Raw genomic sequence first — 57,318 nt, 5'->3', positions numbered from 1 at the left:
GATCACCATCGAGGACGCCTCCACGGCGGACTACTCCGGCCTGGACATCGTGCTCTTCTCCGCGGGCGGCGCCACCTCCAGGGCCCTCGCCGAGAAGGTCGCCTCGCAGGGCGCCGTCGTGATCGACAACTCCTCCGCCTGGCGCGGCGACCCCGAAGTCCCCCTCGTCGTCTCCGAGGTCAACCCGCACGCGATCAAGAACCGCCCCAAGGGCATCATCGCGAACCCGAACTGCACCACGATGGCCGCGATGCCGGTGCTGCGCCCGCTGCACGACGAGGCCGGTCTGACCGCGCTGATCGCCACCACCTACCAGGCCGTGTCCGGCTCGGGCCTGGCGGGCGTCGCCGAGCTCAAGGGCCAGGCCTGCGCGGTCTCCGAGGCGGCCGACCAGCTGACCTTCGACGGCGACGCGGTGGAGTTCCCCGAGCCCGCCGTCTACAAGCGGCCGATCGCCTACAACGTGATCCCGCTCGCCGGCTCGATCGTCGACGACGGATCCTTCGAGACCGACGAGGAGCAGAAGCTCCGCAACGAGTCCCGCAAGATCCTGGAGATCCCGGAGCTCAAGGTCTCGGGCACCTGCGTGCGCGTGCCGGTCTTCGCCGGCCACTCCCTCCAGGTCAACGTCCGCTTCGACCGCCCGCTGAGCGTCGAGCGCGCCTACGAGCTGCTGAAGGACGCCCCGGGCGTCGTGCTCTCGGAGATCCCGACCCCGCTGCAGGCCGCCGGCAAGGACGCCTCGTACGTGGGCCGCATCCGCGTCGACGAGACCACCGAGAACGGCATCGCGCTGTTCCTCTCCAACGACAACCTCCGCAAGGGCGCCGCACTGAACGCGGTCCAGATCGCGGAGCTGGTCGCGGAGGAGCTGCGCCAGGGCTGACGCCGGTCACGCACGTGGGGAGGGCGGCACTGTGACAGTGCCGCCCTTCGGCGTGTCTAGAGCCCCAGCTGCTGCCGGAGCGCCCGGTCGATCTCCTTCAGCGCCTGCGCGGGCACCGTGCCGATCCGACGCCCGAACCGCGAGAGGTCGAGTGCTCGGATCTGCTCGCACTGCGCCTTTGAGTCAAGGTTCAGACCGCAATCAGCCGCGGCCAAGAGGACCTGGAACGTACGGACATGCGTGACGTTCGAGGTCACTGGCACCACGGCCAGAACGCCCCGCCCGGCACGATCCGCCATCCGGTTCGCAGCGTCGTTCGTCACGAGGACGGCTGGCCGCGTCTTGTTCGCCTCACTGCCGACTGCCGGCTCAAGATCGACCAGATAGATATCACCGCGCCTCATCAACAATCCCGTCCCCCGCCGTGCGGTCCCACAGTTCCGCGTCCTCGCTCTCGTACCACTCGTCCCAGGCCGCGAGGTACTCCTTCTCAAGGGCGGACTCACGCAGTAGCTGGATCGCGGCCTGTATGACGGCCGATCTGGACTCGGTTTCCATCTCTGCCGCGTACTGATCGACGAAGGCAACGTCCTCCTGCGGAAGACTCACACTAATCTTCATACTCCCAATACTACCCACAGTAGGACCCTGAGCGCTACCGCATCGGGACCCCGGGTTGCGTTCGCCCGTGGATTACTCCGGCGCGGTGGCCCGGCCCGCGTGGAAGGATGGGCCGGAACGTCACCATCGAAGGAGATGACCGCGTGCCAGGCACGAATCTGACCCGTGAAGAGGCTCAGCAGCGAGCAAAGCTGCTCACCGTCGACTCGTACGAGATCGAGCTCGATCTCAGCGGTGCGCAGGAAGGCGGCACGTATCCCTCCGTGACCACCGTGCGCTTCCAGTCCGCCGAGGCCGGCGCCGAGACCTTCATCGACCTGGTCGCCCCGGCCGTGCACGAGGTCGTCCTCAACGGCAAGTCGCTCGACGTGGCCGCCGTCTTCCGGGATTCCCGGATCGCGCTCGCCCACCTCGCCGCCGGGGCCAACGAGCTCCGCGTCGTCGCCGACTGCGCGTACACCAACACCGGTGAGGGTCTGCACCGCTTCGTCGACCCGGTCGACGAGCAGGCGTACCTGTACACCCAGTTCGAGGTTCCGGACGCGCGCCGCGTGTTCGCGAGCTTCGAGCAGCCCGACCTGAAGGCGACGTTCCGGTTCACCGTCACGGCCCCGGCGGGCTGGACGGTCATCTCGAACTCCCCGACGCCCGACGTACCCGCCGACAACGTCTGGCGCTTCGAGCCGACCCCGCGCATCTCCACGTACATCACGGCCCTGATCGTCGGCCCGTACCACGCGGTGCACAGCTCCTACGAGGGCGCGGACGGGCAGTCCGTGCCGCTCGGCATCTACTGCCGTCCCTCGCTCGCCGAGTTCCTCGACGCCGACGCGATCTTCGACGTGACCCGGCAGGGCTTCACCTGGTTCCAGGAGAAGTTCGCGTACGACTACCCCTTCGCGAAGTACGACCAGCTCTTCGTGCCGGAGTTCAACGCGGGCGCGATGGAGAACGCGGGCGCGGTGACCTTCCGGGACCAGTACGTCTTCCGCTCGAAGGTGACGGACGCGGCGTACGAGACGCGCGCCGAGACGATCCTGCACGAGCTCGCGCACATGTGGTTCGGCAACCTCGTCACTATGGAGTGGTGGAACGACCTGTGGCTGAACGAGTCGTTCGCCACCTACACCTCCATCGCCTGCCAGGCGTACGCGGAGGACTCGAAGTGGCCGCACGCCTGGACCACCTTCGCCAACTCCATGAAGACCTGGGCGTACCGGCAGGACCAGCTGCCCTCCACGCACCCGATCATGGCCGACATCCGTGACCTGGACGACGTCCTGGTCAACTTCGACGGCATCACGTACGCCAAGGGCGCCTCCGTCCTCAAGCAGCTCGTGGCCTACGTCGGCCAGGACGCCTTCTTCAAGGGCGTGCAGGCCTATTTCAAGGCGCACGCCTTCGGGAACACCCGCCTGTCGGACCTGCTGGGCGCCCTGGAGGAGACCTCCGGCCGCGATCTGACCGCCTGGTCGAAGGCATGGCTGGAGACGGCTGGCATCAACATCCTGCGCCCCGAGATCGAGACGGACGAGAACGGCGCCATCACCGCCTTCGCCGTCCGCCAGGAGGCCCCGGTGCTGCCCGCCGGCGCCAAGGGCGAGGCCGTCCTGCGCCCGCACCGCATCGCGGTCGGCCTGTACGACCTGACCGACGGCAAGCTGGTGCGCGGCGAGCGCATCGAGCTGGACATCGACGGCGACCTGACGGCCGTGCCGGAGCTGATCGGCCGGACCCGTCCGGCGGTGGTCCTGCTGAACGACGACGACCTGTCCTACGCCAAGGTCCGCCTCGACGAGGTGTCCCTCGCCAACGTCACCGCGCACCTGGGCGACTTCACCGAGTCGCTGCCGCGCGCGCTGTGCTGGGCCTCGGCCTGGGACATGACCCGCGACGGCGAACTGGCCACCCGCGACTACCTCGCGCTCGTCCTGTCGGGCATCGGCAAGGAGTCGGACATCGGCGTCGTCCAGTCGCTGCACCGCCAGGTCAAGCTGGCCGTGGAGCTGTACGCCGACCCGGCCTGGCGCGACCAGGGCCTGGCCGTCTGGACGGAGGCCACGCTGGAGCACCTGCGCGCGGCCGAGCCCGGCAGCGACCACCAGCTGGCGTGGGCCCGCGCCTTCGCGGCGACGGCCCGTACCGAGGAGCAGCTGACCTACCTGGCGGCGCTGCTGGACGGCTCGGCCGAGGTCAAGGGCCTGGCCGTGGACACCGAGCTGCGCTGGGCGTTCCTGGAGCGCCTGGCCGCCACGGGCATCGCCGACGAGCCGGCCATCGCGGCCGAGCTGGAGCGGGACAGGACCGCGGCGGGCGAGCGGCACGCGGCGACCGCCCGGGCGGCGCGTCCGACGGCGGAGGCCAAGGCCGAGGCCTGGGCCTCGGTCGTCGAGGGCGACTCGCTCCCGAACGCGGTGCAGGAGGCGGTGATCGGGGGCTTCGTCCAGACCGACCAGCGCGAGCTGCTCGCCCCCTACGCGCAGAAGTACTTCGCGGCGGTCAAGGAGGTCTGGGCGACCCGCAGCCACGAGATCGCCCAGCAGATCGCGGTGGGGCTCTACCCGTCTCTCCAGGTCTCCCGGGAGACCCTCGCGGCCACGGACGCCTGGCTGGCCTCGGCCGAGCCGAACGCGTCCCTGCGCCGCCTGGTCTCGGAGTCCCGCGCGGGCGTCGAGCGAGCGCTGACGGCCCAGGCGGCCGACGCCCGGGCCTGAGCGGCTCGAACGCCGGCGGGGATGGTTTTTCCAGCCCCGCCGGCGTTCATGCGCGGGCTGACGCCGGTCAGATCCAGCCCGTCCGGCGTGTGAGGACCGGGTCCGGGCGGAGCCCGGGGAACGGTGGAAGGGCGGGTAGGGGACCTCGCCCCGCAGGGCCGCCCACCCGCTGCGGCGGCTACGGCCGCGCAGCGGCGACGGCTCGCAGGGCCGCCAGGACGTGGGCCACGGCCGGGGCCGACTCCGAGCCCCGCCGCAGGGCGGCGATGACGTGCCGGGTGGGCCGGTCGTGGGGCAGGTCCCGTACGGCGACGCCGGAGGCGCGGCTCGCCACCATCCGGGGCACCAGCGCCACCCCCATCCCCGCCTCGACCATGGCGAGGATCGCCGTCCAGCCGGACGCCGAGTGCGCCTGCTCGGGCACGAACCCCGCCGCCTCGCACGCGGTGCGGGTGATCTCCGACCAGGGCCCGGAGCCGCCGTAGATCCACGGGTCCCCGGACAGGTCCGCGAGCCTCAGCTCCCCGGCTCCGGCCAGCGGGTGGTCCGGGGGCAGGGCCACGTCGAGGGGGTCCTCCAGCAGGGTCCTGCGGGTGAAGCGGGGATCGCGGGCGGTCGGGGCGTGCGCCGCCAGCGAGAGCGCGAGGTCGACGACCCCGGCGGACAGCAGCTCGTAGGACTCGGCCGCCTCGGTCTCCCGTACGCGGACCTCCACGCCGGGGTGCGAGCGCCTCAGGGCGGCGACCGCCGGGACCACGAGGACCGGTACGGCGGTGGAGAACGCCCCGATCCGCACCTCGCCCGCCTCCCCCGCGAGGTAGCCGGTGAGTTCCGCGTCGGCCCGCTCCAGCTGCGCGAACACGGCCTCCGCGTGCCGCAGTACGAGGTGTGCGGCGTCGGTGAGCCGCACCCGGCGGCCCTGGGCCTCCAGCAGCGGGACCCCCAGCATCCTGGCCAGGTTGGTCAGCTGCTGCGAAACGGCCGAGGGCGTCATGTGCAGCGCCTCGGCCGTCGCGGTCACGGTCCCCTGTTCCGCGAGGGTCCGCAGGATCCGCAGCTTCTTGATGTCCCACTCGATCATGGGACCGAACCTACCGCCGGGCACCCAGACCCACGCCGCCCAGGATCAGCGCCATGCAGAGGAGCTGCGTCGGGCCGGTCGTCTCGCCGAGCAGCAGCAGGCCGAGGCCCGCGACGCAGACCGGCTGGAGGTAGTAGACGACTCCGGCGCGGGCGGCGCCGATCATCGAGACGGCCTTGTTCCAGGCGAAGAAGGCGACGGCGGAGGAGAAGACGCCGACGTACAGGAGCATTCCGGCGGTGGACGGGGTGACCTGGAAGCCGCCCTGGACCCGGACGGACACGGCGTAGGCCGGGGCGAGCATCAGTGCGCCGAGGACGAAGGTGGTGAGCAGGAAGGCGAGGCCGCCCAGTTCGGCGGGCTTGCGCTTGAGGAGCGCGCTGTACGTGGCGAAGGACAGGGCGGCGCCGAACATCCACAGGTCGCCGGCGGCGAAGTCGAAGCGGATCGATCCCTTGCCGACCAGCAGGAGCACGCCGAGGGCCGCGAGGGCCAGTCCGAAGGTGCGGCGGGCTCCGAGCTTCTCGCCGCCGAGGCGGGCGTAGAGGGCCATGATGACCGGCGAGGCGGCCATGATCATGCCCATGTTGGAGGCGGAGGTGGTCAGGCCGGCCTGGTGGACGAGCGTGTTGTAGAGGGTGACGCCGAAGAGGGTGGCCAGGGCGATGAAGCCGAAGTGCTTGCGGATCAGGGCCCGCTGCTGCCAGGCCTGCCGGGCGGCGAAGGGGGCGACGGCCGCGGTGGCGATCACCCAGCGCCAGAAGACGGCCTGGACGGGCGGGATGCTGTCGGCCATGCCGCGGGTGGCGACGAAGCTGCCGGACCAGACGACCGTCGCGAGCAGGGCCAGGAGGACGCCGAGACCGGTGGCCCCCTTCGCCTTGCCGGGCAGTGCTTCCTGCGGGACGGTGCGGACTCGGTCCATGACGGCCACGGTGTGTCTCCCCCTCGGGGTGCGGAGTGTCGGTTCGTTGGTCTACCGTCGCACCGGGGCACCCGTCAGGTCCATCGAAACATTTCGATGAGTTTCTTCAGCAGAACTGAACGGTACGGCCTTGGCTCGCGGCGCGCCCGCCGCGAGCTGCCCCGCCACGGTGGCGCCGAAGGCGATCACCATGCCCAGCACCTGCACCGGCGACAGCGCCTGCCCCAGGGCGGCCCAGCCGATGACGGCGGCGGTGAGCGGCGAGAGCGGGCCGAGGAGGGTGACCGACGTGGCGCTGAGCTGCCCGATGCCGCGGAACCAGAGCCAGTACGCGATGCCGGTATTGATCAGCATCATGTAGCCGTAGCCGAGGAAGGCACTGCCGTCGAGCGCCGGCGGCGCCCCTTCCATCAGGACGGCGACCGGGATGATCATCAGCCCGCCCGCGGTGAGCTGCCAGCCGGTCATGGCCAGCGGACCGACGCCCTCGGGGCGCCCCCACCGCTTGGTCATGACGATGCCCGCGCCCATCGAAGCGGAGGAAACGACGCCGGCCACCAGCCCGACCGGGTCGAGCTGCGCCTGCGCGGTCAGCACCACCATGCCGACGCCGAAGGCCGCCACGACGGCGGCGAGCACGGTCCGCAGCCTGGCCCGCTCGCCCAGCAGGAGGGCGGCGAGCCCCACGACGAACAGCGGCCCCGCGGAGCCCAGTACGGCCGCGACCCCGCCGGGCAGGCGGTAGGCGGAGAGGAACAGGAGCGGGAAGAAGGCGCCGATGTTGAGCCCGCCGAGGACGGCCGCCTTCCACCACCACTGCCCCGTGGGCAGCTTCCGCGCGAGGGCGGTGAGCAGCAGCCCGGCGGGCAGGGCCCGCATCACGCCGGTGAACAGCGGCCGGTCGGGCGGCAGCAGCTCTGAGGCCACGAAGTAGGTGGAGCCCCAGGAGATGGGGGCCAGGGCTGTCAGGGCGATGGTGGTGACGCGCTTCACGGCGGTGCTCCTCCGACAGGGACGAGTAGCTCGAGTGAGTAGCTCACTTGAAAGTAGCTTAGCACTAAGCCACTTTCCTGCAAGCAACTTTCTTGCCAACGAATCAGCGGAAGCCGGATACTGCGCCCATGACCGACAAGGACCCCGTCGACGCGATCGCGGACCAGTGGTTCGCGGTGCGACCCGATCTGGACACCGCGCCCATGGCCGTCTTCGGCCGGATCTACCGGATCTCCAAAGCCATGGGCGACGCGATGGAAAAGGCCTACGGGCGCTACGGAATCTCGCGCGGGGAGTTCGACGTCGTGGCCACGCTGCGCCGGAGCGGAACCCCTTACACCCTCTCGCCCCGCCAGCTCTCGGCCACGCTCATGCTCACCACGGGCGGGATGACGGGACGGCTGGACAAGCTGGAGAAGGCCGGGCTGCTGCGCCGGAGCCCCGATCCGGACGACCGGCGCGGGCTCCGGGTGACCATCACCGACCGGGGCCTCGCGCTCGTGGACGAGGCGGTCGAGGCGGGCCTGGAGGTGCAGCGCGAGGCGCTCACCGGGCTGGACGCGGCGGAGACCGCGGCGCTCACCGGCCTGCTGCGCAAGGTGATGGCGGGGGTCCCTTAGGAGGGGGTCCCGTCGGCAGGGATCCCGTGGGCGGGCTCCGGCAGACAGGTGGGCCGGGCCGCTGTCCGGGCCGCCGATCCGGGCCCGGGTACGACGAGGCGCCGGGTGTCCTCACGGACCCCCGGCGCCTTCGTTCGGTCTTCGGTCAGCTCTCGTTCTGCGGCTTGCGCGACTTGTCGCCGACCATCACCAGACCGGCGATGACCAGGAACAGCACGATCGGCGCGGCCACGTAGAGGCCGAGCGTCTCGGCGACGCTCAGGCCCGGACCCGGGTCGTCGCCGTCGTCACGGGTGAGCGCGAGGGCGGGAGACGTCATCAGCAGCATCATCAGCGTCGTTCCGGCCGTGACGGCGCCGGCGCGCAGAGCGTTCTTCTTGTCCACGGTGCAAACGTAGCGAACACCTAAACGCCGCGCGCGCCCGGGGGTGCCGTACGGGTTCCCGCCGCCCCCCGCACCGCCCCCAGCAGGGCGTTCGCCCGCGGCGAGGCGGCCAGTGCCTCCAGGCTCAGCGGCCGGCCCTCCGCGTCGGCCACCGGGAGCCGCCAGTTGGGGTACTGGTCCCAGGTGCCGGGCAGGTTCTGCGGCCGCCGGTCGCCCACGGCGTCGGGCAGCCACACCCCGACCAGCCGGGCCGGGGTGCGCAGCAGGAACGCGTACAGGGCCCGTACGGCGGCCTCCTCGCCCTTGGTGTCGAGCCCGAGGTCCTCCAGCACGTCCAGCCAGCGCGCGGTGTCGGCCGCGTCCTCGGCCCGCTCCCGCTCCGCCGGGCGGGTCAGCAGGCCGAGCCGGTCGCGCAGTTCCACGTGGGAGCCGGCCAGTTTGGCGGCCGTGGGCGGCAGGTCGTGGGTGGTCACGGTGGCCAGGCAGTCGGCCCGCCAGCGCTCCGGCTCCAGCGGCTCCCCGTCGCCGCCCCAGTCCCGCTCGAACCACAGCACCGAGGTGCCCAGCACCCCGCGCCGGGCCAGCGCCTGACGGACTCCCGGCTGCACGGTGCCCAGGTCCTCGCCGATGACCAGGGCTCCGGCCCGGTGCGCCTCCAGGACCAGCAGGGCGAGCATCGCCTCCCCGTCGTACGCGACGTACGCGCCTTCGGCGGGCGGGGCCCCTTCCGGGATCCACCAGAGCCGGAACAGTCCCATGACGTGGTCGATCCGCAGGGCGCCCGCGTACCGGAACACCCCGCGCAGCAGGGACCGCAGCGGCGCGTACCCGGTGGCGGCCAGTCGGTCGGGCCGCCACGGGGGCAGCCCCCAGTCCTGGCCGCGGGCGTTGAAGGCGTCCGGCGGGGCGCCGACGGAGACGGCCCGGGCGTAGTGGGGGGCTCCGAAGGGGGCGCCGGTGGCGTCCGAGCCCTCCGGGTGCACGCCGACGGCCAGGTCGTGCACGATGCCGACCGCCATCCCGGCCTCCTTGGCGGCGCGCTGGGCGGCGGCGAGCTGGGCGTCGGTGAGCCAGACCAGCCACCGGTGGAAGTCGGCCCGGACCTGCGGGTCCTCCCCGGCGTGCCCGGCGCACCAGGCGGCGTGCCGGTCCAGCTCCGCACCCTGCGCGGCACGGAACCCGCCGTAATCCGCGTCCCGTTCGGGGGTCCGCGGGACGGCGTACAGCAGCTCCAGGGCGGCCCGCTTGAGGGCCCACACGGCGTCCCGGTCGATCAGCGCCCCCTTCTCCAGCACCTCGCGCCGCAACTGGGCTCCCCGGTCTGCCAGTTCCGCGAGGGCGGCCCGGTCCGGGCAGTCGGCGTACTCGGGGACGTCCTCGATCCGCAGGTGCACCGGGTCGGGGAAGCGGCGCGAGGACGGCCGGTACGGGGAGGGATCGGTCGGGGTCCCGGGCACGGCCGCGTGCAGCGGGTTGACCTGGACGAAGCCGGCCCCGTGGACGCGGCCCGCCCAGCGCGCCAGCTCCGCGAGGTCACCCAGGTCGCCCATGCCCCAGGAGCGTTCGGAGAGCACCGAGTACAGCTGGACGAGCAGCCCGTGGGTGCGTTCGGGCGCCGCCGGGGCCCGGTCGGGGGCCACGATCAGGGTGGCCGTCGCGCTGCGGCCGTCGGGGGCCTCGGCGTGGATCAGGTGCACCCCGAGCGGCGGCTCCCCCGCGTCGGCGGCGCTCCAGGGCACCGCACGGCCGGCCTCCGCCGACGCCTCCCGCGCCCCGGCCGCCTCCGCGTCCGCGGTGGTCGCGTCCGCGGTGGTCGCGTCCGCCGTGGTCGCGTCCTCCGCGTCCGCGTCCGCCGTGGTCGCCTCCGCCGTGGTCGTGTCCTCCGCCTCCAGCAGGGTCCGGGTCCCCGGGGGCAGCGCGGCCAGCTCCACGGGAGGCCGGGAGCCGGCCCACCACACCAGCACGCGCGGCAGCAGCCGGTGCGCCGCGTCGTGCTCGGCCGCGGCCAGGTCCGCGCGTACGGACTCGGGGGTGTCCGTGTTCACCCCCAACTGCCGCAGCACGGCGGCGACGGTGGCCTCCGGGACCCGGAGGGTGACGTCCTCGGCGGGCTGGTAGGTGGTGGCGACTCCGTACAGGGCCGCGAGCCGGGCGAGGTCGTCCATCAGGTTCCTTGTCGTCTAGTCACCCGCGGCGGCCGCCGCGGCATGGGTGGTCGGCTCGCTGGTCAGCGGGGCCTCGCAGACGAGCGGGGGCTCACTGGTCAGCGGCGCGTGCGCGGCGTCGGCGAGCGACGGCTCGCTGGTCAGGGTCCGCTCGTCGGGTCCGGCCTGCGCCGGCAAGTGGGCGAGCGGCGGACGCCGTTTCGGGGTGGATATGGCGGTGGTGGCGTTCGTGGACTTCGCGGCCTCGGTGTTCACCGGCAGGCACTCCTTCGTGCGTGAGGATCGGTCAGGACCCGTGGGTGGCTCCCACTGTGTCGGTCCGTGCGCCGTCCGCGCACCACCGACAGCGGAAATTCTCCGGTGCGGGCCGTGAATTCGCACAGACGTGCCTGCGTTCGCGCCGCGCACGGGAGGTGTTGCGGAGCTCCGCGCCGGTCACCGCACGTCCGGAGCCACCGGCCCTGGCGTGCGGGAACGTCGGGAACGCCCTCCGGCGCGCGGCCCGGAGGACATCCCAGCCCTACCCAGTCGGCGGCATCGCATTCCTGGCGGATCCAGGTCAGATCACCCGCGGGCGTTGACACCCCGGCCGTACGGATGGTGTGGTCTGGCTCATTCGTACGAGCGGGGGACGACTCGGGACGGGGTGGCTCCGTGCAGACCAGGGGCAGCAAACGGGCCACGGCCACGGCCGCGGCGGTCGCCGTCATCGGCGCCCTGCTGAGCGGCTCGGCGGTGGTGGGTCCCCCCGCCGCCTTCGCCGCGCCGACCGCACCGGACTCACCCACCGCTCCGGACCTCGGGGCGGCGCCCGCGGCTCCCGCGGCTCTGCGCGACCCGGCGCCCGTGACCGCCCCCGCCCCCGTGCCCGACCCCGGCTCCGGTCCGGCGCGCGCCGCCGCCGAAGGGCCCGCGGTGCATCCCCGGCCGCAGTCGACGGCCGCCGACCCGGCGCGCGCGGTGCCGCTGGGCGCCGAGGCCGTACTGGTGCTGCCCGCGGGCGTGGACCCGTACGCCGCCCAGGTGGTGCGCGACGCCCTGCGCGGGGCGGGCGTACGGACCCTGCACGAGCGGGCCGAGGGGCAGCCGCTGCCCGCCGCCGGCCCCGTCGTACGGCTCCAGGGGCTGGAGGCGGAACGGGCCCTGCGGGCCCTGGGCGCGGAGGCGGCCGGCGACCTCCCGGCGGGCGGCTACCGGCTGGCGGTGGGCCGCGTCGAGGGGCGGGACACGGTCGCGCTGGCCGGCGCCGGCGAGGACGGGTTGTTCCACGCGGCTCAGACGCTGCGCCAACTGCTCGCCCAGGGCGGCGGGAAGGTGCCCGGGGTCCTCGTACGGGACTGGCCGTCCGCACCGGTGCGCGGGATCACGGAGGGGTTCTACGGGACTCCGTGGACGGCCGCCCAGCGGCTCGCGCAGGTGGAGTTCATGGGCCGCGCCAAGCTGAACCGGCTGCTGCTGGCGCCCGGTGACGACCCGTACCGGACCACAGAGTGGCGCCGCGACTACCCGGCGGCGCAGGCCGCGGAACTGCGGCGGCTGGCCGAGCGGGCGCGCGCCAACAAGGTGGTGCTCGCCTGGGCGGTGGCGCCCGGGCAGTCGATGTGCCTGGCCTCCTCGGCGGACCGGGCGGCGCTCGCCCGCAAGGTGGACGCCATGTGGGACCTCGGGTTCCGGGCGTTCCAGGTGCAGTTCCAGGACGTCAGCTACACCGAGTGGGGCTGCCGGGCCGACCGCGAGCGGTACGGCAAGGGACCGGCGGCGGCCGCGAAGGCGCACGCGGAGGTGGCGGGCGAACTGGCCGCGCACCTGGCCCGGCGCTATCCGGGGGCGCCCGCGCTGTCGCTGCTGCCGACGGAGTACTACCAGGAGGGCGCGACGCCCTACCGGACCGCGCTGGCCCAGGCCCTGAACGGGCGGGTCGAGGTGGCCTGGACGGGCGTCGGCGTGGTGCCGCGCACGATCACCGGGCAGGAGATGACCGCGGCGCGCGCCGCGCTCGGGCAGCACCCGCTGGTCACCATGGACAACTACCCGGTCAACGACTGGGATCCGGGCCGGATCTTCCTCGGCCCGTACGCGGGACGCGACGCGGTGGTCGCGGGCGGTTCCGCGGCCGTGCTCGCCAACGCGATGCCCCAGGCCGCGCTGTCGCGCATCCCGCTGTTCACGGCGGCGGACTTCACGTGGAACCCGCGCGGCTACCGGGCCTCCGACTCCTGGGCGGCGGCCGTGGCCTCGCTCGCCGGACCCGACCCCCAGGCCCGTGCGGCCCTGGCCGCGCTGGCCGGGAACAACGCCTCCTCCGGCCTCGCCCAGCCCGAGTCCGCCTACCTGGTCCCGCTGATGGACGAGTTCTGGCGGGCCCGGAGCTCCGGCGACCCGGCGGCGGGCGAACCGCTGCGCGCCGCCTTCCGCGTGCTGCGCGAGGCCCCGGACCGGCTGCCCGCGCTCGCGGACGAGGCGGGGCCCTGGCTGTCGCGGCTCGCGCGCTACGGGGCGGCCGGGGAACTGGCCCTCGACGTCCTCCAGGCGCAGGGCCGCGGGGACGGGGCGGCGGCCTGGCGGGCCTCCCAGGCCTTCACCGCCGCCCGCGCGGCGCTGTCCGGGGCGGAAACCGCCCGGGTCGACAAGGCGGTGCTGGACCCCTTCCTGGCCCGGGCCGCCGCCGAGGCCGACGCGTGGACCGGCGCGGCCCGCGCGCCGGGCACGGTGACCCGGCAGGCCGACGCGTGGACGGTCGCGCTGTCCACCGCCCGGCCGGTGTCGGTGGTGACCGTGATGACGGACCCGCTGCCGCCGGGCAGCCGCGGCGCCGTGATCGAGGCCCACGTACCGGGCGAGGGGTGGCGCAAGGTCGCCGAGGCGGCGGCGTCGGGCTGGACCCAGGCGGACGTGGGCGGCCTGCGGGCCGACGCGGTCCGGCTCGTCTGGTCGGGCCCGGCCCCGGCCGTGCACAGCGTGGTCCCGTGGACGGCGGACGGCCCGGAGGCCCGCTTCGAGCTGCCGGACACCGTGGACGCGGAGATCGGCGGGAGCGCGCAGCGGATCCCGGCACAGCTGTCCGCGCTGCGTCCCGGCGAGGTCCGGGGGCCGCTGTCGGCGACGCCGCCGCCGGGCATCTCGGTGCGGCTGCCCCGGACGGCGGCGGCCGCGCGCGGTACGACGGCGACCGTCCCGGTGGAGGTCACGGTGGCCGCGGGCACGGCGCCGGGCACCTACGAGGTCCCGGTCGCCTTCGGCTCCGAAACGCACACCCTGGAGGTCCGCGCCCATCCGCGCACGGCGGGCCCGGACCTGCTGCGAGCGGCCGTGGCCTCGTCCTCTGCGGACGAGACCCCGGCGTTCCCCGCGTCGGGGGCGCTGGACGATTCCCCGGCCACCCGCTGGTCCTCGCCCGCGGAGGACGGAGCCTGGTGGCAGGCGGAGCTGCCGGCCGCGGCGCGGATCGGGCTGCTCCGCCTCCACTGGCAGGAGGCGTACCCGACCCGGTTCCGGGTGGAGACCTCGGCGGACGGTGTGAGCTGGCACCCGTCGGCGACGGTCGCGTCCCGCGGCGGGGTGGACTCCGTCCACCTGGACCCGGCGGCGGCCCCGGCCCGCTTCGTCCGCGTCACCTGCGAGACCCGAGCCACCCGCTACGGCTGCAGCCTGCTGAACGCGGAAGCCTTCGCGGTGGCCCCGTAGGGCGCCGGGCCGCCCTACGGGGCGAGTCCCCCGCAGCGGTACCGCGTCCGCGGCCGGGGCCCCCGCCCAGGGGGCTAGGAAGCCACCGCCGCGGCGGCGACCGGGACCCCGATGCGATCCAGCGCGTCCTCCGCCCCGTACGGCTGGAGATACGGCATCCAGCACGGATCCCGGTGCCCCGTCCCGATGATCCGCCAGGCCAGCCCCGACGGCGGAGCCGGCTGGTGCCGCAGGCGCCAGCCGAGGTCGACGAGGTGCCGGTCGGCCTTGACGTGGTTGCAGCGGCGGCACGCGGCGACGACGTTGTCCCAGGCGTGCTGCCCGCCCCGGCTGCGCGGGATGACGTGGTCGACGCTGGTGGCGACGGCCCCGCAGTACATGCAGCGGCCGCCGTCCCGGGCGAACAGCGCGCGGCGGGTCAGTGGAACGGGCCCCCGGTAGGGGACCCGCACGAAGCGCTTGAGCCGAACCACGCTGGGCGCGGGGACGGCCCTTGTCGCGCTGTGCAGAAAGGCGCCGGATTCTTCCAGGGAGACCGCTTTGTTCTCCAGGACGAGGACGAGCGCGCGACGGAGCGGTACGACGCCGAGGGGCTCGTACGACGCGTTGAGGACCAGGACGTGCGGCACGGACTGCCTCCTATAACGCCGGCGGCGCGTGGCTCGCGCCGGGACGATCTGCTTTCCAGTCTCCCCTTACGGCTGGTCGAAGCGCCACCACGCGCCCGTAACGGGTCCGAGGTGTTTTCGACCACAACCGCTTCATCCCCGCGTGAGTCTGGTCTCTCCCTCGAACACGGCAACGAGTCAGGCCGAGTGCCCCGTTAGGGTGGATGGTCTGCCCGCCCCACCCCTTCCGCGGGCAGGACGCTACATCTGGAGGTTCCCGCCGTGCCCAGGCCTGCCGCCCTGCTCCCGCTCGCAGCCGACAACCCGAACGCGGCCGAAACGATCAGAGAAACCCACGAGAGCGTCACGAACGCGGCCAGTTTCATCGAGCAGAACTGGGCCGGATGGCTTTACCTGGGCCTGCGGATCCTGCTGATCCTGGTCATCGCCTTCGCCCTGCGCTCGGTGGTCCGCAAGTCCCTGACGAAGCTGATCACCCGGATGAACCGCGGCGCCGACGCCGTCGAGGGCACGGCCCTGAGCGGGCTGCTGGTCAACGCGGAGCGGCGCCGGCAGCGGTCCGAGGCCATCGGTTCGGTCCTGCGTTCGGTGGCCTCGTTCCTGATCCTCGGCACGGCGGCCCTGATGGTGCTCGGCGCGCTCGACATCAACCTGGGGCCGCTGCTGGCGAGCGCCGGTGTGGCCGGTGTGGCGATCGGTTTCGGTGCCCGGAACCTGGTCACGGACTTCCTCTCCGGCGTGTTCATGATCCTCGAGGACCAGTACGGCGTCGGTGACAAGATCGACGCCGGGGTGGCCTCGGGCGAGGTCGTCGAGGTGGGTCTGCGCGTCACCAAGCTGCGCGGCGACAACGGCGAGATCTGGTACGTCCGCAACGGCGAGATCAAGCGGATCGGCAACCTCAGCCAGGGCTGGGCCACGGCGAGCGTCTCGGTGCAGGTCAAGCCCACCGAGAGCCTCTCCCGCATCCGCGCGGTGATCAAGGACATCGCCGACACCTTGGCCAAGGAGTCCCCGTGGGACGAGCGGCTGTGGGGTCCGGTGGAGGTGCTGGGTCTGGACGAGGTGCTGCTGGCCTCGATGTCGGTGTCGATTTCGGCGAAGACGATGCCGGGCCAGCAGTTCGCCGTGGAGCGCGAGCTGCGCTGGCGGATCAAGGACGCCTTCGACGCCGCGGGCATCGGGATCGTCGGGGGCCTGCCGGCCCCCGAGGAGGACGCGGCCCCGGCCGACCCCTCGGCCTCCGTCGCCCCGCCGTCGGCGCTGGCGAACCCGACTTCCCCGCAGTCCCTGGCCGCGGCGGAGATCCCGCACCCGGCCGCGGGCGGCGCGGCCGCCGGCTCCGGCCCGCGCATCACGAAGTAGCGCCCGCCCCACCCGCCCCCCTCACACCGCTCCACCACTGCCCCCGTAGGTCCTGCCTGCGGGGGCAGTGGTGTACGCAATGCCATTGACACGAGCGACCACCAATAGGAAACTTACCTAACAGTTCACCCCGGTGAGAGAGAAGTCACCCCATGCCCGCCACCCCCGGTACGCCCAGCCTGTTGCGCGCCCTGAACGACCGGGCCGCGCTAGAGCTGCTGCTGACGCACGGTCCCCTGTCCCGGACCCGGATCGGGCATCTCACCGGCCTCTCGAAGCCCACCGCCTCCCAGCTGCTGGCCCGCCTGGAGGCCGCCGGGCTCGTCGTCGCCACCGGCACCGCCACCGGCCGCCCCGGCCCCAACGCGCAGCTCTACGCCGTCAACGCGCGGGCCGCCCACGTCGCCGGACTCGACGTCACCCCGGGGCGGATCCTCGCCTCCGTGGCCGACCTGGCCGGCGAGGTGATCGGCAGCCACGAGCTCCCGTACACGGAGGGCATCGGGCCGGTCGAGCAGGTCACCCGCGCCCTCGGCGAGGCCGTCAAGGACGCCGGGCTGCACCTCGCCGACATCCACCGGGTGGTCATCGCGACCCCCGGCTCCTTCGACCCCCACACCGGGGTGCTGCGCTACGCCGACCACCTGGCGGGCTGGCAGTCCCCCACGCTCCTCGACGAGCTGGCCGCGGCCCTGCCGATGCCGGTCGAGTACGAGAACGACGTGAACCTCGCCGCCGTCGCCGAGCAGCGGCTCGGCGCCGCCCGCGGCCACGAGGACTTCGTCCTGCTGTGGAACGAGGAGGGCCTCGGGGCCGCACTCGTGCTCGGCGGCCGGCTGCACCGCGGCTGGACCGGCGGCGCCGGGGAGATCGGTTTCCTGCCGGTCGCCGGGCACCCGCTGGTCCGCCAGGTCACCCGGGTCAACTCCGGCGGCTACCAGGAACTGGCCGGCGTACAGGTGCTGCCCCCGATGGCGGACCGGCTCGGCGTCGAAGCACCCCCGGCCGCCGCGGCCGGGGCCGGCTCGGTGCACGGCGCCGTGTACGGGGCCGAGGCCGGGGCCATGGTCGAAGCGGCGGCCGCGCTGCTGGCCCAGGCCGCCGCCGCGCCCGAGGGGGCCCACCTGGACCTCCTGCGGGAGTACGCCACCGCGCTGGCCACCGGTCTCGCCTCGCTGGTCGCCGTACTGGACCCGGAGATCGTGATCCTCTCCGGCGCGCTGACCATCGCCGGCGGGGAGCCGCTGCGCGAACTCCTCGAAGCCGAGCTCGCCGACCTCGCCCCGTCCCGGCCCCGGCTGGTGACCGGCGAGGTACGGGAACGGCCCGTGCTGCGCGGGGCGCTGGAGAGCGCCCTCGCAGCGACCCGCGACGAGGTCTTCGACACCTCCCGCCGCTGAACCGCACCACCCGCACCACCCGCACCTCCCCGCAACACGGCACGCCTCCCCGCACCACGGCTCCTCCCCACCCCTCCAGGAAGTCCCCCCGCGCAGAGAGTGACTCCGCCATGCCCGGAATCCGCCGCCTGACCGTCGCCGCTACCGCCCTCGCCGCGATATCCGTACTCGCCACCGCCTGTACGGGCTCCGCCTCCAACACCGTCGCCGACGACCCGAACAAGGACGTCACCCTCAACTTCTGGCACGGCTGGTCCGCCCCCAGCGAGATCAAGGCCATCGAGGACAACATCGCCCGGTTCACCAAGGCCCACCCGAACATCAAGGTGAACGTCACGGGCAACATGACGGACGACAAGATCAACCAGGCGCTGCGCGCCGGCGGGGACAAGGCCCCCGACGTGGTCTCCTCCTTCACCACCGACAGCGTCGGCAAGTTCTGCAACACCGGCGCCTTCGCGGACCTGAACCCCTTCCTGAAGAAGTCCGGGGTCGACAAGGAGAAGGTCTTCCCCAAGACCCTCCTGGAGTACACCCAGTTCAACGGCAACCAGTGCACGCTGCCGCTGCTGAACGACGCGTACGGCCTCGTCTACAACAAGACCGCCTTCGAGGCCGCCGGGATCACCGAACCCCCCAAGACCTGGAGCCAGTTCGTGGCCGCCGCGCAGAAGCTGACGGTCGCCAAGGGGGATTCGTACCAGCAGCTCGGCATCATGCCCACCTTCCACGGCTACGAGACCGCCCCCCAGCGGCTGGCCGCGATGTGGAGCCCGGCCTACTTCGACGCCGACGGCAAGTCCAACCTGGCCAAGGACCCCGGCTTCGCCCAGATGCTGACGGCGCAGAAGGACCTGGTCGGCAAGCTCGGCGGGTACGAGAAGCTGGAGAGGTTCCGCACCACCTTCGGTGACGAGTGGAGCGCCGAGCACCCCTTCCACCTGGGCCTGGTGGCCATGCAGATCGACGGCGAGTGGCGGCCGGCCATGGCGAAGGAGGCCGGGGTGAAGTTCGAGATCGGGACCGCGCCGATGCCCGTCCCCGACGACCGGATCGCCGAGTACGGCAAGGGCTACCTCGCCGGCACGATCATCGGCATCGCCTCGGGCAGCAAGAAGCAGAACGCCGCCTGGGAACTGACGAAGTACATGACCACCGACACCGAGGCGGTCGTGGAGTTCGCCAACGCCATCCACAACGTGCCCTCCACCCTGGCCGCCCTGAATTCGCCGAAGCTCCAGGTGACCCCGGAGTTCAAGACGTTCATCGACATCGCCAAGCACCCGAAGTCGACCACCACCCCGGCGCAGGTGGACGGCGGCACCTACCAGCTGACCTTCACGGACTTCGCGTACGCGGTCGAGAAGGGCGAGGTCACGGACATCGCGGCCGGTCTCGCCAAGACCGACCAGCAGGTCGACACGGACATCGCGAAGGCCAAGTAGCCCGATGGCCGGCACCCTCTCCCCCGTCCTGCACACCAGGCGCCGCAAGGCCGCGCTGCGCACGGCGGCCTTCATGTCGCCCTGGCTGATCGGGTTCGGCGTCTTCTTCGCCTACCCGCTGGTCTCCACCGTCTACTTCTCCTTCACCAAGTACGACGGCTTCCGCCCGCCCGTCTTCAACGGGCTGGACAACTGGACCTACGTCTTCTCCGACCTGCCGATGTTCTGGCCGGCCATGCGCAACACCCTGTGGCTGGTCCTGGTCATGGTCGCCTGCCGGGTCGCCTTCGGGCTCGGCATCGGCCTGCTCATCACCAAGATCAAGCTGGGTACGGGGGTCTTCCGCACCCTGTTCTACCTGCCCTACCTGGCCCCTCCGGTGGCGGCGACCCTCGCCTTCGTCTTCCTGCTCAACCCGGGCACCGGCCCGGTGAACACCCTGCTGGACGCGGTCGGGCTGCCCACGCCCGGCTGGTTCACGGACCCCGCCTGGTCCAAGCCGGCGCTGACCGCGCTCGCCGTGTGGGGGGTCGGCGACCTGATGGTCATCTTCATGGCCGCGCTGCTCGACGTACCGCGCGAGCAGTACGAGGCCGCCGAGCTGGACGGAGCCCGGGCACTGGCGCGGTTCCGCCACATCACCCTGCCGAACATCTCCCCGATCATCCTGTTCGCGGTGGTCACCGGGGTCATCCAGGCGATGCAGTACTACACGCAGCCCCTGGTGGCGGGGAAGGTGGCGTCCGGCGTGATGGGCGGCTCGGGCCAGCAGTTCGAGCCCGGGTACCCCGACAAGTCCACGCTGACCCTGCCCCAGGTCATCTACAACGTCGGCTTCCAGCGCTTCGACTACGGCACCGCCTGCGTGGTCGCCCTGGTCCTGTTCGCCCTCTCCATGGCCTTCACCGCACTGCTGATGCGTCGGCGCGGCGGCCTGATCCAGGCAGGTGACTGAGGAACATGAGCCAGACCCTGACCCGCGGCCCGCGCCGGACCCCCCGTCCGGCCGCCTCCCCCGCCCCGGGCTCCGCCCACGCGGTGCGCACCGCGCGCCGCCGGGCCGCCCTGCACTGGGTGGCCGTGCACTCCCTCGGCGTCGCCGCGGCACTGTTCTTCGTCCTCCCCTTCGTGTTCCTCTTCCTGACCTCGGTGATGAGCGACCAGCAGGCACTGACCCGCGACCTGTGGCCGCGCAGCTGGGACTGGGGCAACTACGCGAAGGTGTGGGACACCCCCGGCTTCCTGACCTGGTGGCGCAACACCCTGCTGTACGCGGGCCTCGGCACCCTGCTGACCGTGGTCTCCTCGGTGCCCGTCGCCTACGCGCTCGCCAAGTTCCGCTTCCGCGGCCGGCGGCTGTCGCTGCTGCTCGTGATCGCCATGATGATGCTGCCGCCCCAGGTGGTCGTCATCCCGATGTACCTCTTCTGGGCCAAGCAGCTGGACCTGTCCGGCACCCTGTGGCCGCTGATCATCCCGATGGCCTTCGGCGACGCCTTCTCCATCTTCCTGCTGCGCCAGTTCCTGCTGACCATCCCCGACGAGTACCTGGACGCGGCGAAGGTCGACGGCTGCGGCGAACTGCGCACCCTGCTGCGGGTGGTCCTGCCGATGGCCAAGCCCGGCATCGCGGCGGTCGCACTGTTCCAGTTCTTCGCCGCCTGGAACGACTACTTCGGCCCGCAGATCTACGCCTCCGACAACCCGGCGGCCTGGACGCTCAGTTACGGACTGGAGTCCTTCAAGGGCGCCCACCACACCAACTGGAACCTCACCATGGCGGCAACCGTGCTGGTCATGGCCCCGGTGATCGTCCTCTTCTTCTTCGCCCAGAAGGCGTTCGTCGAAGGCGTCACCCTGACCGGATTGACTTCATCCTCCCTTTAGGAGATTCCCACCCTCACGGGTGGGGTTTCCTGCTTCACCACGGACCGCCCCAACCGAGAGGAGGACTCCCGATGAGGTCTTACACCCGCTCCACAGGCAGCAACCGCCAGCCCGGCGGCCAGAAGATTGATCGCTGCGTTGCCGTCCCGGTCGTGGGTCGTCCCGCAGGTGTCGCACGTCCACTCCCGGACGTTCAGGGGCATCTTGCCAGCAAGCGCTCCGCAGGCCGAGCACAGGTGCGTGCTGGGGAACCATCGGTCCACGGTGATCAGCTCGCGCCCGTACCAGGCCGCCTTGTACTCCAGCATGCTCCGCAGCTCACGCCACGCGGCATCCGAGATCGCGCGGGCGAGCCTGTGGTTCTTGACCATGTTTCGGACGGTGAGGTCCTCAATCACGAGCGTTTGGTTTTCGCGCACGAGTCGAGTCGTCAGCTTGTGCAGGTGGTCCCGGCGTTGGTCCCCGATCCGCGCATGGACCCTCGCCACCCGAGTACGGGCTTTGGCCCGGTTGTTGCTGCCCTTCTCCTTCCGCGACAGCGCCCGCTGCGCCCGGGCCAGGCGCTCCCGATCCCTCCGTTCATGCCTCGGGTTCTCAACCTTCTCACTGGTCGAAAGAGTGACCAGGGCCGTCAGCCCGGCATCGATACCCACCGCGTTCGTGGTGGCGGGCATCGGGGCAGGGCTGTCCTCGCACAGCAGGGACACGAACCAACGGTCGGCGCCGTCGTGGGAGACCGTGACCGTCGACGGCTCCACCCCTGCGGGCAGCGGACGCGACCACACGACGTCCAGCGACTCAGTCATCTTCGCCAGGATCAACCGGCCGTCGGTGTACCGGAACCCCCGGCGTGTGTACGTCGCAGAAGCACGCGACTTCCGCTTCGACTTGAAGCGGGGGTACTTCGCTCGCTTGCCCCAAAACCCCAGGAACGCAGTCTGCAGGTGCCTCAGTGCCTGCTGGAGCGGCACCGAGGACACCTCAGCCAGGTAGGAGAGCTCCTCAGTCTTCTTCCACACCGTGAGCATCGCCGACGTCTGCGCGAAGCTCACCCGCTCCTTCTGGGCCACCCACGCCTCTGTCCGTGTGGCGAGGGCCAAGCCGCCTGCGCGTCGGTCGGATAGAAGCGGTATTTGAACGCCCGCTTCACGGAAGAAGTCCCCATACCGCAGACGCTAGAGACGCTCACGATGCCAGCACAAGCGCAGGTCACAGCTTCACGCAGCGGCGTTCCTCAACTACCTGCACCCGGGGCACAGCTACATGCCCCCGGTCGAAACCAGCGTTCAAGGAGATCGAAATGAAACTCGCAGTGGTGGGCGGCGGTTCCACCTATACCCCCGAGCTGATCGACGGGTTCGCCCGGCTGCGCGACACCCTGCCCATCAGCGAGCTGGTGCTGATCGACCCGGCCGCCGAGCGGCTGGAGCTGATCGGCGGCCTGGCCCGGCGGATCTTCGCCAAGCAGGGGCACCCGGGTCTCGTCACCACCACCTCCGACCTCGACGCGGGCGTCGCGGACGCGGACGCGGTCCTGCTGCAACTGCGCATCGGCGGGCAGGCGGCCCGGCTCCAGGACGAGACCTGGCCGCTGGAGTGCGGCTGCGTGGGCCAGGAGACCACCGGCGCCGGCGGTCTCGCCAAGGCGCTGCGCACGGTCCCGGTGGTCCTCGACATCGCCGAGCGGGTCCGGCGCTCCAACCCGGACGCGTGGATCATCGACTTCACCAACCCGGTCGGGATCGTCACCCGCGCCCTGCTCCAGGCCGGGCACAAGGCGGTCGGGCTGTGCAACGTGGCCATCGGCTTCCAGCGCAAGTTCGCCGCGCTGCTGGACCTGGCGCCGGCCGACATCCACCTCGACCACGTGGGCCTCAACCACCTCACCTGGGAGCTGGGGGTGCGCAAGGGCGGCCCGGAGGGCGAGAACCTGCTGCCCCAGCTCCTCGCCCGGCACGGCGAGGCCATCGCCGCGGACCTGCACCTGCCGCGCGCGGTGCTGGACCGGCTCGGGGTGGTTCCCTCGTACTACCTGCGCTACTTCTACGCGCACGACGAGGTGGTCCGGGAGCTCGGGACCAAGCCCTCGCGGGCCGCCGAGGTCGCCGCGATGGAGAAGGAACTGCTCGGCCTCTACGGGGATCCCGCGCTGGACGAGAAGCCGGAACTGCTCGCCAAGCGGGGCGGCGCCTTCTACTCCGAGGCCGCCGTGGACCTGGCCGCCTCCCTGCTGGGCGACGGCGGCAGCGCCGTACAGGTGGTCAACACGCTGAACAACGGCACCCTGCCGTTCCTCCCGGACGACGCCGTCATCGAGGTGCAGGCACGGGTGGACCGCACGGGACCGTCGCCGCTGGCCGTACCCCGGCTGGACCCGCTGTACGCGGGGCTGATCTCCCACGTCACGGCGTACGAGGACCTCGCGCTGGACGCCGCTCTGCGGGGCGGCCGCGAGCGGGTCTTCAAGGCGCTGCTGGCACACCCGCTGGTGGGCCAGTTCGACCTGGCCGAGGGGCTGACGGACCGGCTCCTCGCGCACAACAAGGAGCACCTGGCATGGGCGTGAGCCGGCCCGTTCCCCCACCGGCGGCCGCGGCCGTCCTCGCCGTCGACGCGGGCAACAGCAAGACGGACGTGGCGCTGATCGCCGCGGACGGCCGCGTGCTGGGCACCGGGCGCGCGGGTGGCTTCCAGCCCCCGCGCGTCGGGATCGAGGAGGCGGTGGACGTCCTCGGACAGGCCGTCGCCGAGGCGGCCGCGGCCGCCGGGCTGCCGGTGCCCCCGGCCGGAGCCCCGTACGCCGACCGGGTCTCGGCCTGTCTGGCCAACGCGGACCTCCCGGTGGAGGAACTCCGGCTCGCCGAGGCCGTCGGCGCGCGCGGCTGGGGCACGGACACCGAGGTCCGCAACGACACCTTCGCGATCCTGCGGGCCGGACTCGGCGAGGACGCCGGAGGGCCGCGCGGGGTCGCGGTGGTGTGCGGCGCGGGCATCAACTGCGTGGGCATGCTCCCCGACGGGCGCACCGCCCGGTTCCCGGCCCTCGGACAGATCTCCGGCGACTGGGGCGGCGGCGGCGGACTGGCCGCCGAGGCCATGTGGTGGGCGGCCCGCGCCGAGGACGGGCGCGGCGGTCCCACCGCGCTCGCGGCGGCCCTGCCGGGGCACTTCGGACTGGATTCCATGTACGCGCTGATCGAGGCGCTGCACCTGGGCGCCGTCGATGCCGTACGGATGCACGAGCTGGTGCCGGTGCTGTTCGCGGTGGCCACGGCCGGCGATCCGGTCGCAGCGGCCCTCGTCGAGCGGCAGGCCGAGGAGGTCGTGGCCCTCGCCTCGGTGGCGCTGGAGCGGCTCGGACTGCTGGGCGCGCCGGCGCCCGTCCTGCTCGGCGGCAGCGTGCTCGCCGCCCGGCACCCGCGGCTGAACGGCCGGGTGGAGGCCCTGCTGGCCGAACGGGCGCCGCACGCCCGGGTGTCGGTGGTGACGGCCCAGCCGGTACTGGGCGCCGGCCTGCTGGGCCTGGACGCCCTGGGCGCCGGCCCCGAGGCCTACGGAAAGCTGCGTGCCCATTTCGGATGAACCGCGCCCGATCCGGAACCATCACGGCCCGCAGGGCGTACTGACGGTGAAGGGGTGGAGCGGACGGGGGGACCGGCCGGGGCAGGACCGGGGACGGATCGGGGCGGATCGCGCCTGATCCCGGACCGGGTGCTGTGGAGGACCGCCACTAAGGCCATACTGCTGCGAAGCACGAAGGACCGAGGGGGAGGTCAGGGTGGCCATCACATCACGCGCGCCCGCGCCCGGCGGCGTCGTCCCGGCGTCCTCCGGGCCGCCGGCGCCGCCGCCCGACGGGCTGCCCCGGCGGGGCACCGCCTGGGCCGAGGGCGTGGAGCGGCTGCGCGCGGCCGCCACCACCGAGCCCGGCCGGCTGCGGATCATCGGGGCGGCCCTGGCCGCACTGGTCCTGCTGTTCGGCGCGGTGGCCGTCTGGGAGATCTCCGGCCGGGTCGCCGCCGCCGACGACGTCGTGGGCCGCAGCCAGCCCCTGAGCGCCGACGCGGCGAGCATCTACCGCTCCCTCGCGGACGCCGACACCGCCTCCTCCAGCGGGTTCCTCGCGGGCGGCCAAGAGCCCCGCGAGGTCCGCAGCCGGTACGAGAAGGACATAGCCAACGCGTCCCGGCTGCTGGTGAACGCGGCCGCCAGCACCACGGCCGGCGAGGACTCCCGCAAGCAGATCACCCTGCTGAGCGAGCAGCTCCCCCGCTACGCCGGTCTGATCGAGCAGGCCCGGGCCACCAACAAGCAGGGCCTGCCGCTCGGCGGCGCCTACCTCCGGTACGCGAACGAGCAGATGAGCACCCAGCTGCTGCCCGCGGCGCAGCGGCTCTACGAGGCGGAGACCGGCCGGCTCTACACGGACTACGACGAGGCCCGCGCCCTGCCCCTGGGCTCCCTCGGGGCGGGTCTGCTCGCCCTCACCGCCCTGGTCTGGGTCCAGCGGCGCAACTACCGCCGCACGAACCGCGTCCTCAACCACGGGCTCGTCGCGGCGACCACCGCCTCGCTGGTGCTGCTGCTGTGGCTGGCCGCGGGGCACACGGTCGCCCGCTCGGGGCTGAGCGAGGCCCGCACGGACGGGCAGGAGTCGCTCAAGGTGCTCAACGACGCACGGATCGCCTCGCTCCAGGCGCGCGCCAACGAGAACCTGACCCTGGTCTCGCGCGGCGCCGTACTGGCCGAGGACAAGAAGTCCGACAAGTACGACGTGGACTACGCGAACGACATGAAGGACCTGGACGCGGGTCTGGCGCTGGCGGCGAAGCTGGCCGACGACGCGGCAGGCCGCGACCCGGTGGCCCGCGCCGCGGAGGGCGTGAGGCAGTGGAAGGGACTCCACGCGGCCGCCCGGGAGACCGACTTGATGGGCGACTACCAGGGCGCCGTCGGGCAGGTCATCGGCGACAAGGACCATCCGAGGCCCACGGGGACCGCCTTCGACACGGTGGACGCCTCGCTGGAAGCGGCCGTGGTCCACGAGCAGCGCGAGTTCACCCGGGCGGCGCGGGACGGGCTCGGGGCGCTCGACGGTTTGGTGACAGGTACGGCGGCCCTCGCGGTCGTCGGCGCGGTGGCCGCCCTGCTCGGCATCGGGCGCAGGCTTTCGGAGTACAGGTGAGAGCGATGCCGGGACGGGTGAAGCGCGCGGTCATGGGCTCCGGGGGTGCTGCGGGCACCGCACGGCCGGCGGAGGCCCCCGAGGGCGCCGCGGAAGGCTCCGCCGAGGGCGCGGACGTACGCGGCCCGCGGCGGCTGACGGGCCGGCTGACGGGCCGGCTGCGCGGCTGGGGCGGGGTCGGTGCGATGGCCGCGGCCTGTGCGCTGACGGCCGCCGCCGTGCTGCTGCCGCTGGCCCAGGCGGCCCCGGGCGGCCCGGGGGCCTCCTCACCGGTGCGCGGGCCGGCCAGGATGGCCGTCGCCCCGCAGGCCCCCGCGGACACCTGTGAGAACCCGGAGGCGAGCCTGCGCCCCGACGGGCTGGACGGCGCGGCCATCGAGCGGATCCGCGCCGCGGGCCACCTCGTCGCGGGCGTGGACCAGAACAGCTTCAAATGGGGCTACCGCAACCCGGCCGGGGAGCTCGACGGCTTCGACATCGCCCTGGTCCAGGCCATAGCGAAGGACATATTCGGCACGGACGGCAAGGTCATCTACCGGGCCATCCCCACCAGCCAGCGCATCCCCGCGCTCAAGGACGGCACCGTCGACATCGTCGTGCGCACGATGACCGTCAACTGCAAGCGGCTGGAGGAAGTCGCCTTCTCGACGGCGTACTTCGAGGCCGGACAGCAGGTGCTGGCCCCCAAGGACTCGACGATCACCGGCTACGACGCCTCGCTGAAGGGCCGCCGCATCTGCACGGCGGCCGGTTCCACGGCGGAGGCGGCCCTGGCGGCCCAGTCCTACGGCGCCGTCCCGGTCAGCGTGCCCAACCAGCTCGACTGCCTGGTCCGGCTGCAGTTGGGCGAGGTGGACGGCATCATCACCGACAACGCCCTCGCCGCCGGCCAGGCCGCGCAGGACCCGTCGGTCAGGCTGGTCGGCTCCCCGTTCACCAAGGAGTTCTACGGGGTGGCGATGAACAAGGACGCCGGCGACCTGGTGCGCCGGGTCAACAAGGTGCTGGAGGACTACCGCGCCGGCGGCGCCGCCAGCCCCTGGATGGCGGCCTACAAGCACCATCTGGAACCCGTGCTGCCCGGCGTGGCCGGTCCGCCCGCTCCCAAGTACCGGGACTGAGGCCGGTGGCGGATTCTGAGCCCGATGTCACGAGACCGGAGGCGGAATCGGTGGAGGCCCATCCCTGGGGAGCGCAACCGGCGGTGATGGACCGGGACGGTGTGGACCGTGCGCTGGCCCGGCTCGGCGCGGAGCACGAGGCCGTCGAGACCTCGCTGCTCGCGCTCCAGGACCACTCCGGCCGACAGCTCCTGGAGGGCGCCGGGCTGACCGGGCTCACCAAGGAGCGCTGGGCCGAGGCCGACGCGGCCATCACCCGGCTGTGGCGGTACTTCGACGCCTACAGCGGGGCGCTGGGCGCCGCCCGGGAGATCCGCGAGCGGCGCCGCTGGCCGAGCCGCGAGGACCTGGTCGAGCTGACGGACCGGCTGCGCGGGCCCGGGGTGCTGATCTCCGGCGCCGCCGTGGAGGGGGCCCCGCTCGCGGAGCGGTTCTCCCTCGCCGAGCTGGTGTCCCGGATGAACGAGCTGTACGCGAGCTCCCTGGACGTGGTGGTCGCCGCGGACTCCGTCTGGTCGGCGCTGCCCGCCCGGATCGACCTCCTCTCCGCCGAACTGCACCGCACCCGCGGCCTCGCCCACTCGGTGGGGGTCCGGCCGGGGGAACACCCCTCGGGGGACGACCTGGAGGCCATCACGGCCGAGCTGGCGGACCTGCGGGCCCGGGTGATCGAGGACCCGCTGGCGTTCTGGTGCTCCGTGGCCGGGAGCTCCGCGCCGGGGGGCGGCCGGCCGGACACCGGGCGCTACGACCGGGCCGCGCTCGCGCTGGAGGACGTACGCCGGGAGGTCGAGGCGGTGCTGGCCGTCCGGCAGGACGCCGAGCAGCGGCTGATCGGGCTGCGGGACCTGCTCTCGCGGGCCGACCGGACCCTGGCGGAGGCGCGGGTGGCCCGCGGCGAGGTGCTGGCGAAGATCGCGGCGTCCGAGGTGCCCGCGGTGAGCGGCCCGCCGACGGCGTTGCAGGAGGAGTTGTCGGCGGCGGCCGAGTACCGGCGCCGGGCCCAGTGGCACCGGCTGTCGCCGCTGCTGGAGTCCTTGGAGGAGCGGGCCGAGGAGGAACTGCTGCGGGCCCGCGAATCGTTGACCGCGGTGACGGCTCCGCTGGCCGTGCGGGCGGAACTGCGCGGACGGCTCGACGCCTACAAGGCGAAGGTGGCGCGGCTCGGCATGGCGGAGGATCCGCTGCTGATGGAGCGGTACGACACCGCGCGGCGGATGCTGTGGAGCGCGCCCTGCGATCTGCGGGCCGCCGAGCAGGCGGTGCTCCGCTACCAGTGGGCGACGGCCGAGGCACTGCCGCCGCCTCAGCAGGACCGGCAGAACCAGCAGGACAGGCAGAACCAGCAGGACAGGCAGGACCGGCAGGGGCACCGACCGGTGCACGAGTGGCCCGACGGGCCGGGGGAGGGGGACGCGTGAGTCTGATCGGAACGGCGTGCATGCGCCCCGGCTGCCCGGGGACGTACGAGGACATGGGCGGCGGCGAGGTCTACTGCGACACCTGCGGGCTGGCGCCGGCCGGCGCCGTCGCGGCGGGCGCCGAGGAGCTGGTGTCGGTGCCGACGGCGATGACGAGCGCGGCCCGCCACGGGGACTCCCAGGGCTCGCACGGGTCCGGCCGGTCCTCCGCCTCGTCCTCCTCCTCGCGGGCTTCGCGTTCGTCGCGTTCGTCGTCGTCTCGGCGCTCCGTGTCGGGCCGGCTCTCGCGCACGCTCTCGGGAGCCGCGTCCACCCGGTCGGTGTCGGTGCGCAGTTCGGGCTCGGCCGCCTCGGGGTCGGGCCGCAGCCGGCTGGGCGCCGGGCTGGTCAACGTACCGGAGGTGCCCCGTCCGGATCCCTCGGAGGCGGTGCTGGAGAACCCGGAGGTCCCGGAGCGCAAGCGGTTCTGCTCGCGCTCCGACTGCGGGGCTCCCGTGGGGCGGGCGCGCGGCGAGCGGCCGGGGCGGACGGAAGGTTTCTGTACCAAGTGCGGTCACCCGTACTCCTTCGTGCCCAAGCTGCGCGCGGGTGATCTGGTCCACGGCCAGTACGAGGTCGCAGGCTGCCTCGCGCACGGCGGGCTGGGCTGGGTCTACCTCGCGGTGGACCGGGCCGTGTCGGACCGGTGGGTGGTGCTCAAGGGCCTGCTGGACACCGGGGACCAGGACGCGATGGAGGCCGCGATCTCGGAGCGGCGCTTCCTCGCGGAGATCGAGCACTCCAACATCGTGCGGATCTACAACTTCGTGGAGCACCTGGACCAGCGGACCGGTTCGCTGGACGGGTACATCGTCATGGAGTACGTCGGCGGCAAATCCCTCAAGGAGATCGCCAACGAGCGGCGCAGGCCCGACGGCCGCCGCGATCCGCTGCCGGTGGAGCAGGCGTGCGCCTACGGCATCGAGGCGCTGGAGGCACTCGGGCACCTGCACTCCAGGAACCTCCTGTACTGCGACTTCAAGGTCGACAACGCCATCCAGCAGGCCGACCAGCTGAAGCTGATCGACATGGGCGCGGTCCGGCGGATGGACGACGAGGAGTCGGCCATCTACGGCACCGTGGGCTACCAGGCGCCGGAGGTGGCGGAGCTCGGCCCGTCGGTCGCCTCCGACCTGTACACGGTGGCGCGCACGCTGGCCGTGCTGACCTTCGACTTCCAGGGCTACACGAACGTGTTCGTGGACTCCCTGCCGGACCCGCGGCACATCGAGGTGTTCGGGCGGTACGAGTCCTTCTACCGGCTGCTCGTACGGGCCACCGACCCGGATCCGGGACGGCGGTTCGCGTCCGCGCAGGAGATGGCGGACCAGCTGACGGGGGTGCTGCGCGAGGTCGTCGCGCTCCAGACGGGCCGCCCGCGGCCCCAGGTCTCCACCCTCTTCGGGCCCGAACTGCGGGTCCCGGACGACCGGCTGTTCACCGACGACAAGTCCGGCGGGCACGTGTCCCGCCTGGGCGAGCGCCCCGTCAAGCGGTGGCGGGCGGGCCGGGGCCCGGCTCCGGCCGTCGTCCCGGCTCCGGCGCCGGCCGTCGTCCCGGCTCCGGCGCCGGCGCCGGTTCCGGCTCCCGCCGCCGCCGTGTCCGCGGGGGACCCGGCCGCGCCGTCCGCGGCGCCCATCACGGGGTACGGCACGACCGGGCTGGTCACCACCGCGACGCACCGGGCCGCCGGTCCCGCCGTACCGGCCCCGCGCCAGGCACGGCCGGCCGAGCCGCTGCCTCCCGTCGGGATCACCGCCCCGCGGCGGCCGGAGCTGTCCACGCTGGACACCCGCGAGGCCGCGCTGGCGCTGCCCGTGCCGCTGGTCGACGCCGCGGACCCCAACGCCGGCTTCCTGGCCGGTCTGCTGGCCTCCGCGCCGGCCGACCTGCTGGCCGCGCTGGGCTCGGCGCCGGCCGAATCCGCCGAGCTGCGGCTGCGGGAGCTGCGGGCCCGGCTCGAACTGGGCGGCGCCGACGCGCCGCTCGTCGCCGACGCGCTGACCCGGCTGGAGGCGCGGCACCCCGACGACTGGCGCGTGGTGTGGGCCCGGGGCATCTCCTCGCTGGCCGTCGGGGAGGACGAGACGGCGGCCCTGTCCTTCGACGCCATCTACGACGCCTTCCCGGGCGAGCCGGCGCCGAAGCTGGCGCTGGGGCTGTGCGCGGAGGTGCTGGGGCAGTTGGACAACGCCGCCGAGTACTACCGCCTGGTGTGGGCCACGGACCCCGGTTTCGTCGGCGCCGCGTTCGGGCTGGCCCGGGTGCAGCTGGCCACCGGGGACCGGGACGGAGCCGTGCGCACGCTGGAATCCGTACCGGAGGTGTCGATCCACCACACCGCCGCGCGGGTGGCCGCCGTACGGGCACGCCTGCGCGACCGGTCGCCCCAGGAAGCCCTGTTGGCCGATCTGACGGCCGCCGCGGCGCAGGTGGAGGCCCTGGGGCGGTTCGGCCTGGACTCGGTGCGCCACGAGCGGCTCAGGGCGGAAGTTCTGGGCTCGGCGCTGGACTGGGTACTGTCGGGCAGCCGGGGTTCCGACCCCGGCCGTACCTCGCTGCTCGGCTGCCAACTGGACGAGCGGGGACTGCGCTTCGGCCTGGAGCGCTCGTTCCGCGTGCTGGCACGGCTGGCGCAGCGGGGCGAGGAGAGGATCGAACTGGTGGAGCGGGCAAACCGTTTCCGTCCCCGGACGTGGGTGTGATTGATGTCGATGCATCGGCTGTCGGGCTGCCCCAGCTGCGCGGAACCGCTGGAGGAGGGTGACCGCTTCTGCGGCCTCTGCGGCTACGCCCTCACGACCACCGCCGCCGCGGAGCCCGGAGCCCCGGAGCGGGCACCGGCCCACGCGGCCCCGGTGGCACCGGCGGGTTCTGCTCCGGTGACCCCGCCCGCGGCCGGACCGGCCGCGCCGGCCTCCCCGGCGAGCTCGGCGTACTCGGCCCCCGCGGCTCCGGCCCAGCCGGTCACCCCGGCAGGCCCCGCGTACGCGGCCCCCGGGGCACCGGCGGGCTCGGCGTACTCGGCCCCCGCGGCCCCGGTGGCACCGGCCGCCCCTGCCCCGGCCGGGGCGGGTACGGCCGCGCCGGCGCCCCTGATCCCGGCGGCGCCGACCGGCCCGCCCGCTCCGGCGAGCGCCGGCGCCGCTCACGCGGGCGCCACCGGTCGGGTCACCCCGGCGCACGGGATCCCGGCCACCGTCGGACTCCCGTCGTCCGGCGAGGACTCCGCTCCCCGGCACTCCGGCGGCCACGCCGAGCCGGCGGCCTCCGGGTACGCGGGCGAGGCCGCGCCCGGCTGGGGCAGCGTCTCCACCGCCGCCCCCACCCTGGTGTCGGGCCCCGCCGGCTGGTCCGACCCCGGCCACGGCACGCCTCCGGCCCCCGAGAGCCCGTACGCCACGCCCCCTCAGGGCCGGCACCCGGCGGACACCGCTCCCTACGGCGCGAGCGCGCAGGGCACGGGTCCCACGGGCGGCGCCGCGTACAGCACCCCGGGCCCCGGAGAGCACCCCACCTCCTACGACCTCCCCGCCCCGCAGGCACAGCACGCCGGCGGACCCGACCCCGCCGGGCACGGCCCGGGCCCGCAGGGCCCCGGCCCGGACCACGGAGCCCCGTACGGCGGCTCCTCCTCCCAGGGGCACTCCTCCGGCGGCGAAGCCCCGTACGGCGGCCCCGGCCCCCAGGCCCAGACCGAGGGCGAAGCCACGTACGGGAACCCCGCCCCGCAAGGGCACGCCGAGGGCGAAGCCCCGTACGGCAGCCCCGCCCCGCAGGCCCACGCCCCCGGGGGCGAAGCCCCCCACGCAGGCCAGGGCCCCGCCCCGCAAGGGGACTCCGGGGGGAAGACCTGCGTGGCCTGCCGCGCCGGGCGGGTGGACACCGACGGGTACTGCGAGCACTGCGGGCACGCGCAGCCCCGGGAGCGGGACCACCTCGAAGAGGAGCTCGGGAGCGTCGCCGCCGTCAGCGACCGCGGGCTGCGCCACCACCGCAACGAGGACTCCTTCGCCGTCGCGGCCACCGCGCTGCCCGACGGCTCCGCCGCCACCGTGGCCATCGTCTGCGACGGCGTCTCCTCCGCCAGCCGCCCCGACGAGGCCTCCGCCGCGGCCGCCGGAGCCGCCAACGAGGCGCTGCTCGACGCCCTCCCCCGCGGCGCGCACCCCCAGGAGGCCATGCACGAGGCGATCCTGGCCGCCGCCGCCGCGGTGAACGCCCTCGCCCCCGAGGTTCCGGGCGCCCAGAACGCCCCCGCCTGCACCCTGGTCGGCGCCGTGGTCAGCCGCGGCCTGCTGACCATCGGCTGGGTCGGCGACAGCCGTGCCTACTGGGTCCCCGACGACCGCGCCGCCCTGCCCCGGCGCCTCACCGAGGACGACTCCTGGGCGGCCCAGATGGTCGCCGCGGGCCTGATGGGCGAGGCCGAGGCCTACGCCGACGTCCGCGCGCACGCCATCACCGGCTGGCTCGGGGCCGACGCGTACGACCTGGAGCCGCACACCGCCACCTTCAAGCCCGACCACGACGGCGTGGTCGTGGTCTGCACCGACGGGCTGTGGAACTACGCCGAGTCCGCGCGCGACATGGCGCAGGTGCTCCCGTACGACGCCGCCGTCCGGCCCCTGCACAGTGCGCAGGTCCTGGTGGGCCACGCCCTCGACGGCGGCGGGCACGACAACGTCACCGTGGCCGTCGTCCCCTTCGCGGCGACCGCGCCGGAGGCGCCGGCCCCGCCCGCCGGCCCCGCCGCCCCGCAGGCCCAGGCCTGATCCCCGTACCCGTCCCCGAGGAGGAGCGACCAGTGGCGAACTTCGCCAAGCCGAGCGCCCCGCGCTTCAGCGTGGAGGTGTACCAGAACGAGTTCCTCGCTGAGGGCGCCCGCGACGTCCACGCCATCGTCACGGTCACCTCCACCGGCGGTGCCACGGCCACCCGGACGGCCGTCGCCCCCGGCGGGGCCGCCGTGGTGATCATGGTCGACTGTTCCGGCTCCATGGAGTACCCGCCCGACAAGATGCGCGGCGCCCGCGAGGCGACGGCCGCCGCCGTCGACACCCTCCGCGACGGCACCGCCTTCGCCGTGATCGCCGGGACGCACGTGGCCAAGGAGGTGTTCCCCCGCCGGGGGCTCCTGGCAATCGCCGACGCGACCACCCGTGCCCAGGCCAAGGAGGCCCTGCGCGGGCTCTCCTCCGGCGGCGGCACCGCCATCGGCACCTGGCTGCGCCTCGCCGACGGCCTGCTGCGCGGGTCCACCGCGGCGATCCGGCACGGGATCCTGCTCACCGACGGCCGCAACGAGCACGAGGACCCGGCCGTGCTCCGCGCCACGCTCGACGCCTGCGCGGGCCGTTTCACCTGTGACGCCCGCGGTGTGGGGACCGACTGGGAGGTCAAGGAGGTCACCGGCATCGCGAGCGCGCTGCTCGGCACGGCCGACATCGTGGCCGACCCGGCCCGGCTGACGGCCGACTTCACGCACATGATGGAGAACGTCATGGGCAAGGAAGTGGCGGACGTCTCACTGCGCCTGTGGACCCCCGTGGGCGCGGAGGTCCTGTACGTCAAACAGGTGGCTCCCGCCGTACAGGACCTGACCGGTCGCCGTACGGAGGCGTCCCCGCGCGCCGGGGACTACCCGACGGGTTCCTGGGGCGACGAGTCCCGCGAGTACCACGTGTGCGTACGGGTCCCCGGCGCCTCCGTCGGCCAGGAGATGCTCGCCGCCCGCGCCGCCCTCGTCATGCCGGGAGCGCCCGGTGAGGCCCCGGCCGTACTCGCCCAGGGCTTGGTCCGCGCCGTCTGGACGGACGATCTCGCCGCGTCCACCGCGATCAACCCGCAGGTGGCCCACTACACCGGGCAGGCCGAGCTCGCGCAGGCCATCCAGCAGGGCCTGGAGGCCCGCAAACTGGGGGACGTCGGCGGTGCCACGGCCAAGCTCGGCCGGGCCGTGCAGCTGGCGAGCTCCTCGGGCAATGCCGACACCGCCAAGCTGCTGGCCAAGGTGGTGGATGTCGTCGATGCGGCGGCGGGTACTGTGCGACTGAAGGCAAAGGTCGCCGACGCGGACGAGATGACACTAGAAACGCGTTCCACTCAAACCGTTCGAGTGCGAAAATCTTGACGTACGGCTTGACGCTCTGATCGTGACGCTCTGATCAGCTGCGGACCGGATGCGAACAGACGCGAAGAAGAAGCAGCAGAAGAAGACCCTGCCTCGTTGACGCAGGAAGAAGGAGGAAGCGCCGCGATGCCGACCTGCCCGAACGGGCACCAGTCCGCCTCCGACGACTGGTGCGAGGTCTGCGGCCACCGCATGGCTGCCCCTGCGGGCACCCCCGGGGCGCCCTCCTACGGCTACGGCTACCCTCCCACCGGCGAGCCGACCGCACAGGCCGAGCTCTGCCCGCAGTGCCGGACCCCGCGCGAGGCCATGGCCCCGTTCTGCGAGGAGTGCCGGTACAACTTCCTGACCCGTACGGCGACCTCGTACACCCCGCTCTCCCCGGACCTGCCTCCGCCGCCGCCCCCGTCCCCGGGCGCGCCCGGGGCCCCGCCGGCGGACTCCCAGGACCACTTCGACTACCAGGGCTCGCGGCCCTCGCGGGTCAACCGCCCGGCCGAGCCGCTGCAGCGCGAGGACGACTGGATGCTGCCGCCTCCGGCGCGCCAGGACTTCCAGCAGCCCCCGTACCAGCAGCAGCCGCCCCCGCAGCAGCACCAGCAGCAGCCGCCCCAGCCGCAGCACCAGCAGCCGCAGCACCGGCAGGCTCAGCAGGCTCCGCCGCAGTACCAGCAGCCGTCCCGGACCGGGCAGTACCAGCCGCCCCAGCCGCAGCAGCATCAGCCGCCGCAACACCAGCAGCAGCACCACCAGGCGCAGCAGCCCCCGTACCAGCAGCAGCCCTACCAGCAGCCGGGCGGCGGGTCCTGGAGCGCGACCATCGGTCCGGACCGCTCGTACTTCTTGGCGATGATGGAGCGCAGCGGCCCCGAGGCGTCCGGGCTCGACCTGCCCGCGTACTCCCCCGAGCAGCACCTCCCGCTGTCCGGCGGCCAGATCACCATCGGCCGGCGCCGCGCCTCCACGGGCGAGTCCCCCGACATCGACCTGTCGGTGCCCCCGGAGGACCCGGGCGTCTCGCACCAGCACGCGGTGCTCGTCCAGCAGCCGGACGGCAGCTGGGCCGTGGTGGACCAGAACTCCACCAACGGCACCACGATCAACGGCGGCGAGGAGTCCATCCAGCCGTACGTGCCGGTTCCGCTCGCCGACGGGGACCGCGTCCACGTCGGCGCCTGGACCACGATCACCGTCCGTCGGGGCTGACCCCGCGCGGCCACGGATCCTGAACGCGGCGAAGCCCTCCGGTATCACCGGAGGGCTTCGCCTTGGGACCGGGGACGCTCAGCCGCCGGCCACCGGGTCCCGTGCGCCGCGCCGGCGCCGCACGCTCACCACCGCGGCGGCGACCAGCAGCAGGACGAGCAGACCGGCCAGCGCGAGCGGGAGCAACGTCCCGGGCACGGCACCGAAGTACAGGACCGGAAGTCCCGCGAGCAGGACGGCGGGCGCGGTGCGCAGCCCCGCGAAGGCCCGGCATCCGGCCAGCAGCGATCCGAGGACCACCGGCACCACGAAGCGCAGCTGGGTGAAGGGGTACACCAGCGGGACCAGCATCACCGCGCTCGTCAGCACCGTCGTCCACGCCATCACCGCGAGCACGCCGGCCCGTGTGCGGACACGGGGAGCCGGCCGCAGGTCCGGCGGGCACGCCACGGCCACCAGGGCCAGGGCGAGCATCGGCCCGATGGTGAGCGCCGAGAACCCGATGGAGGCGATGCCCATCCGGGCCAGACCGGTCGCGAAGGCCACAGCCACTCCCGCCAGCACGGTCCAGCTGCCCGCCGCCCAGCGTCCGGCCAGCGCGAGGAACACGCCGTACACGGTGACGAGGTGGGCCGCCACCATCCCCACGAAGCCGGGACCGATCTCGTCCCAGCCCGCGACGACGAAGGTGTTGCGCGTCAATCCGGCCCAGCTCGACGCGGCGGCCCCGACGGCGACCAGGGCGAACGGCGCCAGCGCCGCCAGGAGCCGGCCCGGGCGTCCCGCGGAGCCCAGCCCGAGCCGCATGCGCAGGGCGTGCCCGGCCACGTCGGCGCCTTCCCGTACGCGGGCGGGCACCCCCGCCCCGCTCGTGGCCTCCTGGTACGCGTAGGCGATCTCATCGCCGAACTCCCGCCGGTAGGCGGCGGGATACAGCCTCAGCAGCGCGCTCACGTGCCCACCGCCGTGCGGCGGACGCGCAGGGCGGTGCCGAGGGAGGCGGCGGACCGGCCGAGCCCCAGCCGCCGGGTGGCCTCCTGCGCGGTGCGTGCGAGCCGGGCCGCCTCGGCGGCCAGGGTCTCCCGGCCGCGCGGGGCGAGCGCGTAGCTGCGCCGCCTGCGGCCGTCGACCACCTCTTCCTCGTGGACCGCGATGAGTTCTTGTTCCAGGAGCCGCTCCAGGGCCCCGTAGAGCGTTCCGGTGCGCATCTTGGTGCGGCCTTCCGAAATCTTCTCGACCTCCTGGGCGATCGCGTATCCGTGCCGCGGGGCATCGGCGATCGCCGTGAGGATCAGCAGGGTCGGCTCGCGGAGAGCTTGATCAGTCACATGCCGACCATAGCTCGGTAGCCGACATATGTCGATGGCCGACCTATGACTCCCCCGCCGCCTCCCCCACGGCCTCCCCCAGCGGCCACACGTAGGGCCCCTGCGGATCGTCGAGCCAGCACCACTGCCCCCCGGAGCCCACCGTCACCCCGAAGCGCTCGCGCGACGGCCGGTCCTCGCGCCGCCACAGGTCCAGCGCCTCCCTCGGGTGCAGGGAGCCTGAGGTGAGCACGAGCATGAACTGGAAGCGCTCGTTCTCCACCAGCTCGTACGGAAGCCCCTGCGGCATCCCGTACGTGCCCGGCGGCGCCGCCGTGGCCCCGCGCAGGGGCACGAAGTAGGCCGAGGTGTGCAGGAAGCGGCCCTCGGCGAACCCGGCGTCCCGCACCGTGAGCGCGATCAGCCCGGTCGACAGCGGGGCCAGGATCCGGGCCCCGGGCCGGCACTGCCCCAGCCAGGCGGGCGGGATCAGCGGGATCGTGCAGGTCACCAGGATCCGGTCGAAGGGGGCGCGGGCGGGACAGCCGCGCGCCCCGTCGCCGGTGACCACGGCCGGGTGGTAGCCGAGCCGGTCCAGGTGCGCGCGCGCCGACTCGGTGATCTCCTCGTCCAGATCGACGGTGGTGACCAGCCCGTCGCCGAGCCGGTGGCACAACAGGGCCGCGTTGTAGCCGGTGCCCGCGCCGATCTCCAGCACGCCGTCCCCGTCGCGGACGTCCAGGGCCTCCAGCATCTTCGCCATCAGCGAGGGCTGGCTGCTGGAGGAGACCAGCTCGCCGTCGCGCAGCCGGGTGGCGAGCGGGGCGTCGGTGTAGACCCCGCGCAGCCAGCGGGCCCGCTGTTCGGGGTCGGGATCCTCGGCCCAGAGCCGCTCGTGACCGGCGCCGCGGCCCGTGTAGTAGTACGGGACGAACACGTGCCGGGGCACGGCGGCGAAGGCCGCCCGCCAGCGCGGATCCTCCAGCGCCCCGGCGGCGGTCAGCTCCCGCACCTGGGCGGCGTGCGCGGTCTCCCGCACGTCGCGTACCTCGGCGTGTGCGCCCATGTCTCCACTGTCCTGCGGACACCGCCCGGGTGCGACCGCGCAGCGGCCGTCCGGAGCCTGACCGGGAGGTCCTAGGACCGGGGTCCTCCGTCCGGGCGTCTGAGACGATGGTCGGGTGAATGAGATTCCGCGGGGCACGGTCCAGGAGCAGACCTTCTACGAACTGGTGGGCGGCGAGGACACCTTCCGCCGTCTGGTCCACCGCTTCTACCAAGGGGTCGCCGAGGACCCGCTGCTGCGCCCGATGTACCCGGAGGGGGACCTCGGTCCGGCCGAGGAGCGGTTCGCGCTGTTCCTGATGCAGTACTGGGGCGGCCCGAACACCTACAGCGAGAACCGCGGCCACCCGCGCCTGCGCATGCGGCACGCGCCGTTCCAGGTGGACGCCGCCGCGCACGACGCGTGGCTGGCCCACATGCGGGTGGCGGTGGACGAGCTCGCCCTCGCGCCGGAGCACGAGGCGCAGCTGTGGCGGTACCTGACGTACGCCGCCGCGTCGATGATCAACACCGCGGGCTAGGGCGTACGGGATCCCGCGCGGGGGTCCCGTACGGCGGCGGCCCGCTAGACCGGCCGGACCAGCAGGGTGCCGAGGCCGCCGGGGCGGCGCGTGGCCACGGATCCGTACGGGGTGCGCAGCCGCAGCCAGCCGCCGGAGGCGAACAGAGCCACCGGCGCGGCGGCTCCGGCCGCGGTGGGGGCGGCGGGCACGGTGGACCGTACCGGCCGCAGGAAGCCCAGGGACTGCGCGGCGTGCACGGCGCGCAGCGGAAGTTCGGTGTCCCCCAGTGTGCGGGACCAGATCTCGCGGCCGATGCGGTCGCGCTCGGAGCGGGTCCGGTGCTGCGGGGGCAGGGCCTCGTCCCGGGCCCGGAACTCGGCGACGGCCTCCGCCAGGGCCTTGGCCATCGCCTCGGGGGCGGGCAGCCCGGCCACCGGGGTCCAGCCGCCGCGGGGCGGCAGCACGCCCGCCCAGGGCGGTCCGGTGACGGCCGCCGGCACCACGGCTCCGGCCCGCTCGCCCTCGTCGACCGACTCCAGCAGCTCCCCGGCCGAGACGGTCAGGTCGAGCGGAGCGGAGAGCGGAGCGGAGAGCCGCACCGTACGGACGGCCAGTACGTCGAAGGACGGCGGCCGCCCGAAAACGGCGAGCGCGCCACCGCCGGCCTGCGCCTGCAGGCGGACGGCGGCGGCGCGGTCGTAGTGCACCAGCCGGCCCAGGAAGGCGGCGAGGTCCGCCGCCTCCCCGGAGTCGGCGAAGCGCAGCTGCTCGTTCATGCCGCGATGCCCCCGGCGGGGGCGGCGGCGCCGGTCTTCGGCTGTGCCTTCGGCTCGTCCAGGTACTCCTGGAGGAAGAGCTTCTCCTCGGCCGTGATGCGGCGGGGCCGCCCCTCGGCGAGGTTGTAGGGCACGACCACGGTCTCGGCGCGCACGTACACCGTCTCCGGCGCGTCCTCGGTCGCCTCGTCCTTGACCTCGTAGCGGATGGTCAGGGACGCGGCGCCTATCCGGGTCACCCAGGACTCGATGAGGACCGGCTCGTGGCGGTGCACGAGGGGCAGCTTGTAGTCGATCTCGTGACGGGCCACGACGGAACCGCCCGTGAAGGACTCACTGCCCTCCCCCGGTGCGAGGCGGAACATGAAGTCGATCCGCGCCTCCTCCAGATAGCGGAGGAAGACGACGTTGTTGACGTGCCCGAAGGCATCCATGTCCGCCCAGCGGAGGGGGCATCGGTAGTGGTGTCTGGCCATGGCCGTTTCCTCGGCCCTCAGCCTCGGGTGAGCTTCTTGTAGGTGGCACGGTGCGGACGGGTCGCGTCCGCGCCGAGCCGCTCGACCTTGTTCTTCTCGTACGACTCGAAGTTGCCCTCGAACCAGTACCACTTGGACTCGCCCTCGTACGCCAGGATGTGCGTGGCGACCCGGTCCAGGAACCAGCGGTCGTGGGAGATGACCACGGCCGCACCGGGGAATTCGAGGAGCGCGTTCTCGAGCGAGGACAGGGTCTCGACGTCGAGGTCGTTGGTGGGCTCGTCGAGGAGCAGCAGGTTGCCGCCCTCCTTGAGCGTCAGCGCCAGGTTCAGGCGGTTGCGCTCACCACCGGAGAGGATGCCGGCGGCCTTCTGCTGGTCCGGCCCCTTGAAGCCGAAGGCGCTGACGTACGCGCGCGACGGCATCTCGACCTGGCCGACGTTGATGTAGTCCAGCTCGTCCGACACGACGGCCCAGAGGGACTTCTTGGGGTCGATGTTGGCGCGGCTCTGGTCGACGTACGAGATCTTGACGGTCTCGCCGATCTTGACGGAACCGGAGTCCGGCTCCTCCAGACCCAGGAGCATCTTGAAGAGCGTGGTCTTGCCGGCGCCGTTCGGGCCGATGATGCCGACGATGCCGTTGCGCGGCAGCGTGAAGGACAGGTCGTCGACCAGGACCTTGTCGCCGAACGCCTTGTTGAGGTTGTTGACCTCGACCACGATCGAGCCCAGACGCGGGCCCGGCGGGATCTGGATCTCCTCGAAGTCCAGCTTCCGCATCTTGTCCGCCTCGGCGGCCATCTCCTCGTAGCGGGCGAGGCGGGCCTTGGACTTGGTCTGGCGCCCCTTGGCGTTCGACCGCACCCACTCGAGCTCTTCCTTGAGGCGCTTCTGGCGCTTCTCGTCCTTGCGGCCCTCGACCTTGAGACGGGTGGCCTTCTTCTCCAGGTAGGTGGAGTAGTTGCCCTCGTACGGGTGGGCGCGGCCGCGGTCGAGCTCGAGGATCCACTCGGCGACGTTGTTCAGGAAGTACCGGTCGTGGGTCACGGCCACGACGGCACCCTTGTACTGCGAAAGGTGCTGCTCCAGCCAGTTCACCGACTCGGCGTCGAGGTGGTTGGTGGGCTCGTCGAGGAGGAGCAGGTCCGGGGCCTCGATCAGCAGCTTGCAGAGCGCGACGCGGCGCTTCTCGCCACCGGAGAGGTTGGTGACGGGCCAGTCGCCGGGCGGGCAGCCCAGGGCGTCCATGGCCTGCTCCAGCTGGGCGTCGAGGTCCCAGGCGTTGGCGTGGTCCAGGACTTCCTGGAGCTTGCCCATCTCGTCCAGCAGCGCGTCGGTGTAGTCGGTCGCCATTTCCTCGGCGACCTCGTTGAAGCGCTTCAGCTTCGACATGATGTCGGCCGCGCCGTCCTGGACGTTCTCCAGGACCGTCTTGGACTCGTCGAGCTTCGGCTCCTGCATGAGGATGCCGACGGTGAAGCCGGGAGACAGGTAGGCCTCGCCGTTGGACGGCTGCTCCAGCCCCGCCATGATCTTGAGGACGGTGGACTTACCGGCGCCGTTCGGGCCGACCACACCGATCTTCGCGCCGGGCAGGAAGTTCAGGGTGACGTCATCAAGAATCACCTTGTCGCCGTGCGCCTTGCGCGTCTTGCGCATGGTGTAGATGAACTCAGCCAAGAGAAACCGTCCGGCAGATCGATGGGTGGGCAGATACACCCCATCTTGCCTGACGTCCATCCCCGGGGGGAAACCCGTTCGGCTCCGGAGCCACCCGACCGGGGTCCGCCGAACGGTCCCGAGGCCTTGCGCCGCACGGCAGGATGATGCCGACGAGGGCGCGGCCGGGGGGCTGCGGCCGAGGTGGGAAGACGTGGGGGACGTATGGACAGCGGACTGATCGCGCTCGGCGCGGCCGTGGTCGGCGTGGCCGGAACTTTGCTGGCGACGGTGCTTTCGCAGCGGATGGTGGCGCGGGTGCAGGCGGCGCAGTTCGAACGGGAGCAGCGGGTGGCGCAGCTCGGGTGGGCTCGGGAACAGCAGCTGGCGGAGCTCGACCGCAGGCGGGAGTGCTACGCGGCGACGAATGCCGCGTACCGGCGCTACCGGATCGCGCTCATGTCCTTCCTCTGGGCCGTCCACAACGCTCCGGCCGATCCGGCCGATCCCGCCGAGCGGCCCGCGCCCGCGCGGGCGGCGCTGGAGGAAGCCCGGGGCGGCCATCACGCCGCGTTCGCGGAGGCGCAGATGATCGCCTCCGCCGCCGTCCTCGCGGAGCTGGACTCGATGACCCGGGGCATGGCGGGGGCGTACGCCCGCACGATGCGGCTGTCCGAGGGCACTCCCGGGCCGGGGTGCTCCTTCGAGGAGATCCATGCCGAGCTGCTCAGACTCACGGAGTGCTCGGAGGTCATGCGGGGCGCCATGCGGGCGGATCTCGGCATGGCGTGAGCGCGGGCCCGGGGCTCCGACCGGGGCCCCCGGGCCTGCGGCGGCACCCAGGCCCAGGCCCTGGGCCGGGGCCGGGGTCAGCGCGGGCGGTACACCCTGAGGGCGTCCGGGAGGTCGTCCAGGACCAGGGCGGTGGGGGCCTGGGCGTACTCGCCGTCGTAGGCGAGCGGGGTGCCTGCGGGGATGTCGCTCACGCGCAGGCTGCGCAGCCGGGTGGCGACGTGGACCGGGGAGCGGGTCAGCGGGCCCGCGAAGGCGGCGGCGAGCAGGCGGGGGCCGGGGCGGCCGCCGCCGTGGACGAGCCGGATGTCGAGGAGGCCCTCGCCCAGGCTCTTGCGGTAGCGGGGCGCCGGGCCCGTGCCCTGGTAGGTGCCGTTGCCCGCGAAGAGCAGCCAGACGCTGCGCGGCTTCCCGGCCAGTTTGAGCCGTACCGGGCGCTCGGCGCACAGCACCCGGTACGCCGCCAGGAGCGCGGCGGGGCCGCCGCCGATGCGGGGGGCCCAGCGGAGCCGGTGGCCGAGCAGCTCCGGGTAGGCCCCGATGCTGAAGTTGTTCAGGAAGTACCCGGCCCTGGTGTCCTCGGGATCCGGGCCGGGGCCCGGGGTGAAGCGGCCGACGCCGATGTGGACGGCGTGGCCGTCCGCCACGGCCCGGCAGGTGTCCTCGATCCCGGCGAGGCCGAGGTCGAGCGCGAAGTGGTTGAGCGTGCCGCCGGGGAACACCGCCAGGGGGATCCCGGCGCGCAGGGCGGCGGTGGCGGCGGCGTTTATGGTGCCGTCGCCGCCGCACACGCCGAGGACGGCGGCCCGCTCGGCGGCCGAGGCCAGTTCCGCGGCGAGTTCCGGTCCCCCGCACTCGACGAGCTCGGCCTTCGGCAGCCGCTCGCGCAGCAGGACGTCGAGCCCCGTCGTGGCGGCCGTGCCCGACCCGGTGTTGACCACCACCGTGAGCCCGGCCCCGTCGGGCAGCGCGGGCGCCGCGGCGGCCCGCTCGTCGCCGGGCACGATCCGGGCTTCCTGGGCGCCCCGGGTGAGCCGGCGCACGACGCATCCGGCCGCCACCCCGAGCGCGGCGCCCGCGAGCACGTCCGAGGGGTAGTGGACGCCGGTGTAGACCCGGGAGAAGGCCACGGAGGCGGCGACCGGGGCCAGCACGGCGCCCCAGAGCGGGGACTCCAGCGCCACTCCGGCGGTGAAGGCGAACGCGGACGCGGCGTGCCCCGAGGGGAAGGAGGTGGTCCGCGGCTGCGTGGTGAGCTGCCGGGCGGCGGGTACCCCGTCCAGCACCGGGCGCGGCCGGCGTACGGACCACTTGCCTACGGTGTTGATGGTCGCGGAGGCTAGCGCCAGCGAGGCGACCCCGCGCACGGCCGCCTTGCGGGCCCCGGCCGAGCCGAGGACGGCGATCCCCGCGGCGGCCCCGCCCCACAGCAGCCCGTGGTTCGCGGCCCGGCCGAGCCGCGGCAGCACCCGGTCGGCCCCGGGCCAGTGCCGCCGGGCCACGACGTCGAAGAGCCACCGGTCCCCTCGCGCGACCGCGCCCCGCCAGGTCAGTTCTTGATCAGCCATCCCCTGCCTCTACCCGAACCCCCGGATCCGAACCAGCCCCCGCCCCCGCCACCCCGAATCCCACCCCTCCGGCAGAGCCAGAGGCCCGGCGACCGGAGGCCAGGCGGGGCCGGAGGCCAGGCGGAGCCAGAGCCCAGGCAGGAGCCAGAGCCCAGGCAGGAGCCAGAGCCCAGGCAGGAGCCAGAGCCCAGGCAGGAGCCGACCGGACCCCGGTCGGGGTGGTCGCGGCTCGGCGGCCGGGCATCCCGGGGAGGGGCTCGGGATCGGGCCCTGTCCAGTGGGGCCGGCCCGAGACGGGCCGAGGAGCACCGGGTGCCGGGCTCCCCCGCGCGTGTCCTACTCCGGGTCCGTCGCCCGTTCCGGGCCGGGGCCGTCCTCCAGGGGGCGCTTGCGCAGGAGGAGGACGACCAGGCCGCCCAGGACGACCAGGCCCACCGCCAGGGAGGCGATCACCGGGGTGGCCGCCGAGCTGCCGCTGGCGGCCAGCCGTTCCCCGGAGGTGTCCGGCTCCGATGCCGGGGCGGAAGCCGACAGCGCGCCCAGCGCCGTCATCGCCCCGCCGGACGCCCCGACCGACGCCGGGTCCTCCGCCGGCTGGGCGACGGGGGGTTGCGGCCACGTGGCCGTCGCCGTGGCCAGCGCGGCGGACTCGCTGGAGCCGGCCACGATCTGGACCTGTGCCGGGACCCCGCTGGTGAAGACCCTGCCGACCGGCACGCGGGTGGACCCGCGGAGGGTGACCTCGGCGCTGCCGTCCGGTGTCCCCTCCGGCACCTCGAAGTACAGCTTCCCGCCGTTGACCGCGGAGGTGACCGGCAGGCCCTGGGCGTCGACCACCCGCACCCCCATGGCCAGGGCCGCCGGGTCCGGGGTCACGCTCACGCTCTGCGCACCCGTACGGACGGTGACCGGCCCGATGCGGGTGCCCAGCGGCCCCGACACCTCGCCGGGGTCCACCGCGAGCGACGCCGGCGGTTCGGGCAGCCTGCGCGCCGCCCGCTGGAGGTAGTCGGCCAGCTTCTCCGCCGCCGGGTCGACGGCCTCCACCGCCACGCCCTCGGCCAGGCGCCAGATGGCCACCTGGGTCCCGGCCGCGGCGCTCTCCGCGGTGAGCGCCGCGGCTCCGGCCGCCTTGGCGAGACCGGCGAGGTCGTTCAGCTGGGGGTAGGAGTGCTCCAGTACCCAGCGGATCCTGCCCGCCTCGCCGTTCCCGGCGAGCGGCGTGCCGCTCCATCCGATCTCCGTGAACCGGGCCTGGGGCTGCGCGTCTCCCGCGACGCCGACTCCGTACGTCTGGAGCATGCCGCCGCCGTCGACCCGCATCTCGTACAGCCCGGCCGGGATCCGGCGCACCGTTCCGTCCGGGCCGCGCAGGACGGCCTGTCCGTAGGTCTTCAGCCCGTCCAGGACGGCGCTCGCTCCCTCCGGCGTCCGGGGTGCGGCCGGACCGGTGTCGGCGACCGCCACCGCGCCCGGGGCACCGGCCAGCGCGGCGGCGAGCAGGGCCATCGCGAGCGGCCGCCGTACGGAGCCCCGTATGGCCGCGGCGACCGTGGTGCGCGTCGCCGGAGCTTCGCCGGCCCGCGCGGCAACCGGAAGCGGAACACCGCCCGGAGGACGGCCAGGAGGACGGCCAGGAGCGACGCCAACGGCGGCGGCAGGAGTGGAGGGTGCGGGAACGGCAATCGACACAGTCTTCCCCTTCGGGCCGAAGGCCCAGGTGCCCGTGAGTACCGGGGAATCCTAGCCTCCTCGAACACTCAGACCACCGCCGCCTTCTGAGGGCCCATCAGCGGGACGTCCGTCCTGACCACCCGCCGGAAGGCCGCCGTGCCGCGGTTCAGGTCGTGCCCGATGGCGGTCGCGTCGATGTCGGCCGAGAACCACCGGTTGCCCTCCCCGTCGGGCGGGTCCTCCCGCACCCGCAGCCTTCCGTGGACCACCAGCGGTTCACCGACGGACACGGAACCGGCGAGGTTCACGGCGAGGCCGCGCCGGGCCCACACCGTGTAGAAGCTGGTGGGCGCGTCCGCCCAGGTCTCCTTCTTCCGGTCGTAGTACCTCGGGGTGACCGCGAAGCGGAACCGGGCCGCCGGACCGCTCGCGGTGTCCTTGTAGTCGATCTGCGTGGCCACGTAACCCACCAGCGTCACCTGGGTGTCGTTCATCCCGGCCGCCCTTCCGGGGTCCGGCGGTGCGCTCGACCACGCGCCGCCCCGACCCGCGTTCCCTACCCGTCCGGACCGTCCGCACGGGGTGGGACCATGCTGGCCCGGGCGGCCGCAGCCCGTCGGCGGCTGTGGACTACTGACGGCTTGTGGACAACTTCGCCACCGTCGCGTACTGCTCGCGCACCTCCCGGTAGCGCAGCAGTTCCGCCGCCACCGGTTCCAGCACCCGGGCCCGCCCGCAGCCCGCCGCCGCCTGGCGCAGCCGGCGCTCCGCGTCCTGCCCGTAGCGCCGTGCCGGGCCCCGGGCCCCGATCGAACAGGCCCATTCCACGAGCGGTCCGCCGATGATGCCGGCCACCATCAGCAGGACCGGCGGCATCAGGCTCGGTGCCAGCACCCCGGCGATCTGCCCGACCAGCCACAGCCCGCCGTAGATCTGGAGCAGGGTCATGGCCGCCTGCGCGAGCACCGCCGCCGGCCACCACGAGGGCCGCGGAGGGCGGGCGCTGGGCATGGCGACCGCCGGCCCGAGGGTCACCGCGATCTCGTCCAGCGCCTGGGGGAGGCCTTCGGCGCCGCGGACCGCGGTCTCCCGTACGGCTTGGGCCCAGGGGTCGGGCAGGCCCAGGACCGCCTCGTCGGCGACGGTCCGTACGGCCTGTTCCACCCGCTGGCGGGCCGTCACCTCCTCCTCGACCGGATGCTCGGGGGCCGCCGTGGAACGCCCCATCGCCGCCAGCGCGGCGAGGCCACCCAGCGAACGGGGGGCGCGGCGGCTCTCGTACCACCGCCACAGGCGCAGCCACGGGGTGCCGCAGGCCTTTCCGGCGTTGCGCCGCCAGGCCCGCTCGGCGGCGAGCCCGGCGGCGTACGCCCCGACCGCCTCGGCGAGGCGGTCCTCGAACTCGGCGCGCGCGGTCTCCCCGATCTCCGGCCCGGAATGGCCGTCGGCCACGTAGAGCGGCCGCAGGCGGGCCGCGGCCTTGTCGACGTCGGCGGAGATGCGGCGGGTCGCGGCGCCCTTCTCCTGGGTGAACTGTCCGAGCATCTCGCGCAGTTCCCCGACGCCTTCACCCGTAAGGGCGGAAAGTCCGATGACGGTGGCTCCGGGCTCGCCGTGTTCGCCGAGCGCGATCCCGTCGTCGTCGAGGAGCCTGCGCAGGTCGTCCAGGACGAGATCGGCGGATTCCCCGGGCAGCCGGTCCACCTGGTTCAGCACGACGAAGGTCACCTCGGCGTGCCCGGCCAGCGGGCGCAGGTAGCGCTCGTGCAGGACTGCGTCCGCGTACTTCTCCGGATCCACCACCCACACCACCGCGTCGACCAGCGCCAGGACCCGGTCCACGTGGTCGCGGTGGGCTCCGACGGCCGAGTCCAGGTCGGGCAGGTCGACCAGGACCATGCCGCGCAGCGCCTCGGCCTCCGAGGTCTCCCGGGGGCGGCGGCGCAGCCGTCCGGGGATCTCCAGGCGGTCCAGCAGCCCCGCGGCTCCGTCGGACCAGCTGCACGCGATGGGTGCGGCGGTCGTCGGCCTGCGCAGCCCGGTCTCGGAGATCTGCACTCCGGCGAGGGAGTTGAAGAGCGTGGACTTGCCGCTTCCGGTGGCCCCGGCGATGGCGACGACGGTGTGCTGCGCCGACAGCCCTCGGCGCGCGGCCGCTTCGTCCAGGACGCGCCCGGCTTCGGCGAGGGTCTTTCCGTCGAGGATCCTGGTCCGGGACAGCCCGATGAGCTGGCGCAGGGCGTCGAGGCGGACGCGCAGGGCCTGCGCCTCGGGGCTGAGCGGGGGCGCGGGGGCCTTGCCGCCGTCGCTTCCGGCTCCGGAAACCGCTCGTACGAGTGCTTCGTCGCCCTCCTCGTCACCGCCGGCGGGCCAGTCGTCCTCGCTGGGCCGGGGGCGTGAGCGGGCGATCAGTCCGTCGTCCCAGCGGTCGTCGGTGCGGTCGGTCAGGGCGGTCACCGCGTCACCTCTCCTTCTGCAGTACGGACAGCGCGGCGATCAGCTCGGCCTGGGGTTCGGGGCTGACTTCGAGCGCTTCGATCGGGGCCAGGCGGCGGTCGCGTTCGGCGCGCAGCACCTGGTCCAGGTGTTCGGCGACGAGCTCGCCGCCCCTGTCGCGCAGGCGTACGGCGGCCTGTACTCCGATCCGCTCGGCGAGCTTCTCCCCGGCCGGCCGGGCCCGCTTGCCGCCGAGGAGGGCCGCGACCAGCAGGGCGGCGACCCCGTCGGGGTCGGGCGCGGGCTGCTTGTCGAGCCGCGCGACCTCTTCCTCGGCGAGTTCCTCCAGCACGCGCCGCCAGCGGCGTACGGCCATGCCGATGCGTTCCGCCGCCTCGCGGTCGGGGGCGGGCAGGGACACCGCGCCGGCGGCGGGCTCGCGGCGCCAGGCATCCGCGATGCGTTCGTCGGCGGCGGCGACGGCGCACTGGAGCAGCGCCGCGAGGGATTCCGCGAGGGAGTCGAGCAGTTCGTCGGCGCTGGTGTCGAGGGGGTAGCCGCGCCAGCGGGTCAGCGCGTCCCCGGCGAGTACGGCGCCCCGGTCCAGGCGGCCCCGGACCCGCTTGCCCTCCCTCTTGTAGGCGTCCTCGACGGCGAAGGTCAGCCGCACGGCGGCGGCGTGCTGGGCCGCGACGGCCGAGGCGAGCTCCGGCATCCGCCGCCCGAGGGAGTCGAGCGCGCCGAGGGCGGTGCGCCCGACGGCGTACTGGCGGGCGGCCGGGTCCTGCGCGTGGTGCGCGAGCCAGGCGAACAGCGGAGCCACGGCGCTGGCTGGCAGCAGCCCGCCCTCGCCGGCCGATTCGGGCAGCTCGGGCACCGTGAAGCGGGGCACCTCGCCCAGCCCGGCCCGCGTGAGCAGGGCCCCGTACTGCCGGGAGACCTCGGCGAGCACCTGGTGCGGGACCCGGTCGAGGACGGTGACGAGGGTGGCCTTGTACTGCTTGGCGGTGCGCAGGAGGTGCCAGGGCACGGCGTCGGCGTACCGCGAAGCGGTGGTGACCATGACCCAGACGTCCGCGGCGCAGATGAGCTGCGCGGCGAGCGTCCGGTTGTCGACGACGAGGGAGTCGATGTCGGGGGCGTCGAGGATGGCGAGGCCGCGGGGCAGGGTGGAGACGGTCTCGATCCGGACCTCGCGGGTGGTGGCCGGGTACCCGTGCCCGTGTTTTTCACCCGGCCGGCGGGGGGTCCGCCGGGCGGACGCGGGGGTGTCCTCGTCGTCCTGGGGGGCCCAGACCCGCATCAGATCGGGCAGCACCCGCACTCCGGCGAACCAGTGGTGGTCATCCGGATGGCAGACGAGGACGGGGGTGCGCGTCGTGGGCCGGAGTACCCCGGCTTCACTCACCTGGCGCCCCACGAGGGAGTTGACGAGGGTGGACTTACCGGCCCCGGTGGACCCGCCGACGACGGCGAGCAGCGGCGCCTCCGGCGCCTTCAGCCGGGGTACGAGGTAGTCGTCGAGCTGCGCGAGCAGCTCGGCTCTGGTCTGGCGGGCGCGCGGGGCGCCGGGCAGGGGCAGCGGCAGACGCACGGACGCGACCCGGTCGCGCAGGGCGGACAGGGCATCGAGCAGCTGAGGCCGAACATCCAAGGTCACCACATGCGAAGAATGCCCAATTTAGGAGCATTTTTGAAGCTTATACGTCCTCTGCGCGCCGAGCGCTACTCCAGCGGCACATCCCGGACACAGCGGACGAGTGGGGCGCAGGCATAACGAGTGCACAACACCCAGGGCGCCACGGCGCAAAAGCGGTGCGCGAATCGCACCTGCCTGCGATTATCGGGACCGCTTCACCGAACCTCCACATCGTGGCACGCGAGTGAAGCAACCGGGACAAGGCAACCGGAGCCCTATCCTTGACCCGGCACGGACCACAGCCCCACCCCCACCCAGGGGCTCCAGGCCACCACGGCCACCTTCCGGCCCCCGTAGCTCAGTGGATAGAGCAGGTGCCTTCTAAGCACTTGGCCGCAGGTTCGAGTCCTGCCGGGGGCACACTTCCCGTCCCAACCCGAAGCCCTCCCTCGCGGAGGGCTTTCGTGCAGGTCAGGGCACTTTAGCGGCGAAGCCGTAGCGGTGACGTAAGCCCGGAAGCCTCCGGGGGTTACGGGGCTGCGGGGTTCCGGGGCTGCGGGGTTCCGGGGTTCCGGGTCAGCAGCCACAGGAAGCTTTCCCGCGCGGGTACTTGTCCACCGCGTAGTACGGATACGGAACGGCGTTGCGGTGCCTGCCCAGCTCCAGTTCCAGCTCGGCGCGGACCTCCATGTCCGCGAGGAAGCGCTCGTGGCGGTAGAGCCGTTCACGTTCGAGCATGGGCCCTTCCAGCCCGTCCAGCCCGTCCAGCCCTTCCGCCAGCGGGCCCGTGGACATCATGCGCGCCTTTTCCAGCAGTTGGGCCGCTTGCGGGAGCTCGCCCCTGCGCGCGGCGGCGATGCCGGCCGCCGCCGGCCGCTCGTCCGCGTACTGGCTGGACGCGCTGCGCGAGGTCGGAGTCCGCTCGCTGGTGAACGAGCGTGTAGAGATCCCGCACAACGGGGCCTTCCTGGACCTGGCCGGGGTCGAGGACCTCGCCGGGGAGGAGTACGGCCGGGGCCCGACCTCGGGAAGGCCCTGGGCGGGCGGGACCCGTCGCGTCCCGTCGTACTCCTCGCCCACCAGCCGGTGTTCGCCGACGAGGCCGCGCGGCACGGGGTGGACCTCCAGCTGTCCGGACACCCGCACGGCGGGCAGATGTTCCCGCTGACCGCGAACCACGATCACCGAGCGGGCCGATCCGGTCGACTCCGGGCTCGGCAGGGTGGACGACACCACGGTGTACGTGACGAACGGGGCGGGCTTCTTCGGCCCGCCGGTCCGGGTCGGCGCCCCGGCGGACATCACCCTGCTGGAACTGCGCTCCCCACGGCCCGCGTAGCCCGTGGGCGGCGGCTCCGGTCGGTCTACTCGAAGGCCCTGACGGCCTGGTAGTAGGTCCACGCGGTGCCGTCGCAGGAGGCCTTGCGGGCGCCCGAGTAGCGTGCGCAGACGCGCTTCAGGTCGGAGTGGAACATCTCGTCCAGCCGGGGCTTGGCCGCTGGAAACCCGCTCGCCGCCTTGTAGTTGCGGTACCCGAAGTCGTGCCGGGCGCAGGCCGTCCGGAAGGGGAAGCCGAAGGGGTTGTCCGGGGACGTGGTGCAGTAGTCCGTGGACCAGTCGAAGCCGTACGGCTCCCACTCGCCCCGGTTCTCGCGCGCGGTGGCCCAGGCGTCCTGGCTGGCCGCGCCCGGCTGCGTCCAGCCGCTCAGCACCTGCGGCTTGTCCTGCGGAACCAGCGGGGTCTGCTGCCGGGCCGCGGCCGCGGGTGGCGCGAGGGCCAGTACGGCGGCCACGGCGCCCACGACGAGAGCGGATGCCCGGGCTCCGGTCCGGGCGGGGGCCGGGGCCGGGGCGGGGGCCGGGGCCGGGGCGGGGGCCGGGGCCGCGACGGCTGGTGCAGGGGCGGGGGTGGGAAAGAGGGCGGGGTCGGGGAAGGGGGCGGGGGCTGGGCGGCGGGGCACGCATCCTCTAACGAGGGCTGCCGCCACGGGTGTCGGGCTGCACGCGCGGGCGCCCGGCTCCAGCCCCGCGAGGGATCCGGATCTCCGCCCGTGATCAGGACCAGTACTCAGGTATGAGCCGATGTCACCCTTCCGGCAGAGATTCGGTTCAGCCTCGGGAGGGACGCGGACTACGGCTGCTGCCGCGAATACTCGTGGACATGAACCGCCGTCCGCTCGTCATCGTCGCCGCCACCGTCGGAGTCCTCGCCACCGCTGCCATCGCCCTGCCCAACCTCCCGCGCAACCCCCTGACCGACACGATCAACGACCGGGTGTTCAAGGAGAGGGGCATGCGCTTCGCGACGGCCGCCGATGCTCCGACGCGCGGGGAGGCCACGCGCAGGCAGGCAGCGCGCGGGGAGACGGCCCGCGGGGAGGCCACGTGGGTGCTGCCGCGCTGGGTGCCGAAGGACGCGACCGACGTACGAATAATGGCGCGCACCGACGGTCAGGCACGGCTGCTCCGCTTCACGCTGGGCGCGACCCCGCTGGACGGCCCGCAGTGCTCGGCGGGCACGCCGAGCAAGCACGCGGGGACGACTCTGGAGGCCACGTGGTGGCCCGCGGGCACCGGGGCCGAGGAGCGGCCCGAGTGCCGCGGCGCCTACCAGTACCAGGTCACCGTGCGCGGCAAGGAGGTCTACGCCTGGACCGACGGCACCCCCTCGCCCGGCGCGGGGACACCGGACGGCATCCCCGTACTGCAGGTGTCGGCCGCGACCCCCTGAGCCACGACACCCTGGGCCACGACGCCCTGAACGCGACATCCCGGGGCCCGACACCCGGGTCCGGGACCGCCCGGCGGCGTCAGGAACGCGTGCGCAGCTCGCGGGCCGCCGAGAGTTCCGCGAGCAGGGCCCAGTGGGGGCGCAGCCAGTCCTCCGGTGAGGCGGCAGTCGGCAGGCCCGCCGGCAGCCTGTCGTGGAAGGCCGTGGTCTCGGGTTCGACGGCCCGGTGGTGTGTCAGGATCCGCGGTTCCTCAGAACCGTCCGAGGCCACGGCCACGCTCCGCAGGAACATGGCATTGGCCACCAGCAGCCAGTGGGGCCTGCCCGGGTCGGCGTCGGCGTCGGAGCCGGAGCCGTTGCCGCTGGACAGAGCCCACGGGTCCGGGGCGACGTACCGGACCCGTCCCACACCGGTGAACGCGGCCGCCGCCGCGCACATCGAGCACGGTTCCTGGGTGCTCCACAGCGTCGCCGTGCCCAGGTCCCAACCCGTGCGAGCGGCTCCCAGCGCGTTCATCTCGGCGTGCGCGAGCGGCGTCCCGCGCAGCGGGCCGGTGCCCGGGCCGTCCTCGTACGCCTCGTTGCGCCCCTCGGCGACCGGATTCCCGTCGGCGTCCGTGAGGACGGCACCGACCGCCAGGCCTCCGGCCGCGAGCGACTGGTAGGCGAGGGCGATCACCCTGCGCAGCGGCTCCGGCGCGGCGCCCCTCGCGGCACCGGTGCCGGTGCGCCCGCGGCGCCGTTATCGTCAGCGCCATGGACATCCGCCCCGCACGTACCGTCGCCGAACTCCACGCCGCGGAGGCCCTCTTCGACGGGCCCGCCCGCGCGGACTGGTCGGAGCGGTTCCTCTCCGCGCCCGGGCACCTGATGCTGATCGCCTACGTGGACGGCGTGCCCGTCGGCATGGTGTCCGGCATCGAGATGATCCACCCCGACAAGGGCACCGAGATGTGCCTCTACGAGCTCTCCGTGGACGAGGCCCACCGTCGCCGCGGCTTCGGCCGAGCCCTGACGGAGGCACTCGCCGCCGAGGCGCAGTCGCGCGGCTGCTACGGCATGTGGGTGGGGGTCGACACCGACAACGAGGCCGCGCTGGCCACGTACGCGGCGGCCGGCGCCCGCGACGAGGGCGTCTTCAGGATGCTCGGCTGGCCCTTCGCCCGCTAGGTCGTCCCCTTCGGACCTGACGGTCAGGACCGGATCGTCCGGTGCCGCGCCTCGGCGCGCTGCCGGGGTTCCCGTGGAGTGGACGTGCTCGGGAACCCCGGCAGGGCGGCACGGTGCAGGGCGGCACGGTGCGGTGCAGGGCGGCACGGTGCGGTACGGCACGGTGCGGTGCGGTGCGGGACGATCCGGTCCTGACCGGCAGGACCGGAAAGAGCCGACCCAGGTCGTCTCTTTCCGGTCTTGCAGTCCGAGCCCGCGGCGTCCGGTGCCGTGCCTGGGCGTGCTGTCGGCAGTGCGGCCGGCCCCGGTGCCGGGTGTCTCGGGCCCGGCAAGATCCGGAAGGGGCGGCCGAGGGCCTGTCGTCGCACTCCCGCCGTCGCCCGAAGGGCGGCCGCGCGGCATCGGGCGTCGCGCGGCAGGCGGGAGTTTGACGACGGGCCCTAGCCCCCGGGGCGGCGTGTCGTGGGGCCAGTCGGCGCACCCTCCGCGCGGCCGGCCCGTGCCTCGCCGAGCATCGGCGGCATGACCGCATTCACCGCGCTGCTCCCGGCCGCCGCCCTGCTGGCGGCGGCCACCGCCCTGCCGCCGTACGCCTCCCACGCCGCAGCCGCCACCCCCGACGCCCCCACCGCCCCCTACGTCGTCGTCCTCAAGGACGGCGCCACCCGCGCCTCCGCCGCCGCGGCCACCCGAGCCCTCGCCGCCGAGTCCGAGGCCGCCGGGGACAGTGTCGGGGCCGTCTACGACACGGCCCTGAGCGGGTTCGCCGTCCGCACCACCGCGGCCCGCGCCGCCGAACTCGCCGCCGATCCCCGAGTGGCCTCCGTGGAGCCCGACACGGTCTTCCGGATCGACGACGACACCCCCGTGGGCGAGGCCCCCGTGGGCGACACCCCCGTGGGCGAGGCCGTCGCTCCCGCCGTTCCGCTCGTCCAGGTCCCCGCGCCCTGGTCCCTGGACCGGCTCGACCAGAGCGAGTTGCCGCTCGACGGCTCGTACACGTACCCGGCCAAGGCCGGGGGGATCACGGCGTACATCGTGGACACCGGGATCAACACCCTGCACCAGGAGTTCGGCGGCCGGGCCCGCTGGGGCGCCAACGCGGTGTTCATGGAGGGCGCCACGGACTGCAACGGCCACGGCACGCACGTCGCGGGCACCGTCGGCGGAGCCGCCTACGGGGTCGCCAAGGGGGTTTCGCTCGTCGCCGTGAAGGTGGCGGACTGCCGCGGGGACGCGAGGCTGTCGGCCATCACGCGGGGCATCGACTGGATGGTGAAGGACGCCCTCAAGTCGCCCGCCACCCCGGCGGTGGCGAACATGAGCCTGGGCGGCGGGTACAGCTTCGCCCTCAACCGCGCGGTGACGCGGGCGATCGCGTCCGGGATCACCTTCGCCGTGGCGGCGGGCAACTCCGCGGAGAACGCCTGCACCGGCTCCCCCGCCGGTGTCCCACAGGCGCTCACCGTGGGCGCGACGGACGCACTCGACCGGCGGGCCTCCTTCTCCAACCACGGTGCCTGCGTGGACCTCTCCGCCCCCGGCGTGGCCGTCACGTCCGCCTGGAAGGGCTCCGCCACGGCCACCGCCCGTGCCTCCGGCACCTCGATGGCGGCCCCACACGTGGCGGGCGCCGCCGCGCTGGTGCTGGCGCGCGGCCTAGCGGCCGGCGGCCCGCGCCAGACGCCGGCCCAGGTGGCCGAGGTCCTCGTACGGGACTCCGTGCGGGACCGGATCACGGCCCTGCCGGCCGGGACGCCTAACCTGTTGCTGCACGTGGCGGGCGACAAGTAGCCCGTACGGGACCCTCCGCCGGCGGCGCCTCCCCGCCCCCGGCGGACCCCGGCCGGCCCACCCGCGGCCCGGTCCGAACTCGCGGCCCGAAACCCGGCCCGCAACCCGGCCGCAACCGGGCCCGAAGTCCCATCCGCCCCACCCGCGCCGCCCCGGGCCGACGGGTATCCGCCCCTCCGCTCCACCCGGCCTGATGGCACATCAATTTCTGTGTGCTTCGGGCGAAAGCAAGTCATTGACTTCTCAATCCCGCGACGCGTCAATGTCGGCCACCGCACCGGCTCGACCTCCCCCACACAGCGGGTGGGGGGAGGGTTCGTATGACGAAGGAGTCGCGACCCAGTGAGTACAACGTTTCGACGAAGAGTTCTGGCCGGGGCTGGCGCTCTGTCCCTGGCCCTGACGGGCGCCGTGGTGGGTCTGTCGGGCACCGCGCAGGCCGCGACCAAGACGACGCCCGTCCCGATGGACTGCGTCGCTCCCGCGCCCCAGCCGGGTGGTTCGGGCACGCAGAACTACACGATCACGCTGCCGGACGGCGCCAAGGCCGGCGACGTGGTCCCGGTCACCATCGACCCGGGTCCGAGCCCGGTCATCCCCAGCTTCTCGGTGACGACCACGAACGTCTCCAAGATCACCCTCAAGGTCGGGTCGACTCTCCAGACGGTCGTCAGCCCGCCCGAGACGGTCGACGTGATCGCCGGACAGGCGCTCAACCCGGCCGCCTTCTCCGGCACCGTCAAGATCCCGGACGGTTCCGAGGGCACCACGGTGTCCGTGGCCCTGGACCTGGCGGTGACCGACGCGAGCCTCATGGGCTCCGTCTTCACCACCACCTGCACCCCGAACCCGCGCCCGAGCGCCTCGCTCGGCTCGGTGGCTGTGGAGGCCCTGCCCAAGGACCCGATCACCACCAAGCTGACGCCCAACAGCGGCAAGGCGGGCCAGGAGGTCGTCGTCACGGGCGCCAACTTCCCGGCGGGTGCGGTCACCTGCTCCGCGCTCAAGAACGGTACGGCCACGGGTGACACCGGTACCGGCTCGGCCACCGCGGCCGGCGTCGCCACCTGCAACATCACCGTCAACCAGCCCGCCGACACGATCAAGATCGACGGCTCGATCCTCCCGTACAAGACGTACTCCTTCATCGTCGAGCAGCCCGGCGTGCAGAACCCGGTCGACGTCGAGGTCCTGCCCGGCCCGCTGGCCATCGGCCCGCAGGCGGGCAACCCCGCCGTCAGCTTCGGTTCGGTCACCATCAACGGCAAGTCCCAGTCGGTCGTGGGTCAGTTCACCGCGATGGCCGTCCAGGACTTCCGCGGCGGGACCCTCGGCTGGGACGTCTCGGCGACCCGGACGCCCTTCCTGAACTCGGTCACCGGCCATTCCATGGCCACGGCGCAGATCGGCATCCAGCCGACCTGCAAGGTGACCAACCCGGCCAGCCCGAGCCCCTGCACCGCGGGTGCGCCCGGCGCGATCTCCGACGTCCCGCTGAAGGTCGCCTCGGCGGCCGCGGGCGGCGATGACCTGACCGGTGGCGAGTTCGAGATCGGCGGAGCCGGAATGATCCAGCTCCCGCCGTTCATGTTCGCGGACAGCTACCAGTCGATCGTCACCTTCTCGATCGCCTGACCCGTACGACCCCGCTCCACCCCGGGTGGTGGGGGGGGGCGCCCCCCCCCCCCCCCACCCCCCCCCCCCCCCCCCCCCCCCCCCCCCACACCCCCCCCCCCCCCCCCCCCCACCCCCCCCCCAAACCCACCCCCCCCCCCCCCCCCCACCCACACCCCCCCCCCCCCCCCCCCCCCACCCCCCCCC

At 73.6% G+C, this 57,318-nt stretch carries 47 protein-coding genes, 1 tRNA gene and 2 pseudogenes (1 of these 50 only partly in view); 26 read left to right on the top strand and 24 right to left on the bottom strand.

Translation table 11 applies throughout. The features are described 5' to 3' along the window. Positions 1 to 886, top strand: partial view of an aspartate-semialdehyde dehydrogenase gene (locus ACIQV3_RS15660; RefSeq protein WP_403712938.1) — the 3' portion only. Its footprint begins 146 nt before the window's first position; the window shows 886 of its 1,032 coding nt (coding positions 147–1,032); the start codon falls outside the window, past its left edge; it ends in the stop codon at positions 884 to 886. A 56-nt stretch (positions 887 to 942) separates the two neighbouring features. Here ACIQV3_RS15660 and ACIQV3_RS15655 read toward each other — a convergent pair whose 3' ends face one another. Both ACIQV3_RS15655 and ACIQV3_RS15650 read right to left on the bottom strand, forming a co-directional pair. Beyond that, a complete protein-coding gene (locus ACIQV3_RS15655; protein WP_403712937.1) occupies positions 943 to 1,290 on the bottom strand; it encodes a type II toxin-antitoxin system PemK/MazF family toxin in 348 nt (115 codons plus the stop codon). Then, on the bottom strand, positions 1,277 to 1,507 hold the full coding sequence (locus ACIQV3_RS15650; RefSeq protein ID WP_403712936.1) for a ribbon-helix-helix domain-containing protein: 231 nt from the start codon (positions 1,505 to 1,507) through the stop codon (positions 1,277 to 1,279). The genes ACIQV3_RS15655 and ACIQV3_RS15650 overlap by 14 nt, the downstream gene beginning before the upstream one ends. 143 nt (positions 1,508 to 1,650) lie before the next feature. On the opposite strand from ACIQV3_RS15650, the gene pepN reads away from it, so the two are divergent. Then, positions 1,651 to 4,221, top strand: a complete 2,571-nt coding sequence (gene pepN, locus ACIQV3_RS15645; RefSeq protein ID WP_403712935.1) for an aminopeptidase N — start codon at positions 1,651 to 1,653, stop codon at positions 4,219 to 4,221. A gap of 178 nt (positions 4,222 to 4,399) precedes the next feature. Here the strand turns inward: pepN and ACIQV3_RS15640 are convergent, their stop codons facing one another. Genes ACIQV3_RS15640 through ACIQV3_RS15630 form a run of 3 tightly spaced genes read right to left on the bottom strand, consistent with a single transcriptional unit; the run spans position 4,400 to position 7,220 of the window. After that, entirely contained in the window at positions 4,400 to 5,302 is a 903-nt protein-coding gene (locus tag ACIQV3_RS15640; protein WP_403712934.1) for a LysR family transcriptional regulator, read from the bottom strand. A 10-nt stretch (positions 5,303 to 5,312) separates the two neighbouring features. Beyond that, complete coding sequence (locus ACIQV3_RS15635) at positions 5,313 to 6,227, bottom strand: DMT family transporter (protein ID WP_403712933.1); 915 nt, start codon at positions 6,225 to 6,227, stop codon at positions 5,313 to 5,315. A gap of 51 nt (positions 6,228 to 6,278) precedes the next feature. Beyond that, complete coding sequence (locus ACIQV3_RS15630; RefSeq protein WP_403712932.1) at positions 6,279 to 7,220, bottom strand: EamA family transporter; 942 nt, start codon at positions 7,218 to 7,220, stop codon at positions 6,279 to 6,281. 128 nt (positions 7,221 to 7,348) lie between these two features. Here ACIQV3_RS15630 and ACIQV3_RS15625 point away from each other — a divergent pair, with 128 nt between their 5' ends. After that, positions 7,349 to 7,840: a MarR family winged helix-turn-helix transcriptional regulator gene (locus tag ACIQV3_RS15625; RefSeq protein ID WP_403712931.1), complete on the top strand. Its 492-nt coding sequence runs from the start codon at positions 7,349 to 7,351 to the stop codon at positions 7,838 to 7,840. 145 nt (positions 7,841 to 7,985) lie between these two features. On the opposite strand, the gene ACIQV3_RS15620 is transcribed toward ACIQV3_RS15625, so the two are convergent. Genes ACIQV3_RS15620 through ACIQV3_RS15610 form a run of 3 tightly spaced genes read right to left on the bottom strand, consistent with a single transcriptional unit; the run spans position 7,986 to position 10,603 of the window. Continuing rightward, a complete protein-coding gene (locus ACIQV3_RS15620; RefSeq protein ID WP_403712929.1) occupies positions 7,986 to 8,225 on the bottom strand; it encodes a hypothetical protein in 240 nt (79 codons plus the stop codon). A 20-nt stretch (positions 8,226 to 8,245) separates the two neighbouring features. Next, the gene (locus ACIQV3_RS15615) at positions 8,246 to 10,390 is read right to left on the bottom strand and encodes a 4-alpha-glucanotransferase (protein ID WP_403712928.1); all 2,145 of its coding nucleotides are present in this window, start codon (positions 10,388 to 10,390) and stop codon (positions 8,246 to 8,248) included. 15 nt (positions 10,391 to 10,405) lie between these two features. Beyond that, the gene (locus ACIQV3_RS15610) at positions 10,406 to 10,603 is read right to left on the bottom strand and encodes a hypothetical protein (protein WP_403713153.1); all 198 of its coding nucleotides are present in this window, start codon (positions 10,601 to 10,603) and stop codon (positions 10,406 to 10,408) included. 441 nt (positions 10,604 to 11,044) lie between these two features. Between ACIQV3_RS15610 and ACIQV3_RS15605 the strand changes: the two genes are divergently transcribed. After that, entirely contained in the window at positions 11,045 to 14,074 is a 3,030-nt protein-coding gene (locus ACIQV3_RS15605) for a beta-N-acetylglucosaminidase domain-containing protein (RefSeq protein WP_403712927.1), read from the top strand. 74 nt (positions 14,075 to 14,148) lie between these two features. On the opposite strand, the gene ACIQV3_RS15600 is transcribed toward ACIQV3_RS15605, so the two are convergent. Then, on the bottom strand, positions 14,149 to 14,703 hold the full coding sequence (locus ACIQV3_RS15600) for an HNH endonuclease (RefSeq protein ID WP_266877654.1): 555 nt from the start codon (positions 14,701 to 14,703) through the stop codon (positions 14,149 to 14,151). Positions 14,704 to 14,964: 261 nt separating this feature from the next. Here ACIQV3_RS15600 and ACIQV3_RS15595 point away from each other — a divergent pair, with 261 nt between their 5' ends. The 5 genes from ACIQV3_RS15595 to ACIQV3_RS15575 all read left to right on the top strand — a co-directional run bounded on the left by ACIQV3_RS15595 (position 14,965) and on the right by ACIQV3_RS15575 (position 20,800). Then, the gene (locus ACIQV3_RS15595) at positions 14,965 to 16,068 is read left to right on the top strand and encodes a mechanosensitive ion channel family protein (RefSeq protein WP_403712926.1); all 1,104 of its coding nucleotides are present in this window, start codon (positions 14,965 to 14,967) and stop codon (positions 16,066 to 16,068) included. Positions 16,069 to 16,220: 152 nt separating this feature from the next. Then, entirely contained in the window at positions 16,221 to 17,468 is a 1,248-nt protein-coding gene (locus tag ACIQV3_RS15590; RefSeq protein WP_403712925.1) for an ROK family transcriptional regulator, read from the top strand. Between the two features lie 110 nt (positions 17,469 to 17,578). Beyond that, the gene (locus tag ACIQV3_RS15585) at positions 17,579 to 18,913 is read left to right on the top strand and encodes an ABC transporter substrate-binding protein (protein ID WP_403712924.1); all 1,335 of its coding nucleotides are present in this window, start codon (positions 17,579 to 17,581) and stop codon (positions 18,911 to 18,913) included. A gap of 4 nt (positions 18,914 to 18,917) precedes the next feature. Then, a complete protein-coding gene (locus tag ACIQV3_RS15580; RefSeq protein ID WP_403712923.1) occupies positions 18,918 to 19,868 on the top strand; it encodes a carbohydrate ABC transporter permease in 951 nt (316 codons plus the stop codon). Positions 19,869 to 19,873: 5 nt separating this feature from the next. Further along, positions 19,874 to 20,800, top strand: a complete 927-nt coding sequence (locus ACIQV3_RS15575; protein ID WP_403712922.1) for a carbohydrate ABC transporter permease — start codon at positions 19,874 to 19,876, stop codon at positions 20,798 to 20,800. On the opposite strand, the pseudogene ACIQV3_RS15570 reads toward ACIQV3_RS15575, so the two are convergent. Continuing rightward, positions 20,797 to 21,965 (bottom strand): annotated as a pseudogene (locus ACIQV3_RS15570) (RNA-guided endonuclease InsQ/TnpB family protein). The gene ACIQV3_RS15575 and the pseudogene ACIQV3_RS15570 sit on opposite strands and share 4 nt — an antisense overlap. Before the next feature lie 135 nt (positions 21,966 to 22,100). Between ACIQV3_RS15570 and ACIQV3_RS15565 the strand changes: the two are divergent. The 9 genes from ACIQV3_RS15565 (at position 22,101) to ACIQV3_RS15525 (ending at position 35,905) form a co-directional block, all read left to right on the top strand. Further along, positions 22,101 to 23,366 (top strand): 6-phospho-beta-glucosidase, encoded by a 1,266-nt coding sequence (locus ACIQV3_RS15565; RefSeq protein WP_403712921.1) that lies wholly within the window; start codon positions 22,101 to 22,103, stop codon positions 23,364 to 23,366. Then, on the top strand, positions 23,357 to 24,382 hold the full coding sequence (locus ACIQV3_RS15560) for an N-acetylglucosamine kinase (RefSeq protein ID WP_403712920.1): 1,026 nt from the start codon (positions 23,357 to 23,359) through the stop codon (positions 24,380 to 24,382). The genes ACIQV3_RS15565 and ACIQV3_RS15560 overlap by 10 nt, the downstream gene beginning before the upstream one ends. 196 nt (positions 24,383 to 24,578) lie before the next feature. After that, positions 24,579 to 25,985: a hypothetical protein gene (locus ACIQV3_RS15555; protein ID WP_403712919.1), complete on the top strand. Its 1,407-nt coding sequence runs from the start codon at positions 24,579 to 24,581 to the stop codon at positions 25,983 to 25,985. 185 nt (positions 25,986 to 26,170) lie between these two features. Continuing rightward, entirely contained in the window at positions 26,171 to 27,106 is a 936-nt protein-coding gene (locus tag ACIQV3_RS15550) for a glutamate ABC transporter substrate-binding protein (RefSeq protein WP_403713152.1), read from the top strand. Positions 27,107 to 27,192: 86 nt separating this feature from the next. Next, the gene (locus tag ACIQV3_RS15545) at positions 27,193 to 28,527 is read left to right on the top strand and encodes a hypothetical protein (RefSeq protein WP_403713151.1); all 1,335 of its coding nucleotides are present in this window, start codon (positions 27,193 to 27,195) and stop codon (positions 28,525 to 28,527) included. A 5-nt stretch (positions 28,528 to 28,532) separates the two neighbouring features. Beyond that, positions 28,533 to 31,271, top strand: a complete 2,739-nt coding sequence (locus ACIQV3_RS15540) for a tetratricopeptide repeat protein (RefSeq protein ID WP_403713150.1) — start codon at positions 28,533 to 28,535, stop codon at positions 31,269 to 31,271. Positions 31,272 to 31,895: 624 nt separating this feature from the next. Further along, the gene (locus tag ACIQV3_RS15535) at positions 31,896 to 33,341 is read left to right on the top strand and encodes a protein phosphatase 2C domain-containing protein (protein ID WP_403713149.1); all 1,446 of its coding nucleotides are present in this window, start codon (positions 31,896 to 31,898) and stop codon (positions 33,339 to 33,341) included. Between the two features lie 32 nt (positions 33,342 to 33,373). Beyond that, positions 33,374 to 34,699 carry a VWA domain-containing protein gene (locus ACIQV3_RS15530; RefSeq protein WP_403712918.1) on the top strand — a complete coding sequence of 442 codons (1,326 nt, stop codon included), beginning with the start codon at positions 33,374 to 33,376 and terminating at the stop codon, positions 34,697 to 34,699. Positions 34,700 to 34,825: 126 nt separating this feature from the next. Further along, a complete protein-coding gene (locus tag ACIQV3_RS15525) occupies positions 34,826 to 35,905 on the top strand; it encodes an FHA domain-containing protein (protein WP_403712917.1) in 1,080 nt (359 codons plus the stop codon). A gap of 78 nt (positions 35,906 to 35,983) precedes the next feature. Here the strand turns inward: ACIQV3_RS15525 and ACIQV3_RS15520 are convergent, their stop codons facing one another. Genes ACIQV3_RS15520 through ACIQV3_RS15510 form a run of 3 tightly spaced genes read right to left on the bottom strand, consistent with a single transcriptional unit; the run spans position 35,984 to position 38,278 of the window. Further along, positions 35,984 to 36,859: a hypothetical protein gene (locus tag ACIQV3_RS15520; RefSeq protein WP_403712916.1), complete on the bottom strand. Its 876-nt coding sequence runs from the start codon at positions 36,857 to 36,859 to the stop codon at positions 35,984 to 35,986. Next, the gene (locus ACIQV3_RS15515) at positions 36,856 to 37,233 is read right to left on the bottom strand and encodes a PadR family transcriptional regulator (RefSeq protein ID WP_403712915.1); all 378 of its coding nucleotides are present in this window, start codon (positions 37,231 to 37,233) and stop codon (positions 36,856 to 36,858) included. The genes ACIQV3_RS15520 and ACIQV3_RS15515 overlap by 4 nt, the downstream gene beginning before the upstream one ends. A gap of 43 nt (positions 37,234 to 37,276) precedes the next feature. After that, positions 37,277 to 38,278 (bottom strand): methyltransferase domain-containing protein, encoded by a 1,002-nt coding sequence (locus ACIQV3_RS15510; RefSeq protein ID WP_403712914.1) that lies wholly within the window; start codon positions 38,276 to 38,278, stop codon positions 37,277 to 37,279. A 115-nt stretch (positions 38,279 to 38,393) separates the two neighbouring features. On the opposite strand from ACIQV3_RS15510, the gene ACIQV3_RS15505 reads away from it, so the two are divergent. Further along, a complete protein-coding gene (locus tag ACIQV3_RS15505) occupies positions 38,394 to 38,798 on the top strand; it encodes a globin (RefSeq protein WP_243334938.1) in 405 nt (134 codons plus the stop codon). Between the two features lie 44 nt (positions 38,799 to 38,842). Here the strand turns inward: ACIQV3_RS15505 and ACIQV3_RS15500 are convergent, their stop codons facing one another. Genes ACIQV3_RS15500 through ettA form a run of 3 tightly spaced genes read right to left on the bottom strand, consistent with a single transcriptional unit; the run spans position 38,843 to position 41,714 of the window. Next, positions 38,843 to 39,556 (bottom strand): hypothetical protein, encoded by a 714-nt coding sequence (locus tag ACIQV3_RS15500; RefSeq protein WP_403712913.1) that lies wholly within the window; start codon positions 39,554 to 39,556, stop codon positions 38,843 to 38,845. Then, positions 39,553 to 40,032: an acyl-CoA thioesterase gene (locus ACIQV3_RS15495; protein WP_403712912.1), complete on the bottom strand. Its 480-nt coding sequence runs from the start codon at positions 40,030 to 40,032 to the stop codon at positions 39,553 to 39,555. Before ACIQV3_RS15495 ends, ACIQV3_RS15500 begins: the two co-directional genes overlap by 4 nt. A gap of 17 nt (positions 40,033 to 40,049) precedes the next feature. Next, positions 40,050 to 41,714, bottom strand: coding sequence for an energy-dependent translational throttle protein EttA (ettA, locus tag ACIQV3_RS15490; RefSeq protein WP_403712911.1), 1,665 nt, complete (start codon positions 41,712 to 41,714; stop codon positions 40,050 to 40,052). 204 nt (positions 41,715 to 41,918) lie between these two features. Between ettA and ACIQV3_RS15485 the strand changes: the two genes are divergently transcribed. Continuing rightward, a complete protein-coding gene (locus tag ACIQV3_RS15485; protein ID WP_403712910.1) occupies positions 41,919 to 42,485 on the top strand; it encodes a hypothetical protein in 567 nt (188 codons plus the stop codon). Positions 42,486 to 42,562: 77 nt separating this feature from the next. Here ACIQV3_RS15485 and ACIQV3_RS15480 read toward each other — a convergent pair whose 3' ends face one another. From ACIQV3_RS15480 to ACIQV3_RS15460, 5 genes are all read right to left on the bottom strand, one after another. After that, positions 42,563 to 44,053: a bifunctional phosphatase PAP2/diacylglycerol kinase family protein gene (locus tag ACIQV3_RS15480; protein ID WP_403712909.1), complete on the bottom strand. Its 1,491-nt coding sequence runs from the start codon at positions 44,051 to 44,053 to the stop codon at positions 42,563 to 42,565. Positions 44,054 to 44,389: 336 nt separating this feature from the next. Beyond that, a complete protein-coding gene (locus ACIQV3_RS15475; protein WP_403712908.1) occupies positions 44,390 to 45,562 on the bottom strand; it encodes a thioester domain-containing protein in 1,173 nt (390 codons plus the stop codon). A gap of 251 nt (positions 45,563 to 45,813) precedes the next feature. Then, a complete protein-coding gene (locus ACIQV3_RS15470; RefSeq protein ID WP_403712906.1) occupies positions 45,814 to 46,221 on the bottom strand; it encodes a single-stranded DNA-binding protein in 408 nt (135 codons plus the stop codon). Between the two features lie 136 nt (positions 46,222 to 46,357). Then, on the bottom strand, positions 46,358 to 48,184 hold the full coding sequence (locus tag ACIQV3_RS15465; RefSeq protein WP_403712905.1) for a GTPase: 1,827 nt from the start codon (positions 48,182 to 48,184) through the stop codon (positions 46,358 to 46,360). Positions 48,185 to 48,188: 4 nt separating this feature from the next. Continuing rightward, positions 48,189 to 49,817 carry a dynamin family protein gene (locus ACIQV3_RS15460; protein WP_403712904.1) on the bottom strand — a complete coding sequence of 543 codons (1,629 nt, stop codon included), beginning with the start codon at positions 49,815 to 49,817 and terminating at the stop codon, positions 48,189 to 48,191. A 332-nt stretch (positions 49,818 to 50,149) separates the two neighbouring features. On the opposite strand from ACIQV3_RS15460, the gene ACIQV3_RS15455 reads away from it, so the two are divergent. Continuing rightward, positions 50,150 to 50,222: transfer RNA gene (locus ACIQV3_RS15455), tRNA-Arg, on the top strand. A 156-nt stretch (positions 50,223 to 50,378) separates the two neighbouring features. Here the strand turns inward: ACIQV3_RS15455 and ACIQV3_RS15450 are convergent. Beyond that, positions 50,379 to 50,759 (bottom strand): BTAD domain-containing putative transcriptional regulator, encoded by a 381-nt coding sequence (locus tag ACIQV3_RS15450; RefSeq protein WP_403712903.1) that lies wholly within the window; start codon positions 50,757 to 50,759, stop codon positions 50,379 to 50,381. Between ACIQV3_RS15450 and ACIQV3_RS15445 the strand changes: the two are divergent. Then, positions 50,683 to 51,141: pseudogene (locus ACIQV3_RS15445) on the top strand (metallophosphoesterase); the annotation flags it as partial. The gene ACIQV3_RS15450 and the pseudogene ACIQV3_RS15445 sit on opposite strands and share 77 nt — an antisense overlap. Positions 51,142 to 51,166: 25 nt before the next feature. Here the strand turns inward: ACIQV3_RS15445 and ACIQV3_RS15440 are convergent. Further along, positions 51,167 to 51,604 carry a phospholipase gene (locus ACIQV3_RS15440; RefSeq protein WP_403713148.1) on the bottom strand — a complete coding sequence of 146 codons (438 nt, stop codon included), beginning with the start codon at positions 51,602 to 51,604 and terminating at the stop codon, positions 51,167 to 51,169. Between the two features lie 359 nt (positions 51,605 to 51,963). Here ACIQV3_RS15440 and ACIQV3_RS15435 point away from each other — a divergent pair, with 359 nt between their 5' ends. After that, positions 51,964 to 52,533, top strand: a complete 570-nt coding sequence (locus ACIQV3_RS15435) for a hypothetical protein (RefSeq protein WP_403712902.1) — start codon at positions 51,964 to 51,966, stop codon at positions 52,531 to 52,533. A gap of 79 nt (positions 52,534 to 52,612) precedes the next feature. Here the strand turns inward: ACIQV3_RS15435 and ACIQV3_RS15430 are convergent, their stop codons facing one another. After that, complete coding sequence (locus ACIQV3_RS15430) at positions 52,613 to 53,212, bottom strand: nucleoside deaminase (RefSeq protein ID WP_403712901.1); 600 nt, start codon at positions 53,210 to 53,212, stop codon at positions 52,613 to 52,615. Positions 53,213 to 53,289: 77 nt separating this feature from the next. On the opposite strand from ACIQV3_RS15430, the gene ACIQV3_RS15425 reads away from it, so the two are divergent. The 3 genes from ACIQV3_RS15425 (at position 53,290) to ACIQV3_RS15415 (ending at position 57,132) form a co-directional block, all read left to right on the top strand. Further along, entirely contained in the window at positions 53,290 to 53,703 is a 414-nt protein-coding gene (locus ACIQV3_RS15425) for a GNAT family N-acetyltransferase (protein ID WP_403712900.1), read from the top strand. Positions 53,704 to 54,225: 522 nt separating this feature from the next. After that, complete coding sequence (locus tag ACIQV3_RS15420) at positions 54,226 to 55,497, top strand: S8 family peptidase (RefSeq protein WP_403712899.1); 1,272 nt, start codon at positions 54,226 to 54,228, stop codon at positions 55,495 to 55,497. Positions 55,498 to 55,839: 342 nt separating this feature from the next. Beyond that, entirely contained in the window at positions 55,840 to 57,132 is a 1,293-nt protein-coding gene (locus ACIQV3_RS15415) for a hypothetical protein (RefSeq protein WP_403712898.1), read from the top strand. Positions 57,133 to 57,318 lie beyond the last annotated feature (186 nt).

The organism is Streptomyces sp. NPDC099050, assembly GCF_044759865.1.
In the GTDB taxonomy this organism is placed as follows: Bacteria; Actinomycetota; Actinomycetes; order Streptomycetales; family Streptomycetaceae; genus Streptomyces.
Note: the sequence above shows the minus strand (reverse complement) of the source record. Positions and strands in the feature narration are given on the sequence as shown.

Coding starts and splice junctions, on each gene's coding strand:
- ACIQV3_RS15655 (WP_403712937.1), bottom strand. CDS start 1,290: ATGAGGCGCGGTGATATCTATCTGGTCGATCTTGAGCCGGCAGTCGGC.
- ACIQV3_RS15560 (WP_403712920.1), top strand. CDS start 23,357: ATGGGCGTGAGCCGGCCCGTTCCCCCACCGGCGGCCGCGGCCGTCCTC.
- ACIQV3_RS15585 (WP_403712924.1), top strand. CDS start 17,579: ATGCCCGGAATCCGCCGCCTGACCGTCGCCGCTACCGCCCTCGCCGCG.
- ACIQV3_RS15615 (WP_403712928.1), bottom strand. CDS start 10,390: ATGGACGACCTCGCCCGGCTCGCGGCCCTGTACGGAGTCGCCACCACC.
- ACIQV3_RS15550 (WP_403713152.1), top strand. CDS start 26,171: ATGGCCGCGGCCTGTGCGCTGACGGCCGCCGCCGTGCTGCTGCCGCTG.
- ACIQV3_RS15500 (WP_403712913.1), bottom strand. CDS start 39,556: ATGAACGAGCAGCTGCGCTTCGCCGACTCCGGGGAGGCGGCGGACCTC.
- ACIQV3_RS15545 (WP_403713151.1), top strand. CDS start 27,193: ATGGACCGGGACGGTGTGGACCGTGCGCTGGCCCGGCTCGGCGCGGAG.
- ACIQV3_RS15470 (WP_403712906.1), bottom strand. CDS start 46,221: ATGAACGACACCCAGGTGACGCTGGTGGGTTACGTGGCCACGCAGATC.
- ACIQV3_RS15510 (WP_403712914.1), bottom strand. CDS start 38,278: ATGGGCGCACACGCCGAGGTACGCGACGTGCGGGAGACCGCGCACGCC.
- ACIQV3_RS15485 (WP_403712910.1), top strand. CDS start 41,919: ATGGACAGCGGACTGATCGCGCTCGGCGCGGCCGTGGTCGGCGTGGCC.
- ACIQV3_RS15575 (WP_403712922.1), top strand. CDS start 19,874: ATGAGCCAGACCCTGACCCGCGGCCCGCGCCGGACCCCCCGTCCGGCC.
- ACIQV3_RS15435 (WP_403712902.1), top strand. CDS start 51,964: ATGAACCGCCGTCCGCTCGTCATCGTCGCCGCCACCGTCGGAGTCCTC.
- ACIQV3_RS15420 (WP_403712899.1), top strand. CDS start 54,226: ATGACCGCATTCACCGCGCTGCTCCCGGCCGCCGCCCTGCTGGCGGCG.
- ACIQV3_RS15580 (WP_403712923.1), top strand. CDS start 18,918: ATGGCCGGCACCCTCTCCCCCGTCCTGCACACCAGGCGCCGCAAGGCC.
- ACIQV3_RS15495 (WP_403712912.1), bottom strand. CDS start 40,032: ATGGCCAGACACCACTACCGATGCCCCCTCCGCTGGGCGGACATGGAT.
- ACIQV3_RS15590 (WP_403712925.1), top strand. CDS start 16,221: ATGCCCGCCACCCCCGGTACGCCCAGCCTGTTGCGCGCCCTGAACGAC.
- ACIQV3_RS15525 (WP_403712917.1), top strand. CDS start 34,826: ATGCCGACCTGCCCGAACGGGCACCAGTCCGCCTCCGACGACTGGTGC.
- ACIQV3_RS15650 (WP_403712936.1), bottom strand. CDS start 1,507: ATGAAGATTAGTGTGAGTCTTCCGCAGGAGGACGTTGCCTTCGTCGAT.
- ACIQV3_RS15640 (WP_403712934.1), bottom strand. CDS start 5,302: ATGATCGAGTGGGACATCAAGAAGCTGCGGATCCTGCGGACCCTCGCG.
- ACIQV3_RS15480 (WP_403712909.1), bottom strand. CDS start 44,053: ATGGCTGATCAAGAACTGACCTGGCGGGGCGCGGTCGCGCGAGGGGAC.
- ACIQV3_RS15565 (WP_403712921.1), top strand. CDS start 22,101: ATGAAACTCGCAGTGGTGGGCGGCGGTTCCACCTATACCCCCGAGCTG.
- ACIQV3_RS15625 (WP_403712931.1), top strand. CDS start 7,349: ATGACCGACAAGGACCCCGTCGACGCGATCGCGGACCAGTGGTTCGCG.
- ACIQV3_RS15635 (WP_403712933.1), bottom strand. CDS start 6,227: ATGGACCGAGTCCGCACCGTCCCGCAGGAAGCACTGCCCGGCAAGGCG.
- ACIQV3_RS15475 (WP_403712908.1), bottom strand. CDS start 45,562: ATGGCCCTGCTCGCCGCCGCGCTGGCCGGTGCCCCGGGCGCGGTGGCG.
- ACIQV3_RS15425 (WP_403712900.1), top strand. CDS start 53,290: ATGGACATCCGCCCCGCACGTACCGTCGCCGAACTCCACGCCGCGGAG.